This window comes from Chitinimonas sp. BJB300 (genome assembly GCF_002735695.1).
In the GTDB taxonomy this organism is placed as follows: Bacteria; Pseudomonadota; Gammaproteobacteria; order Burkholderiales; family Chitinimonadaceae; genus Chitinimonas.
The window spans coordinates 1-49,998 of record NZ_PDZH01000015.1; the positions used below are offsets into that span (position 1 = coordinate 1).

50 protein-coding genes and 1 tRNA gene are annotated in these 49,998 nt (G+C 54.3%); 26 read left to right on the plus strand and 25 right to left on the minus strand.

Features of this window, described 5'->3' with window-relative positions; translation table 11 throughout:
- Positions 1–256: 256 nt before the first annotated feature.
- The 7 genes from argB to CSQ89_RS04090 all read left to right on the plus strand — a co-directional run bounded on the left by argB (position 257) and on the right by CSQ89_RS04090 (position 6,243).
- Positions 257–1,156, plus strand: a complete 900-nt coding sequence (gene argB, locus CSQ89_RS04060; protein WP_099404910.1) for an acetylglutamate kinase — start codon at positions 257–259, stop codon at positions 1,154–1,156.
- A 239-nt stretch (positions 1,157–1,395) separates the two neighbouring features.
- Positions 1,396–1,827 (plus strand): CBS domain-containing protein, encoded by a 432-nt coding sequence (locus CSQ89_RS04065; RefSeq protein WP_099404911.1) that lies wholly within the window; start codon positions 1,396–1,398, stop codon positions 1,825–1,827.
- Positions 1,828–2,097: 270 nt separating this feature from the next.
- Positions 2,098–2,742 (plus strand): pyrimidine 5'-nucleotidase, encoded by a 645-nt coding sequence (locus tag CSQ89_RS04070; protein ID WP_099404912.1) that lies wholly within the window; start codon positions 2,098–2,100, stop codon positions 2,740–2,742.
- 133 nt (positions 2,743–2,875) lie between these two features.
- On the plus strand, positions 2,876–3,883 hold the full coding sequence (locus tag CSQ89_RS04075; RefSeq protein WP_099404913.1) for a methionine ABC transporter ATP-binding protein: 1,008 nt from the start codon (positions 2,876–2,878) through the stop codon (positions 3,881–3,883).
- Entirely contained in the window at positions 3,880–4,554 is a 675-nt protein-coding gene (locus tag CSQ89_RS04080) for a methionine ABC transporter permease (RefSeq protein ID WP_099404914.1), read from the plus strand. The genes CSQ89_RS04075 and CSQ89_RS04080 overlap by 4 nt, the downstream gene beginning before the upstream one ends.
- Positions 4,555–4,629: 75 nt before the next feature.
- Positions 4,630–5,409, plus strand: coding sequence for a MetQ/NlpA family ABC transporter substrate-binding protein (locus tag CSQ89_RS04085; protein ID WP_099404915.1), 780 nt, complete (start codon positions 4,630–4,632; stop codon positions 5,407–5,409).
- 231 nt (positions 5,410–5,640) lie between these two features.
- Entirely contained in the window at positions 5,641–6,243 is a 603-nt protein-coding gene (locus CSQ89_RS04090) for a 6-pyruvoyl trahydropterin synthase family protein (protein WP_099404916.1), read from the plus strand.
- A gap of 3 nt (positions 6,244–6,246) precedes the next feature.
- Here CSQ89_RS04090 and CSQ89_RS04095 read toward each other — a convergent pair whose 3' ends face one another.
- The 4 genes from CSQ89_RS04095 to mutM all read right to left on the minus strand — a co-directional run bounded on the left by CSQ89_RS04095 (position 6,247) and on the right by mutM (position 10,909).
- Positions 6,247–7,275, minus strand: coding sequence for a VanZ family protein (locus CSQ89_RS04095; protein WP_158228894.1), 1,029 nt, complete (start codon positions 7,273–7,275; stop codon positions 6,247–6,249).
- A gap of 205 nt (positions 7,276–7,480) precedes the next feature.
- Positions 7,481–7,810, minus strand: coding sequence for an H-NS histone family protein (locus CSQ89_RS04100; protein WP_099404918.1), 330 nt, complete (start codon positions 7,808–7,810; stop codon positions 7,481–7,483).
- A 147-nt stretch (positions 7,811–7,957) separates the two neighbouring features.
- The gene (locus CSQ89_RS04105; RefSeq protein ID WP_099404919.1) at positions 7,958–9,916 is read right to left on the minus strand and encodes a dynamin family protein; all 1,959 of its coding nucleotides are present in this window, start codon (positions 9,914–9,916) and stop codon (positions 7,958–7,960) included.
- 165 nt (positions 9,917–10,081) lie between these two features.
- Complete coding sequence (gene mutM / locus CSQ89_RS04110) at positions 10,082–10,909, minus strand: bifunctional DNA-formamidopyrimidine glycosylase/DNA-(apurinic or apyrimidinic site) lyase (protein WP_099404920.1); 828 nt, start codon at positions 10,907–10,909, stop codon at positions 10,082–10,084.
- 79 nt (positions 10,910–10,988) lie between these two features.
- Here mutM and CSQ89_RS04115 point away from each other — a divergent pair, with 79 nt between their 5' ends.
- The 11 genes from CSQ89_RS04115 to CSQ89_RS04165 all read left to right on the plus strand — a co-directional run bounded on the left by CSQ89_RS04115 (position 10,989) and on the right by CSQ89_RS04165 (position 21,079).
- Positions 10,989–12,770, plus strand: a complete 1,782-nt coding sequence (locus CSQ89_RS04115) for a tetratricopeptide repeat protein (RefSeq protein ID WP_099404921.1) — start codon at positions 10,989–10,991, stop codon at positions 12,768–12,770.
- 16 nt (positions 12,771–12,786) lie between these two features.
- On the plus strand, positions 12,787–13,344 hold the full coding sequence (gene lolB, locus CSQ89_RS04120) for a lipoprotein insertase outer membrane protein LolB (RefSeq protein WP_158228895.1): 558 nt from the start codon (positions 12,787–12,789) through the stop codon (positions 13,342–13,344).
- Positions 13,323–14,180, plus strand: coding sequence for a 4-(cytidine 5'-diphospho)-2-C-methyl-D-erythritol kinase (gene ispE, locus CSQ89_RS04125; protein WP_233202958.1), 858 nt, complete (start codon positions 13,323–13,325; stop codon positions 14,178–14,180). Before lolB ends, ispE begins: the two co-directional genes overlap by 22 nt.
- A gap of 27 nt (positions 14,181–14,207) precedes the next feature.
- Positions 14,208–14,282: transfer RNA gene (locus tag CSQ89_RS04130), tRNA-Gln, on the plus strand.
- A gap of 114 nt (positions 14,283–14,396) precedes the next feature.
- Positions 14,397–15,347 carry a ribose-phosphate pyrophosphokinase gene (locus CSQ89_RS04135; RefSeq protein WP_099404924.1) on the plus strand — a complete coding sequence of 317 codons (951 nt, stop codon included), beginning with the start codon at positions 14,397–14,399 and terminating at the stop codon, positions 15,345–15,347.
- Between the two features lie 90 nt (positions 15,348–15,437).
- Entirely contained in the window at positions 15,438–16,037 is a 600-nt protein-coding gene (locus CSQ89_RS04140) for a 50S ribosomal protein L25/general stress protein Ctc (protein ID WP_099404925.1), read from the plus strand.
- 79 nt (positions 16,038–16,116) lie between these two features.
- Positions 16,117–16,728, plus strand: coding sequence for an aminoacyl-tRNA hydrolase (gene pth, locus CSQ89_RS04145; RefSeq protein WP_099404926.1), 612 nt, complete (start codon positions 16,117–16,119; stop codon positions 16,726–16,728).
- A 93-nt stretch (positions 16,729–16,821) separates the two neighbouring features.
- Positions 16,822–17,913, plus strand: coding sequence for a redox-regulated ATPase YchF (ychF, locus tag CSQ89_RS04150; RefSeq protein ID WP_099404927.1), 1,092 nt, complete (start codon positions 16,822–16,824; stop codon positions 17,911–17,913).
- A 206-nt stretch (positions 17,914–18,119) separates the two neighbouring features.
- Entirely contained in the window at positions 18,120–18,392 is a 273-nt protein-coding gene (locus CSQ89_RS04155; RefSeq protein WP_099404928.1) for an oxidative damage protection protein, read from the plus strand.
- 121 nt (positions 18,393–18,513) lie between these two features.
- A complete protein-coding gene (ppk1, locus tag CSQ89_RS04160) occupies positions 18,514–20,601 on the plus strand; it encodes a polyphosphate kinase 1 (protein WP_099404929.1) in 2,088 nt (695 codons plus the stop codon).
- Positions 20,602–20,626: 25 nt separating this feature from the next.
- Positions 20,627–21,079 carry a SixA phosphatase family protein gene (locus CSQ89_RS04165; RefSeq protein WP_099404930.1) on the plus strand — a complete coding sequence of 151 codons (453 nt, stop codon included), beginning with the start codon at positions 20,627–20,629 and terminating at the stop codon, positions 21,077–21,079.
- 73 nt (positions 21,080–21,152) lie between these two features.
- On the opposite strand, the gene CSQ89_RS04170 is transcribed toward CSQ89_RS04165, so the two are convergent.
- From CSQ89_RS04170 to CSQ89_RS04190, 5 genes are all read right to left on the minus strand, one after another.
- On the minus strand, positions 21,153–21,596 hold the full coding sequence (locus CSQ89_RS04170; protein WP_099404931.1) for a DUF2214 family protein: 444 nt from the start codon (positions 21,594–21,596) through the stop codon (positions 21,153–21,155).
- Positions 21,593–22,807 carry a heme biosynthesis HemY N-terminal domain-containing protein gene (locus tag CSQ89_RS04175; protein WP_099404932.1) on the minus strand — a complete coding sequence of 405 codons (1,215 nt, stop codon included), beginning with the start codon at positions 22,805–22,807 and terminating at the stop codon, positions 21,593–21,595. Before CSQ89_RS04175 ends, CSQ89_RS04170 begins: the two co-directional genes overlap by 4 nt.
- Positions 22,804–24,627 (minus strand): uroporphyrinogen-III C-methyltransferase, encoded by a 1,824-nt coding sequence (locus CSQ89_RS04180; protein ID WP_099404933.1) that lies wholly within the window; start codon positions 24,625–24,627, stop codon positions 22,804–22,806. Before CSQ89_RS04180 ends, CSQ89_RS04175 begins: the two co-directional genes overlap by 4 nt.
- Positions 24,628–24,646: 19 nt before the next feature.
- Complete coding sequence (hemC, locus tag CSQ89_RS04185) at positions 24,647–25,576, minus strand: hydroxymethylbilane synthase (protein ID WP_233202959.1); 930 nt, start codon at positions 25,574–25,576, stop codon at positions 24,647–24,649.
- 283 nt (positions 25,577–25,859) lie between these two features.
- Positions 25,860–27,194, minus strand: coding sequence for a deoxyguanosinetriphosphate triphosphohydrolase (locus tag CSQ89_RS04190; protein WP_099404935.1), 1,335 nt, complete (start codon positions 27,192–27,194; stop codon positions 25,860–25,862).
- 509 nt (positions 27,195–27,703) lie between these two features.
- On the opposite strand from CSQ89_RS04190, the gene CSQ89_RS04195 reads away from it, so the two are divergent.
- Positions 27,704–28,234, plus strand: a complete 531-nt coding sequence (locus CSQ89_RS04195; RefSeq protein WP_099404936.1) for a hypothetical protein — start codon at positions 27,704–27,706, stop codon at positions 28,232–28,234.
- Entirely contained in the window at positions 28,167–28,703 is a 537-nt protein-coding gene (locus CSQ89_RS04200; RefSeq protein ID WP_158228896.1) for an ABC transporter substrate-binding protein, read from the plus strand. Before CSQ89_RS04195 ends, CSQ89_RS04200 begins: the two co-directional genes overlap by 68 nt.
- 261 nt (positions 28,704–28,964) lie before the next feature.
- On the opposite strand, the gene CSQ89_RS23760 is transcribed toward CSQ89_RS04200, so the two are convergent.
- The gene (locus CSQ89_RS23760; RefSeq protein WP_158228897.1) at positions 28,965–29,099 is read right to left on the minus strand and encodes a transposase; all 135 of its coding nucleotides are present in this window, start codon (positions 29,097–29,099) and stop codon (positions 28,965–28,967) included.
- A gap of 261 nt (positions 29,100–29,360) precedes the next feature.
- Between CSQ89_RS23760 and CSQ89_RS04205 the strand changes: the two genes are divergently transcribed.
- A complete protein-coding gene (locus CSQ89_RS04205) occupies positions 29,361–30,551 on the plus strand; it encodes a lytic polysaccharide monooxygenase (protein WP_304441790.1) in 1,191 nt (396 codons plus the stop codon).
- A 170-nt stretch (positions 30,552–30,721) separates the two neighbouring features.
- Here CSQ89_RS04205 and mtgA read toward each other — a convergent pair whose 3' ends face one another.
- The 6 genes from mtgA to CSQ89_RS04235 all read right to left on the minus strand — a co-directional run bounded on the left by mtgA (position 30,722) and on the right by CSQ89_RS04235 (position 34,720).
- The gene (gene mtgA / locus CSQ89_RS04210; RefSeq protein WP_099404938.1) at positions 30,722–31,414 is read right to left on the minus strand and encodes a monofunctional biosynthetic peptidoglycan transglycosylase; all 693 of its coding nucleotides are present in this window, start codon (positions 31,412–31,414) and stop codon (positions 30,722–30,724) included.
- Between the two features lie 113 nt (positions 31,415–31,527).
- A complete protein-coding gene (locus tag CSQ89_RS04215; protein ID WP_099404939.1) occupies positions 31,528–31,710 on the minus strand; it encodes a zf-HC2 domain-containing protein in 183 nt (60 codons plus the stop codon).
- The gene (locus tag CSQ89_RS04220; protein WP_099404940.1) at positions 31,707–32,279 is read right to left on the minus strand and encodes a sigma-70 family RNA polymerase sigma factor; all 573 of its coding nucleotides are present in this window, start codon (positions 32,277–32,279) and stop codon (positions 31,707–31,709) included. Before CSQ89_RS04220 ends, CSQ89_RS04215 begins: the two co-directional genes overlap by 4 nt.
- A gap of 84 nt (positions 32,280–32,363) precedes the next feature.
- The gene (locus CSQ89_RS04225) at positions 32,364–33,308 is read right to left on the minus strand and encodes a homoserine kinase (protein WP_099404941.1); all 945 of its coding nucleotides are present in this window, start codon (positions 33,306–33,308) and stop codon (positions 32,364–32,366) included.
- A gap of 317 nt (positions 33,309–33,625) precedes the next feature.
- Positions 33,626–33,946 (minus strand): DUF2782 domain-containing protein, encoded by a 321-nt coding sequence (locus CSQ89_RS04230; RefSeq protein ID WP_099404942.1) that lies wholly within the window; start codon positions 33,944–33,946, stop codon positions 33,626–33,628.
- 39 nt (positions 33,947–33,985) lie between these two features.
- The gene (locus CSQ89_RS04235) at positions 33,986–34,720 is read right to left on the minus strand and encodes a TIGR00730 family Rossman fold protein (protein ID WP_099404943.1); all 735 of its coding nucleotides are present in this window, start codon (positions 34,718–34,720) and stop codon (positions 33,986–33,988) included.
- Positions 34,721–34,799: 79 nt separating this feature from the next.
- Here CSQ89_RS04235 and polA point away from each other — a divergent pair, with 79 nt between their 5' ends.
- The gene (polA, locus tag CSQ89_RS04240) at positions 34,800–37,571 is read left to right on the plus strand and encodes a DNA polymerase I (RefSeq protein ID WP_099404944.1); all 2,772 of its coding nucleotides are present in this window, start codon (positions 34,800–34,802) and stop codon (positions 37,569–37,571) included.
- A 44-nt stretch (positions 37,572–37,615) separates the two neighbouring features.
- Here the strand turns inward: polA and CSQ89_RS04245 are convergent, their stop codons facing one another.
- From CSQ89_RS04245 to CSQ89_RS04250, 3 genes are all read right to left on the minus strand, one after another.
- On the minus strand, positions 37,616–38,374 hold the full coding sequence (locus tag CSQ89_RS04245) for an alpha/beta fold hydrolase (protein WP_099404956.1): 759 nt from the start codon (positions 38,372–38,374) through the stop codon (positions 37,616–37,618).
- Positions 38,364–38,627, minus strand: a complete 264-nt coding sequence (locus tag CSQ89_RS21970; RefSeq protein WP_158228898.1) for a hypothetical protein — start codon at positions 38,625–38,627, stop codon at positions 38,364–38,366. The genes CSQ89_RS04245 and CSQ89_RS21970 overlap by 11 nt, the downstream gene beginning before the upstream one ends.
- A gap of 116 nt (positions 38,628–38,743) precedes the next feature.
- Complete coding sequence (locus CSQ89_RS04250) at positions 38,744–39,568, minus strand: undecaprenyl-diphosphate phosphatase (RefSeq protein ID WP_099404945.1); 825 nt, start codon at positions 39,566–39,568, stop codon at positions 38,744–38,746.
- A 131-nt stretch (positions 39,569–39,699) separates the two neighbouring features.
- On the opposite strand from CSQ89_RS04250, the gene CSQ89_RS04255 reads away from it, so the two are divergent.
- From CSQ89_RS04255 to CSQ89_RS04265, 3 genes are all read left to right on the plus strand, one after another.
- The gene (locus tag CSQ89_RS04255; RefSeq protein ID WP_099404946.1) at positions 39,700–40,776 is read left to right on the plus strand and encodes a YjgN family protein; all 1,077 of its coding nucleotides are present in this window, start codon (positions 39,700–39,702) and stop codon (positions 40,774–40,776) included.
- Positions 40,773–41,789 carry a M48 family metallopeptidase gene (locus tag CSQ89_RS04260; RefSeq protein WP_099404947.1) on the plus strand — a complete coding sequence of 339 codons (1,017 nt, stop codon included), beginning with the start codon at positions 40,773–40,775 and terminating at the stop codon, positions 41,787–41,789. Before CSQ89_RS04255 ends, CSQ89_RS04260 begins: the two co-directional genes overlap by 4 nt.
- 173 nt (positions 41,790–41,962) lie before the next feature.
- Positions 41,963–43,174 carry an HD-GYP domain-containing protein gene (locus CSQ89_RS04265; RefSeq protein WP_099404948.1) on the plus strand — a complete coding sequence of 404 codons (1,212 nt, stop codon included), beginning with the start codon at positions 41,963–41,965 and terminating at the stop codon, positions 43,172–43,174.
- A gap of 99 nt (positions 43,175–43,273) precedes the next feature.
- Here the strand turns inward: CSQ89_RS04265 and CSQ89_RS04270 are convergent, their stop codons facing one another.
- From CSQ89_RS04270 to argH, 6 genes are all read right to left on the minus strand, one after another.
- On the minus strand, positions 43,274–43,537 hold the full coding sequence (locus CSQ89_RS04270; RefSeq protein ID WP_199065208.1) for a YkgJ family cysteine cluster protein: 264 nt from the start codon (positions 43,535–43,537) through the stop codon (positions 43,274–43,276).
- Positions 43,534–43,995 (minus strand): DMT family transporter, encoded by a 462-nt coding sequence (locus CSQ89_RS04275; RefSeq protein WP_099404949.1) that lies wholly within the window; start codon positions 43,993–43,995, stop codon positions 43,534–43,536. Before CSQ89_RS04275 ends, CSQ89_RS04270 begins: the two co-directional genes overlap by 4 nt.
- Before the next feature lie 87 nt (positions 43,996–44,082).
- Positions 44,083–45,996, minus strand: a complete 1,914-nt coding sequence (locus tag CSQ89_RS04280) for a sensor domain-containing diguanylate cyclase (protein WP_099404950.1) — start codon at positions 45,994–45,996, stop codon at positions 44,083–44,085.
- A gap of 117 nt (positions 45,997–46,113) precedes the next feature.
- Positions 46,114–47,118, minus strand: a complete 1,005-nt coding sequence (gene hemB / locus CSQ89_RS04285) for a porphobilinogen synthase (protein WP_099404951.1) — start codon at positions 47,116–47,118, stop codon at positions 46,114–46,116.
- Between the two features lie 8 nt (positions 47,119–47,126).
- Complete coding sequence (locus tag CSQ89_RS04290) at positions 47,127–47,591, minus strand: GNAT family N-acetyltransferase (RefSeq protein ID WP_099404952.1); 465 nt, start codon at positions 47,589–47,591, stop codon at positions 47,127–47,129.
- Positions 47,592–47,593: 2 nt separating this feature from the next.
- Positions 47,594–48,982, minus strand: a complete 1,389-nt coding sequence (argH, locus tag CSQ89_RS04295) for an argininosuccinate lyase (RefSeq protein WP_099404953.1) — start codon at positions 48,980–48,982, stop codon at positions 47,594–47,596.
- Between the two features lie 145 nt (positions 48,983–49,127).
- On the opposite strand from argH, the gene CSQ89_RS04300 reads away from it, so the two are divergent.
- Positions 49,128–49,769 carry an SPOR domain-containing protein gene (locus tag CSQ89_RS04300; RefSeq protein WP_099404954.1) on the plus strand — a complete coding sequence of 214 codons (642 nt, stop codon included), beginning with the start codon at positions 49,128–49,130 and terminating at the stop codon, positions 49,767–49,769.
- The last annotated feature ends 229 nt before the right edge of the window (positions 49,770–49,998 follow it).

The window sequence follows — 49,998 nt, forward strand, 5'->3', positions numbered from 1 at the left end:
CCACCTACCATCGCCGACAAGCCCGTTGCTGTCGCCGCGCCAAACGTGCTCAGCAAATAGTCGGTGTACAAATCGAGTTCTTTGTTCTTCATGGCGACAGGTTATCGTATGCACTGCGTAACATCAGCTAATTAGATGGGTATTTATTTATTTTCGGAATCTACGCGCTCAGTTTACCTGCGGACAAGCCTGGCGTACGCCGCAGCTAAGGGATAGGCGTTAAAATCGCTCCCATTCATCCTATCAAGGAAGCGCCATGCCCGTGATCGAACCGATCTCGCCTCAGACTGCCGCAGCCAAAGCCGCAGTGCTTGCCGAAGCCATGCCCTACATCCGTCGTTTTAATGAAAAGACGATTGTGATCAAGTACGGTGGCAATGCCATGACCGACCCCGATCTGAAGGAAGGTTTCGCACGCGATGTCGTACTGCTCAAACTGGTTGGACTGAACCCTGTCGTCGTGCACGGTGGTGGCCCGCAGATCAATGCCATGCTTGATCGTGTCGGTAAGCAAGGCCAGTTTATCCAGGGAATGCGGGTTACCGACAGCGAAACGATGGACATCGTCGAGATGGTACTGGGCGGCCTGGTGAATAAGGAGATCGTCAGCCTGATCAACCAACATGGCGGCCGGGCAGTCGGACTGACAGGTAAGGATGGTCACTTTATCCGCGCCAGGAAGATGTACCTAAAAGGTGATAAAGACGGCGAACAGATAGATGTCGGCCAAGTTGGGGAAGTGGAATCAATCGCGCCCGAACTGGTTGCCCTGCTCGACACACGCGATTTCATTCCGGTTATTGCGCCGATTGGTGTTGGCAGTGCTGGCGAAGCTTTCAATATCAACGCCGACTTGGTGGCCGGTAAACTGGCTGAAGTGCTGGACGCTGAAAAATTGATCCTGATGACCAACACACCAGGGGTGCTGGACCAGAAGGGCCAGCTACTCACGCGGCTGACGCCAAAAATTGTCGATGGACTGGTCGCCGATGGCACGATCTCCGGCGGCATGATTCCCAAAATCGCTTCCGCTTTGGAAGCCGCCGTGAATGGCGTCAACGCTGTGCACATTATCGATGGACGGGTAAAGCATGCGCTTCTCTTGGAAGTACTGACCGACCACGGGGTCGGCACCATGATCAAACGTGACGAGTAAGCCTCCGCGCCGAGAGGGCAATTTATCCGGCATACCAAACAAAAAAATCATGCCGAGCCCTCCATTTCATCCAAGTACCAGGGCTAATCTGCAACATAAGCCTTATGAGCCGGTCCAAAAACCCAAGCCGAGCTATTGCGCTGCAGCATGCCTGCTGGTTGGGTCTGGCTCCAGCGCTGCTATAGTGGCTTCATGTCTCAGTTCAAAGCAGTCCTGACTACGAATGGAGAAAGTGCAGCATGAAAACCGCCCAGCAACTTATGCAGGAAAAGGCTCGCCCCGGTATCTTTACGGTGCCGCCTGACGCCACGGTCTACCAAGCACTGCAACTCATGGCCGAAAAAGACATCGGTGCCGTGCTTGTGATGGAAGGGGAGCGTCTGCTCGGGATTTTTTCGGAACGTGACTATGCCCGCAAAGTGGTTCTGCAGGGCAAGACATCAGCAGGCACACCGATTGTCGACATCATGACCAAGCGGGTCATCGTAGCGAGACCAAACCAGACAGTGGATCAGTGCATGGCCATCATGTCGGAAAAACGCTTCCGCCATCTACCCGTATGTGAAGGCGACCACGTACTCGGGGTGCTGTCCATTACAGACCTTGTCCGCGAGCAGATCGCTGAACAAAAATTTCTGATTGAACAATTGGAACATTACATCCACGGCTAGACTCGCCAACCTTCTATCTTGTAAGCCGGCCTATGTGCTGGCTTTTTCTTTTCCCAAGAACCTGCTTTCGATCTATCGCGAGCAGTCGTCAGCAGGGTGAAGCACAGCGCAAAAACCGAAATGTACATAGGTACATGAGGATTTTGAGCTGCGCATGAGCCCTGATCTCGGCTGCGCAGTAAGCGCCGTAGACAGGTTCCAAGTAGTCTGAATCAGGATGTCATAAAGCCCTATCCAGACCTCATCGACAATTACCCACTACCCCATCCTATGCCCACCGTGTGGATTTTCGACCTGGATAATACCTTGCATGATGCCGAGCCCTATATCTTTCCAGAGATGAACAGGCTGATGAGCAACTATATGGTGCAACACACCGGGTTAAGCCAGGCCGAGGCCGATGTACTGCGTATACTTTATTGGCAACGCTACGGTACTACGTTGTCCGGTTTGTTACGACATCACAGCGTGAAGGCCGAACACTTCCTGTACCACACGCACCAGTTTCCCAACCTGCAACAACAGCTACGACCCATGCGTGCCCTGCACGCCGTATTACGCCAACTGGCAGGCCGTAAGATTCTGTTCACCAATGCACCGGAAGCCTATGCACGCGCTGTCCTGCATGGCTTACGCATCACTCACTACTTCGATGGACTGATTGCAATCCAGCACACGGACTTTCGCCCCAAGCCCCATTTCGCTGGCTACCGCCACCTGTTGCAACGCTACAAGATAGATCCACGCGATTGCGTCATGGTAGAAGACACCCGCAATAACCTATATACAGCCAAGCGACTTGGCATGCGCACGGTATGGCTAAATCCAAAGCCACGGCAAAGCGCCATCGTTGATTTGGCCTTACATCAGTTAAGTGAACTGCCCAATGCGGCAAAACAGCGAGGCTGGCTTTAATTTAATAACCAAAATCAAAAAATTACAGGAAAACACCCACTTCGCAGGAATAAAAGCCTTCGATAGAGTACAGTCACCGCCCTTGCCTAGAACGTAAGGGTGTTTTTTTACAGAATTGGAAAGTGGATATCCCGTGATCGCCCTTCATCATCTCAATAAGACCTATGAAGGCGATGGACGCCAAGTCATTGCACTGCGCGATATCAATCTTCAGATTGAGACAGGTGAAGTCTTTGGCATCATCGGCCGCTCCGGTGCGGGTAAAAGCACCCTGCTGCGCACGCTGAACCTGCTGGAGCGCCCCGACCAGGGGCAGGTACTGATTGATGGCCAGGATGCCACCTGTCTCGATACTGCGGGCTTACGTGTCTTGCGCCGTCAGGTCGGCATGGTGTTCCAGCACTTCAACTTGCTCAACCACCGCAGCGTAGCCAACAACATTCGTTTCCCATTGGAGCTAGCCGGGGCACTTTCCAAAACCGCGATCAATACACGGGTGGATGAGTTGCTTGAGTTGGTTGGCCTGCATGCCCAGCGCGAGCAATATCCATCCCAGCTTTCAGGCGGACAAAAGCAGCGCGTAGGCATTGCGCGAGCCCTCGCAAATCACCCCAAGCTGCTGTTATGCGATGAAGCAACCAGCGCGCTGGACCCGCAGACTACTCAATCCATCCTGCAGCTCCTGCTCGACATCAATCGTCGCCTTGGTTTGACCATTGTTTTGATCACCCACGAAATGGCTGTTGTACGAGCAATATGTGACCGGGTAGCTGTCATCGAAGGGGGCCAGATAGTTGAACGCGGCCCTGTGGCCGACGTATTCCTGCATCCACAACATGAAGCCACACGCAATATGGTGGCGGAAGACGGTCACGCGGCAACGCTCGACTTGGCTGGCAAGCTTGGGAATGTATCTGGGACGCTTCTACGCCTTACCTTCGTCGATGCAACAACCTACGAACCGGTCATCGCCCAGATTGGCCAAGCGCTTGCTGCGCCAATGAGCATCTTGCAAGGCAGTGTGGGACGAATCAAAGACCGGCCTTATGGCCAATTGATTGTGGGCTTCAACGGCGATGCCGAATTGGCAAAACGTGCATTTGAAGAACGCGGCGTACGCTGCGATGTGGTGACGGTATGAATGAGATTGGTTTTGACTGGAGTGTAATCGACTGGGCTGATATCTGGCTGGCAACCCAGGACACACTCACAATGCTGGGCGTATCCCTCGGCTTCACCATTATCTTGGGCTTACCGCTCGGTGTATTGCTATACCTGCTGAGCCCTCGGCAGCTGATGGCCAACAAGCCTGCCTACAGTTTGCTGTCATTTGTGGTGAATGCGTTGCGTTCCCTGCCCTTTGTTATTTTGCTCATCATCCTGATACCCGTCACCGTCAAGCTGGTTGGCACCTCCATCGGCGTGGCAGGCGCGATTCCTCCACTCGTCGTTGGCGCGGCTCCCTTCTTTGCCCGCTTGGTGGAAGCCACCTTGCGCGAAGTCGATCGTGGCATTGTCGAAGCCAGCCAAGCCATGGGTGCCACGCTATGGCAAATCGTGACACGCGCCCTATTACCCGAAGCGTTGCCGGGCCTATTGGCGGCAACTACCGTCACAGCCGTCACACTGGTGTCCTACACCGCTATGTCGGGTGTAATCGGCGGTGGCGGCCTGGGGGACTTGGCAATTCGCTTTGGTTACCAGCGTTTCCAAACCGAAGTGATGGTGGTAACCGTGCTGGCGCTATTGGCATTGGTTCAACTGCTGCAAATGACGGGTGACTGGTTGGTAAAGCGTGCAACGCGTAAATGAATTTAAACCGGTGCGTAGGCTATGTGCGCCACCGGGCTCCCCAACGCATCCATAAATACAAACAAGGCTTGAATCATGCAACGTTTCAAATCACTCTTAATCGCAGCCGCTGGGTTTGCCGCTCTGTCTGCCCAGGCTGAAAAACTAACCGTGGCAGCCACCGCCGTTCCCCACGCCGAGATACTCGCGTTTATCAAACCCACTCTGGCCAAACAAGGGGTGGAATTGGATGTGAAGGTCTTTACCGACTATGTTCAGCCCAATGTGCAACTGGCTGAAAAACGCGTCGATGCCAATTACTTTCAGACCAAGCCCTATCTGAGTGAATTCAACAAAAATCGCGGCACCAGCCTGTTACCTGGATTGGCAGTCCATCTGGAACCATTCGGGGCTTATTCGAAGAAGGTGAAGTCGATTACTGAGCTACAGGAAGGCGCAACAATCGCCATCCCGAATGACCCTTCCAATGCCGGCCGGGCCTTTATTTTGCTAGCTAAACATAAGGTCATTACGCTGAAAAACCCCACCAACATTCTTTCAACAGCGAAAGACGTGATTGGCAATCCGAAGAAATTAAAATTCAAGGAATTGGAAGCGGCGACGCTACCACGCGTGCTAGATCAGGTCGATATCGCCATGATTAATGCAAACTACGCACTGGAAGCCAAGCTCGTCCCCGCCAAAGATGCGTTGGTGATTGAGGATGCCAATTCGCCCTATGCGAACTATGTGGTAACCCGTGCCGACAATGCGAACACACCGGTCATCAAGAAGCTGACCGCCGCACTCAGCTCGCCTGAGGTTAAAAAATTCATTACAGACAAATACAAAGGCGCAGTGGTCGCGGCCTTCTAACAATCTGTTCAATGTCTGTGACTATCATGCTTTAGTACTTGTTTACGATCTTATTACGCAACTCAGGGTGCAGGTGCTACTCGATAGCCCCTGCAAAGGGGGCGAAATGCTAAGGTGCTTTGCACCAAGAAGTTCGCAGCCTCATGTACTACTTAGTCCCACCACGCCTTTGCGTGGCTTTTTTTTGTATGGATGGCACAATTGGGGCCATTACTACGTAGACCATCGCTAATGCTAATCCGCAAGCTATTCAAGTTCGAGAATGCGCACATCGTGCGCAATTGCAGCAGTGACCGCTGCCGCTATTCCATCCACGGCCACAGCTACAAGGTGGAAGTACTGCTGGAAGCCGATGCGCTCGATCACGGCCAGATGGTGTACGACTTCGGTCTGATGAAAGGCACCATCCGCGACATAATTGATGCCTTCGATCACGCTATCTGCTTTTGGGATAAAGACGAATCTGATTATATCGCCTGGGCAAAACGCTATTCAGCTCGTTGGATTTCGATGCCGGTGTCCCCCTCCGCCGAGCAATTCTCGCGCATGTTTTTTGTCATCATTGATGCCATCCTGCAAAACACCCGCATGGCCAATGGAGAACAAGGCGTGACCCTACATTCCGTCATCGCGCACGAAACCGAAACCGGCTATGCACAATGCTTTCGGGCCGATGCGTATAACCCGCGCATGGGTACCATACAGCTAACGGATGTGATGTTCTCCGATCAATGTCGAGCCGAATGGAAAGACCCCAGCATGTATCAGAAGCTGCTTCGGAATGAGCCTTTCGTGAACAGTGCGCTACCGCTGCAAGTAACGCCGACTCCATGACTGCTAGCTGCTAACAACCGTGGGCTGCGCAGAGCGACGCCAGTCATGTGCAATCCGCCAGATAAGGTAAACCGTAGCCAGCCAGGGCCAGACTTCCGACAACGTCTGGGTCAGGCCATTGAAATCCCGCAAGTGGCCATAGCTCCATTTGAATAGGCTAGCCATGCTGTGGCTGGAAGCAGTCAACGGCCAGAAGGCTTCAACCAATTGTGCCAGCCCCAATGACACCAAGGCAGCCATCATCTGCCAGCGCCTTTTCAGCTTCAATAACACGGCCAGTAACGCCCATGCAACCAATGCCCCAATCAAGACATTCAGATTGAACCATGCCAAAAATTCCGTGGGCTTCAGCAACATACCTGCAAAGAGCACTTTGATCAGCAGAGACAACACTACCAAAGCTGCAATCGCCCTCACCGCATAGCGCCGCTGAGCAAGCGTACCCACCAAGATCAGGGTCACCGCCAATAAACTCAGCATCACCCCCAGAATCTCCAGACCACGCAAAAATAGCAATGCATCTGCAATCGGAGAAACCCACGGCTGGGGAATACCTTCCGGCTTTACCACTACGCCAAATAAAGGTACCGCTGGATTTAATTGGGTCAACAACCACAGTACTAACACCGTCAAACCAAAGTCAGTCAATGCACCCTCAGCAAACCAGCGCTGCCTGAGCACATACCACGCACGGACAATCAACAGCTTGGTCGTTATCCCAGCTAATAAAGCGCCACAAAGCGCACCTACTGAGTTGTAAAGAATATCGAGATTAGACGCGACACGGTCTGGTAGGAATTGTTGCGTAAACTCAATGCCAGTAGATAATGCCGCCCCAAACAAGAGCGCTAATAAGGGTGCATACCAACGACAGCGAAAAGTTATCGCCCAAGCATACCCCAGAGGGAGATAAGCCAGCCAATTCAGACTGTTATCGGCAATAGTATGGTAATAAGGCAGCGGATAAATCAGGAAAGCCAGAATTGGCTCACCCATATAACGCCAACCGGTAAACGGGTAAAGGCTTGTCACCAGTATGACTGCGTGCCAAGCCAGCAGAAAGTGTCTACCTAACCACGAAGGTACGCTTGCACGCGCAAGATAGGAGATTGGCAATTGGCCACGCATGGCGCCAAGCTTATCACGAGCAACCTTAACGCTCATCACCAACAAGTAAGCTGCACCAAAGCTAAAAAGGAAGCACTAGGCTTCCTTTTTAGCTTTGGTGCGCTGCGAATTAAACGCGCAGGGCGTCAATACTTCCGCCGCTAGCCAAATGATCGGCTACCCACTGTGGCTTACGGCCACGGCCAGTCCAAGTCTGCTCTGGATTAGCGGGATTCTTGAATTGGGCGGCGACTGGGCCACGCTTAACAGAAACGCGCTTATTGGCCGAACCTTCAGCACCCAACAGCTCAGAGAGGCTAAAGCCACGATCAGCAGCAAGCTTTTGCAAATCAGCAATTGCCTTTTGCTTATCTTCAACCTTGCGGCGAGCAATCTCACGGCCAAGGTTCTTTTCCAATTCATACAGTTGCGGCAGGTTTAAACCAGACAGATCTACCATTTTTCGATTCTCCAGAAGCGGGATTTGGAATTATATGTTTTGAAACACGTTGCACTAATTATGCAACGTAGTGTTACTTCAAATCAACCCGCTTACCAATAAAAAATACGGCAATCAAGTTAATTATGACAAGGTAATTTGATTTTTTCATGCTGCCTGCCTAATTACAGGCTCCATCTGTGCATTAAGCGCCTCATACGAGCCTTTGAGTCGCGCCTCAAGCTCAGTTAATTGCTGTCGAATACCCGTATCAATTTCATTTAGCTCTTCGATCCGGTCTTCCAGCGTGTCAGTCGCTTTATGAATACGTTTTACACTCTCCAAACGCCTACGCAGTTGCATTTGATGCTCTCTTACCTGCGTTTCCATTGGCGCCATTACTGCTTTCAGCCAGTTCTCTACATCACGATTAGCTACTTCATAGACATAAACGACACGACTGGCGATCGTTTCAAAGAATTTCTTGGTTAAAGTACTTTGTGTCGTCGTTAGAATTGCGCCAAAAGTATTGAAATGCTCATGGAAACTCTTTTCTAACCGAGCAATTTCTTTGTGGTATTTCAAAGTAGAAAAGGGAGGTGGACTTACCGCACCCAAGCCATGTTCTTCGCTGAATTTCTTATACATGCCCGCCATCATGGCCTGAATTTCAGCCACTTGTTCAGCCGACTTACTGATATTACCGTTAACATCCTTGAAGAATTTCTGCATGGCACTGGTAAGCCCGGAAGAGAAACTCGACGCCTCCATTTCTGTGCGCGCGCGCGTAATACGGTTCTTTAAGCCATCCATTCCTAGATAACCAAATAACACATTCGTTTGCTGAGAAAACACGCTACGCAAAGCCTGGAAACGCTGCATACCGCGCTCGAAATGCACCTTCTCTTCGCCGATCTTGTCCAGCATATGCTCGATCACATCGCGATTCTTGCCGCGCAGGGCCGTCAACTCATCAAGCTGTTCTTTCACACCTTCTCGACGGGTACTCAAGATACCCCTAGTCGCAAGAACGAGGTCTTCGACCTCTGTGTGCGTGTTATCGCGCACAATTTCCTGCTTGAAGGGAATCAAGTCTTCCGATAGGGCCCGCTCCAGATCAGCTAAGCGGGCGCGGGCAAGCAGCGGCTGATCATCACCAATTTTGGCGACCAAACCCTTTTGTGCAGATACTGGAAATACCTGGCTACGGCGAATTCCCAATAAATCGGCGCTGGTCTGTGCCTGCTTTTCTATTTCCGCATCAATCTGCGCAGTGGTCTTGAGGGTATCCCATAAACCATCAATTTTATTCAGCACAACCAATCGACCACGCTGACCACTTTGCGCACGGCCAATGTGATTACGCCAGACATCGATATCCGTTTTGGTTACACCTGTATCCGCCGCCAAAATGAACAATATTGCGTGGGCATTCGGCAAGAGATTAAGTGTCAGCTCTGGTTCGGTACCAATCGCATTTAGGCCAGGAGTATCAAGAATGACCAAGCCTTGCTTCAATAAAGGGTGCGGGAAATTAATTATCGCATGACGCCAGCACGGAATATCTATCTCGCCGTTTTGGACGGAGATTTGATGATCCGCATCCTCCGGATCAAACAGACCCAATCTCGTGGCCTCGGCAACCGTTACTCGCTTTTGCATACCAACCTGTTGGAATGCATCCAGCATGGCATCACCCGACTCCACGTCGAGCGCCACCGTAGTCCACTCTTCCGGATAGCGCTTGTATTCGGACGTTGTTGTATCGCTCGCTCGCGTTTCAATCGGCAACAGCTGGATGCAATTAGGTCGACCAGCATCGTATTGCAATTCCGTCGGGCACATTGTGGTACGCCCGGCGGAAGAAGGAAGTAGTCTTTGCTTATATTCAGCAAAGAATATGGCATTGATCAGTTCGGATTTACCACGGGAGAATTCCGCCACAAATGCAATATTGAGCTTGTCATCACGCAGCTTGTCGAGCAGATGCTGGATTCGCATATTAGTTTGCGCATCGTTCAGATCTTGCTCCGACAACCAGCGTTGTAAATCACCAATACGCTGAATGAGGTTGCCACGCCATTCGCTGTAAGCTTCGAAATTGGCAACCAGATTGTCTTGTGGCATTTGTAAACCCCCTCTTGGCGGCGACCAACTTAATGGTTTTGTGCACGCTCTACGATTAAAACCCGTTGTCATTAAATAACGCCATGCCCGGTGATGCAAGCACGGCTATCCGCTGCAGATTACCGCCCTTCAGGTCTAAAGCGATATTGCGGATAAAGGCATCGATTAACCGGGCTGACAGCGAGCACACCACCAAGTGGAACGCTGACCCAACCGGGTTTGACGAATTTCCGTACCACAACGCAAACAAGGCTGCCCAGCACGGCCATAAACAAAATAACTCTGCTGAAAATATCCCGGCTTGCCATCACTATCGACAAAATCCTGCAACGTGCTACCACCTGCTGCAATTGCCTCTAGTAAAGTCGTCCGAATCACCCCCGCCAAACGCTCACATTCCAACAACGTCAATTCACCCGCTGGTCGGTTCGGCGCAATCCCGCTTCGAAACAATGCTTCATTAGCATAGATATTCCCTACGCCGACTACAATTTGACTATCCATCAGTGTTAATTTAATCGCTGAACGTTTACCCCGTAATGCGGTAAAAAGATAAATCGCAGTAAATTCCGAGCCAAGGGGTTCAGGCCCCAGTCGATGGAGTAATGGGTGAGAAAACAGTTCCCCCGGCTGCCAAAGCACAGCGCCAAAACGACGCGGGTCGCGATATCGCAATGCGCGACGTTCCGAATGATTGGAAAATACCAAATCCAAATGGTCATGTTTTTCCGCTGGTAAGTCCGCCGAAACAACGCGCAGACTACCCGACATACCAAGGTGTAAAATCAAGTGTCCATGTTCAATATCAAATAAAAGATATTTTGCCCTGCGTAGAACCTGAACAACTCGACGACCGGCCACAATGTCAGAGAGATCAGGTGGAACCGGCCATCGTAAAGATGAATTACGTACAAGCGCTTTCTGCAGGGTGTGCCCCACAATGGCTGCTTCTATGCCACGTCGGGTTGTTTCGACTTCCGGCAGCTCGGGCATGGTTTATGACTTGAGGAATGAAGGCGACCGACTATACCATGGCCGAAAATGCCGCTTCGGCGGCCAAGGATAACTTGCTATGCCTCACTATTCCGCCAAGACCTCCAGCCTGCTCCTAACAGCAGCCTTGCTTACCGGCTGCGCCAGTACAACGGGTATAGGGCCCGCCAAAGACCAAGCGTCATCCGCAAACCCAACCAGCAGCAAAACCGATATCGAATCGGACCCTAGTGAGGCGAATTCAACCGAGGATGAGGCCAACTACCCCAAGCAAGTCCTTAGCAAAGAGCTGTTGTTCGGCTTTCTATTGGCTGACGTTGCCGCCCAACGGGGCGACAAACCACTGGCCGCCAATACATGGCTGGAACTGGCGCGCCTCACCAAAGACCCTCGCGCAGCGCGCAGAGCGCTGGAGCTAGCCTACTCTGCCGGCAAATTGGATAATGCGCTGGTTGCCGCCCAGCTATGGCGCCAGTTGGAGCCGCAAAAGCTCCCACCCCGGCAAATGTTGCTCAATCTGCAGGCGCGCAGCGGTCGCCTACAAGATGCAGAAGCCGAGCTTAGCCAATGGCTGATCGACCGCCCGATGGATGCCCCGGGTATTTTCCTTCAGACACATACACTTTGGCCTGCGCAAGCCGACAAGCAAGCCGTTTTGCAACTCACGCAACGACTGACCAAACCTTATCCGCAATTGCCAGAAGCAGCGATGGCAAATGCCCTCGCCGCCAACAATGCCGGCGAAATAGAGATGGCACTTGCAGCAGCGGATCAAGCGGTACAACTGCGGCCAGATTGGGAAACAGCCATCCTGTACCGCGCAGCGGTTACTGAGACCAAGTCACCTGAAGACGCCATCACCTATTTACGGGCCGCCAGCCTAAGACTGCCAAAATCGCGCGACATAAAATCCGGCTTAGCCAGGGAACTCGCCGAAGGCAAGCATTACGATAAAGCCCGCCAAGCCTACGCAGAATTGAGTACCGCCTATCCAAATGAAGTTGAATTCCCCATCGGCGAAGCATTGGCCGCCATCCAGATGCGCAACTATGCCTCGGCAGAAGCCGCCCTCAACCGTGCCTTAAAACTAGGTGTTCGCAAACCCGACGCTTTGCGCTATTACCTCGGCATTGTGGCGGAAGAGCAATTCAAACTAACAACCGCGCGTGACCACTATGCCCTGGTGGGCGATGGCGAACTCGGCATACAGGCCGCTACGCGACTGGCCCGTATCGAGGCAAAACTTGGCAACAAGGCCGGTGCTTTGGCTGCATTACATCGCTTACCCAATGACAGTGAAGACGACCAGATCGCACGCTTGCAGCTTGAAGGCCAGCTGTGGCGGGAATTAAAGGACCTTACTCAGGCACGCACCACGCTGGATAAGGGGCTTCAGACTTTCCCAGATAACACCGACTTTTTGTATGACCGCTCTCTTATACTTGAGCAGCTCGGTGAATTAGACGCAGCAGAGCGCGACCTACGCCGATATCTCAGCCTGAAACCAGATAACCCGCTTGGTCTCAATGCATTGGGTTATACACTGGCCAATCGCACTCAGCGTTTCGACGAAGCAGAGTCGTTACTCCGCCAAGCACTGGCCAAAGAACCCGACAACCCTGTCATCCTGGACAGTATGGGCTGGCTGGAACTGCGGCGCGGCAATATAGAACAAGCTGTTGGATGGTTAAAACAAGCCTATCAAGGCCTGCCAGACCCAGAGATAGCAGCACATTATGGCGAAGCGTTATGGCGCCATGGGCAACATGGTGAAGCGCGCAAAATCTGGGCTGAAGGCAGCAAACTAGACCCTTCACACGAGGTGCTATTGGAAACCATACAGCGGCTTAATGCCAAATAAGCCCGGGTATCTCCGCATGTTTTTCCAACGCACTATAGCTGCCATCGCGGCGCTGTTTCTTATGTCGGCCTGCGCCAGTTACAAACCTGCGCCCGCTGCACCATCCTCACTACCCAGCCAATACAGCGTGAGCGGCAGGGTTGCTGTCAATGCAGCTGGCAAAGGCTATAACGCGCGCTTCAATTGGGCGCACCAAGATCAGCAAGACCGGGTTGATATCAGCAACCCCTTGGGCCAAGTAGTTGCCAGATTGGAAATGGCTCCCGAAGGTGCGCGCTTCTTCGATACGGATGGCCAGCTCCATGTAGCCGACGATATCGAGTCCTTAAGCGAGCGCGAACTAGGCTGGCGATTACCGGCAGCAGGCCTTCGCTACTGGTTACTAGGGTTGGCAGACCCTACTCATGCTGCCAGTTGGCAAGAAGAAGGAGGGGCTCGCATCCTGTTACAGGATGGCTGGCGAATTCAATACCCTGTGGTCACCAATGCCGGCGCACCCGACAAGCTATCCCTTAAACGTAATGACCTCGAAGTACGTATAGCACTCTACGATTGGCAACTCGCACCCCAATGACGGTTTTTCATTCCTTTCCAGCACCTGCCAAACTCAATCTTTTTCTGCATGTGACCGGCCGTCGACCTGATGGCTACCACTTGCTACAAACCGTCTTTCGCTTAATCGACTTTGGCGACACAATAGAAATCGCGGATGATGATAACGGCAAGATCACACACGAAAACCCATTACCGGGCGTGCCGGCAGAAACTGATCTGATGGTGCGCGCTGCTCGCCTATTGCAGGAACATACCGGCAGTACCCGCGGCTGCCGCCTCCGTATCACGAAACGCCTCCCCATGGGAGGGGGGCTTGGCGGCGGCAGTTCCGATGCCGCTACCGTCCTCATGGCGCTTAACCATCGTTGGCGACTAGGTTTAAATCGCGCAGCACTACAAGCATTGGGGCTTCGCTTGGGGGCAGACGTCCCTCTTTTCATCTTTGGGCGTGATGCCTTTGCCGAGGGCATTGGCGAGGCACTAAAAGAGATTTCCCTTCCACAACAATGGTATGTCGTGCTGACCCCGCCGGTATCCATACCTACCATCGAAATATTTTCAGACCCGTGCTTGACACGCAACACCCCGCCCATAATAATGGCGGCCTTTCCGAACAACAGGGTCAGAAACGACCTCGAAGCAGTTGTGAGGAAACGGTATCCGATAGTTGAAAAATACTTGAATTGGTTAAGCCAGTTTGGTAACTCAGCGATGACAGGATCCGGCGCTTGTGTGTTTTCTGCTTTTGATACACATGATGAAGCAATGCGTGTTTTGTCTCTCTTGCCACCCACGATGCAAGGGTTTAGCGCGCAAAGCATTAAGCAGCATCCTTTGTTTAATTTGGCGGATTGATTTTTTGGATCAGTTCGGCGGATTCGTAGGGGAGTCGCCAAGTGGTAAGGCATCGGATTTTGATTCCGACATTCGTAGGTTCGATCCCTACCTCCCCTGCCAGTCATTATGTAGTAAACGTAATCGGCCCATGCTGATATACGCAGCTAACACAAAAAAGAAACCAGAAAGCGTGTAATAACGATTACACGCTTTCTCTTTTTCAGGGATCAGGACATGGCCTACGAAAGTTTGATGGTCTTTACCGGCAATGCCAACCCACAGTTGGCCGATGCTGTCGCTAAGCACCTCGATATCACCGTAGGCCGTGCCACGGTCGGCCGTTTCAGCGATGGCGAAGCGACTGTGGAGCTGCTGGAAAATGTACGCGGTCGCGATGTTTTCGTGTTGCAATCCACTTGCGCGCCCACAAATGACAATTTGATGGAAGTGCTGCTGATGGTTGACGCGCTAAAGCGTGCCTCTGCCGGCCGCATTACTGCTGCGATGCCCTATTTCGGCTATGCACGCCAAGATCGCCGCCCGCGCTCCGCGCGCGTCCCCATCTCAGCCAAGGTGGTGGCCAATATGTTGCAAGCTGCCGGGGTTGATCGTTTATTGACGGTCGATCTACATGCAGATCAGATTCAGGGCTTTTTCGATATTCCGGTGGATAACATCTATGCCACCCCGGTTTTACTCGATGATGTTCGCACCAAAAATTACGAAGACCTGATGGTAGTCTCGCCTGACGTTGGCGGCGTATTACGGGCGCGCGCCATGGCTAAACAACTGAATACCGAGTTGGCCATTATCGATAAGCGTCGTCCAAAAGCCAATGTGTCTGAAGTAATGCATATTATCGGCGACGTTGAAGGCCGTACCTGTCTGATCATGGACGATATGGTCGATACCGCAAATACGCTGTGTAAAGCGGCGGAAGCACTAAAGCAGCATGGGGCCAAGCGTGTATTGGCTTACTCTACCCACCCGGTACTGTCTGGCCTGGCGGTAGAACGTATTGCGCAATCAGAACTTGATGAATTGGTAATTACCGATACCGTCCCGCTAAGTGACGCTGCAAAGAAATCCGACCGCATCCGTGTAGTCAGTTTAGCGCCCCTGCTGGCGGAAACACTAAGGCGGATCAATAACGAAGAGTCTGTTTCGACACTATTCGTTGACTAGAATTTCGACGGCCAACCCTAGGGTTGGCCGTTTATCCAAGCATCGCCTGGTCGCGGGTGGTGTTTTTTCTTGTAGTTCAGGAGTTATGTTATGACTATCGAAGTTATCGCCACAGGCCGTACGCAACAGGGCACCGGAGCGAGCCGCCGCCTGCGTAACGCTGGCAAGGTTCCAGGCATTGTTTACGGTGCAGATCAAACACCGGTCGCCATTGAGCTGGATCACAACAATCTGTATTACGCTATGCAAAATGAAGTGTTCCATGCTTCGGTGCTGAGCTTGGTTATCGACGGCAAAGCCGAACCAGTGCTGATTCGTGATGCCCAGTACCACCCATGGAAGCAAATCATCATGCACGTAGACTTCCAACGTGTCGATGCCAACAAGACTATCCACACCAAGGTCCCATTCCACTTCATCAATGCCGAAAATGCACCTGGCGTGAAAGCTAGCGGCGGCATCGTGTCTCACGTGTTGAACGAAGTTGAAGTTTCCTGCTTGCCAAGCAAGCTGCCTGAGTTCATCGAAGTAGACCTGATCGATTTGCAAGCCGGTCACTCGATTCACTTGGCCGATATCAAACTGCCGGAAGGTGTTGAGTTGGTTGCTCTGAAGCATGGCGACAACGGTACCGTGGCTACCATCCTGGCTATTCGCGGTGGCGCTACCGAAGAAACTCCTGCTGCTTAATCAAATTAGCGCGCTTCGGCAAAACGGCTCGTCGCCTTTGGGTTGGCGGGCCGTTTTTCTATCTGTTTTGGACTGATTGATGAGTACAACCACACAGCCTATAAGACTGATCGTCGGCTTAGGTAATCCTGGGGCTGAATATGCCGCTACCCGGCACAATGCTGGTTTTTGGTGGGTAGAAGCCTTGGCGCGCGAGTTAGGGGTGTCACTACGCCTGGAAAGCAAGTTCCTGGGATTGGCGGGTCGCAGCCGCGACGACATCTGGCTTTTGGAACCGACTACCTATATGAATCGCTCTGGTCAATCTGTGGCAGCGCTGGCCCGCTTCTATAAGATTCAGCCCGAATCCGTCCTGGTTGTACATGACGAATTAGACCTGCTGCCCGGCGAAGCCAAGCTCAAGCAAGGTGGCAGCCATGCCGGCCACAATGGTCTGAAGGATATACAGGCGCTACTCGGCACCCCTAATTTTTGGCGCTTGAGGCTCGGCATCGGCCATCCGCGTACGCTGAACCTAAACCAGTCAGTGGTGGATTTCGTACTGCAAAAACCCCGTCAAAACGAACAACCCGATATCGATGCCGCTATCGAACGTAGCCTGAAAGCTTGGCCCCTGCTGGCAGCCGGTGAGTTTCCCCGCGCCACAATGGTAGTCAATACCAAGCCCAAGGCTGCAAAGCCCGCGGAATAGCAGCGATTTCACCAATGCTACGCCTCACCCTTGATAACTGACGCCTAACCGCGCCCCGATTTAGAATTACGCTTTCTCTGATAGGAATCCTCCATGAGCCTCCAATGCGGCATCGTCGGACTACCCAATGTAGGTAAATCGACCCTTTTCAATGCGTTAACCAAGGCTGGCATCGCGGCGGAAAACTATCCTTTCTGTACTATCGAGCCCAATGTCGGCATTGTAGAAGTACCCGACACGCGCTTGAAAGCACTGTCCAGCATCGTCAATCCCCAGAAGATCCAGCCTGCCATTGTTGAATTTGTTGATATTGCGGGGCTGGTCGCCGGCGCCAGCAAGGGCGAGGGGCTTGGTAATCAGTTCTTGGCGAATATCCGTGAAACCGACGCTATCGTAAACGTCGTACGTTGCTTTGATGACCCGAATGTCGTTCACGTCGCGGGCCGTATCGATCCGCTGGCGGATATCGAAGTCATCGTCACAGAGCTCGCACTGGCCGACCTCGCCGGCGTCGAAAAAGCCATGCAACGCGAGGGGAAAAAAGCCAAGTCTGGCGATAAGGAAGCCCAAAAGCTGATTGCTGTATGCGAAAAATTGTTGCCGCACCTGAATTCCGGCCAGCCAGCCCGCACCCTGAAACTGGCGGACGAGGATAAGGCTTTACTCAAGCCTTTGTGCCTCCTCACCATCAAGCCCGCCATGTATGTGGGCAATGTGCTTGAAGATGGCTTTAAGAACAACCCTCACCTTGACCGCCTACGTGAACATGCCGCCAAAGAAGGCGCGCCCGTTGTTGCATTGTGCGCAAAGATCGAAGCAGAACTTGCCGACCTTGACGATGAAGACAAGGCCGCCTTCATGGCTGACCTGGGGTTTGAAGAACCGGGACTCGATCAACTCATCCGTGCCGGCTACAAGCTACTGGGCTTGCAGACCTACTTTACCGCCGGGGTGAAGGAAGTACGCGCCTGGACAATCCATACGGGGGATACCGCCCCGCAGGCTGCCGGCGTCATCCATACCGATTTCGAACGCGGCTTCATTCGCGCCCAGACCATTTCCTACGATGACTTCATCACCTACAAGGGTGAACAGGGGGCCAAGGAAGCCGGAAAGATGCGTGCGGAAGGGAAGGAGTATGTTGTCAAAGATGGCGATGTGCTCAACTTCCTGTTTAACGTTTAAGAACCTGTTTACGATCTGTCTCGAGCAGTCGTCAGCAGGGTGAAGCGCAGCGCAGAAACCGGAATGTACTTTTGTACATGAGGATTTTGAGCAGCACATGAGCCCTGATCATGACTGCACAGTAAGATCGTAGACAGTTTCTAATGCAGTGGCAGCCTGTGTGGGCCGTCATGCAGTTTTGCTAAAGTCTGAAAGGAATACCCGCCATGGCCAGAATGGTTAACTGCATCAAACTCGGCCGAGAAGCCGAAGGACTGGATTTCCCTCCCATACCCGGGGAATTGGGCAAGAAGCTGTTCGAAAGCGTGTCCAAAGAAGCCTGGGCCGCCTGGGTAAAACACCAGACCATGCTGATCAACGAAAACCGGCTTAACCTTGCCGACGCACGCGCGCGTCAGTACTTGACCCAGCAACTGCAAAATTACTTTTTCGGCTCGGGTGCCGACATGCCGCAAGGCTATGTTCCCCCTCAGCAGTAACTTTGCTGAAAGCTTGGATGGCCGCCATTGTGCGGCCATTTTATTTTGTCGTGCTCAATGCGGCCAAGTACCCCGGCGCTTCGCTATACTCAGCACCTGAACCCGCATTGCGATTTGCTCCATGAACCTTGCCCACAAGCACGAAGCCACTACCGAACTCTTCCTGAACCGCGAGCTTGGGCTGCTTGAATTCAACCGCCGGGTACTGGCACTAGCGGAAGACATCAATAATCCACTGCTGGAACGGCTTAAATTCCTCTGTATCGTGTCTTCCAACCTCGATGAGTTTTTCGAGGTGCGGGTAGCCTGGGTAAAAGAAAATATCCGCATGCATTCCACCCGGCCAGCACCGGATGGCTTGTCGCCCGAAGCCGCATTTCATTGCATATCTACCGAGGCTCACGCCCTGGTGGAACGGCAGTACTCGATACTGCGCGAGAGCATCCTGCCCGCGCTGGCGGAGGAAGGCATCGCCTTTCTACGCCGTATCCGGTGGAACGACATACAACGTACCTGGGTGCATGACTACTTCAAGCGCGAGTTGGCGCCCGTACTCACACCGATTGGGCTAGACCCTGCACACCCCTTTCCACGCCTTTTGAACAAAAGCCTTAATTTCGCGGTAGAGCTTGATGGTCGCGATGCATTTGGACGTTCTTCCGGCATTGCCATTGTGCAGGCACCGCGCATATTTCCACGCTTTATCAAACTGCCGCCCGAGGTTTCGGGGGTTGAGCACGGTTTTGTTTTCCTATCCTCAATATTGCATGCCCATGTCGATGAGCTGTTCCCCGGCATGGACATAAAAGGCTGCTACCAATTCCGTGTCACGCGTGATTCGGACCTGAACGTGGACGAAGAAGACGTGAAGGATTTGCGGGCAGCGCTGCAAGGCGAACTGACACAGCGCCAATATGGTGACGGTGTGCGCTTGGAAGTCGCCGACAATTGCCCACACCATATATCGGACTATCTCAGCGAGCAGTTTGGCCTTCTGCGTGAGGATGTCTACAGGGTGGATGGGCCGGTAAACCTCGTGCGCTTGATGCAGGTGCCGGACCAAGTAGACCGGCCTGACCTCAAATTCCAACCCTTCATGCCCGGCGTACCCAAAGAACTACGCAAGCAGCCTGATATATTTGCCGCGATACGCCATGGCGACATTCTGCTGCACCACCCTTTCCAAAGCTTTACCCCCGTTATCGACCTCCTACAACAGGCCGCGCGCGACCCTGCTGTCGTCGCAATCAAGATGACGGTGTACCGGACTTCCAAGGACTCGGCGTTGATGGAAGCGCTGATTGAAGCGGCAGAGGCCGGCAAGGAAGTCACCGCCGTGGTTGAATTGATGGCGCGGTTTGATGAAGAGGCCAATATCAACTGGGCAGCCAAGCTCGAACGCGTCGGCGCGCATGTCGTGTACGGCGTCTACGGCTACAAGACCCACGCCAAGATGCTGTTGATTGTCCGCCGCGAAGAAGGCCGCTTACGCCGCTACGCCCACCTGGGCACCGGCAATTACCACCAGCGCACCGCCAAAATGTATACCGACTTCGGCTTGATGACCAGCAACGAGGACAAATGTGCCGACGTCAACGATGTGTTCATCCAGCTTACCGGCATGGGCAACCCAGGCAAGTTGAAAGCGCTTTGGCAATCACCGTTCACCATGCATTCTTCGATGGTGGCAGCAATCGACCGTGAAGCAAACATCGCCAGGGCCGGCCGGCGCGCCATTATCATCGCCAAAATGAATTCGCTGCTGGAACCGGCTCTGATCGAAGCCCTATATGCCGCAAGCCAGGCAGGGGTAACCATCCACCTCATCGTCCGCGGCGTATGTACCTTGCGCCCAGGTGTAAAGGGGCTGAGCGAAAACATCAAGGTACGCTCCATCGTCGGGCGCTTGTTGGAACACACACGGGTGTTCTACTTCTTCAACGACAGTGCCGAAGATGTTTATCTAGGCTCGGCCGACTGGATGGGCCGCAACTTCTTTCGGCGCGTCGAAGTGGCTTTTCCCATCTATGACAGCAAGAGCAAACGGCGGGTGATCCGTGAAGGACTTCGTCCCTATTTGGTCGACAACGCACAAGCCTGGGAAATGCAGCCAGATGGGCGGTACCGCAAAAAAACTACCCGTGGGGGAAAAGTACGTAGCGCCCAGGGCATGCTGTTGAGCGAACTCGCTGCCAAAGCCAGAGACTGATAATTTTCGGCGAGGAGAACCAACGATGAATCTGATTTTGTGGCGACACGCCGAAGCAGAAGACGGCAATGACGATATTGCGCGCAGGCTCACCAGCCGGGGGCATAAACAGGCTGCAAAAATAGCGGCTTGGCTGCAAACACGGTTGCCTGCCGACACCTATATCATCGCCAGCGAAGCCGTGCGCGCCCGCCAAACTGCAGCGGCCTTATATCCGAACCATGCCGTGGATGCGCGGCTCAACCCAGGTACATCGGTAGCCGATCATCTGGCCGTGGCGGGTTGGCCAAGTTGCCGGGGCAATGTGGTCATTGTTGGCCATCAACCACATCTGGGGCGATTGGCAGCCAGCCTACTGGCCGGTTTCGAAGCCGATTGGAGCGTCAAGAAAGGGGGCATCTGGTGGTTACAATGCCGGATACGCGACGAAGCCAAACAAACCATCCTTAAAACCATTATGACGCCAGATCAGCTTTGAATTACTTGCGATCAAACCATTTCAAAAAACAAAAGCCAGTCCAAAGACTGGATTTTGTTTTTTGACCACACATTCACCCAGCACCTACACCGCGCGCCATAAAGCTGGCCAATATAGGAATCAACAAGAGCAGAAGCAATTCCAGGCGTACCAGCATTACAACGCGCTTGATTTCCGATGGCGACACTCCACTGCTGCCCGCTACAACTCGCCGCCAAGCAATAAAACGAAAAGTGGGGTAGATGGAGAGGAGACCCAGCACAACATAGACCGTCATCTTGGCGTGGAAAAGTGGATTCTGCAGATAGAAATCCACACCCTTCTCACTAAACAAACGGGCAATACCGCTGCCAATCTGCGCCAACGCGGCCACACCATAAACCATATCCAAACGCGCCAAACTACGTATACACGGCTCGTCCATTTCAGGCTTGAGCAGGAGATGTTCGCCCATCAGGCACGCCATCAAAACCATGGCACCCAGATAGTGCACAGCTGCTAGCAGCGCTGCGCTCATCCCCGTCTCTCCAATAAGTCCAGCGCCAGCCCAAGACTAGCGCGGTATTGCTCGTTGGCTTCTTCACGTTCGTCCAATTGCTCCAATAATTGGCCAAGCTCGGCATGAGCCACCGGCGTCGCCGTCACGGCCACGCTGGCTTCCAAATAAGTACGCGCCTTACCCCAAAGGGCTGCATCGCGGCACAAACGCCCCAAGGCCAACAAAAGCGAATGGTCATTGGGGTGATGCCGCAGCCACTCCTCAGCCCTGGCAAGGCGCTTGACTGCATCTCCCTTGCCATCCATGCGGCCCAACTCACCGTAAACCTCCAGGAGGGAGACATCCCAATTGCTTTCCAACGCCTCCACGACGATGGTCTCTGCCCGCTCAATCAACGCCAGCCGACCAAACTCACGTGCGGCAGCAGCCGCCAAGCGAGGTTGATGACGTTCATCCTTACCCAGGCTTGCCCACCAGCGCTCCAACTCCCGGCTATCCATCGGTACCAGTTTAAGCTGTGCCAACCGCGCCTGAGCTCGGACGCGGAACGCTTGCCCCGCATCGATTGCCTCGCTTCTTTCCAGCATATCCGCCAACTCAATCACCCTTGCCGGATGATTCTCCTGCTGACGTAACTTCAACTCAAGTTTCAGTGCAGACGTCAGTTTGGGGGAAATCGCATACACCTGATGCAACAGATCAAGCGCTTCGCGAGTGCGGTACTGTTCGCCGAGCAGTTCAGCCTCCAACATCAGCCGCGCCAAAGACCGCGGACCGCCAATTTCACGCGCCTGCGCCAAGTAGGCATCCCGGCGTTCGAAATCACGGCAACTATGGCTCGCACGAACAGCAATCAGGGTATCGGCAAGACGCAGTTCCGGATTGTCCTGCGACGCCAACGCTACCCGAAGATTGCGCTCGGCACGTAAATGTCGTCCCTCAAACATTGCCAATAGCGCCTCGCGGTGATATTTGCCGGCATTGCTGGCACGCCGCGCCGCCTGATACTGACGTACATTGCCGGGCATACTGACAAGCCAATCAAGCAGCTTCAGCAAGCCATAGCCACCGCCCAGCAAAAATACAAACAACAGGACAAAGGCATTTAGCGACAACTCCATCCGCCACTGATTGAAAAACAGCAGCGCATAGCCGTTGTTTTCGCGGGCAAACAACGCCAACAGCACCGCGAGGGTAAACAGCAGCAGCAGCCAGATCACCGACTTCATTTGCTGTCCTCCCTAGCCGCCGTCGTACGACGTGCGTCCCGGGCGGCGTTCAAGCTGTCAGCCAATGTTGGCAAGACCTGCGCGGGCCGGATCATCTGTATTTCGGCCAGGGCTGCCAGTACGGCTTTGACGGGCTTGCTGCGTGTATCGAACTGCTCGCGCAAGGAGAGCTGGGTTGCCGAAAGATCAAGCCTGAAGGTTGTCTCATCACGCTGTAGTAAGGCCAAGCGTGCATTCAATAAGCGCAGCTTGAGGTGCTCGCGTAGGTAGAAAGCCTGCTCTGGCGCCAACAAAACCGGATTGGGCCGATCGACACGGCGAATCTCCACCAAGGCGCCGAGTGCGCGACCCAACTCGCCCAGCAAGCTGCCGGCTGGCTCGTGGGATTTAATAGCATCCTCTGCGGCTTTCGCATCGACCAACAACGGCAGCTTGTCGACCTGTGTCACCAAGCTATCCAGACGCGCCGACAGTCCAACGTAATCGACCCAGGGTATGCTCTTGAGGTGATCGATATCCCTCACCACCGTACGTCGCAAATTCTGCAGCCGCGGCTTGTCATTACCGACCAAGCGTTCTTCCAATCGGTACAAGGCAGCCAAGGCAGCACCAACATTGCCGGTAAGTTGCAATTGCTGGCTGGCCAGCGACAAGGTCAACTCAGCATCCGCCAGTACCGCTTCCTCATGATCGCCAGCGACCGAACCATAAAGCGCTTGTAAATCAGTCTGCTGAGCGCGTATTTCATCCTGCTGGGCTTGCGTCGCCAGTTGGAGTGCATCCAACTGGCGTAGCTGGGCGCTGTCGCGTTGCGTATCGACACTCAGGCTGCGCTGCTGCGCTTCCAAATTGTTCAAACGTGCACTCAACTCACGGTGCGGGGCTTGTGCTTGAAACTGGTACATCAACACCGAGATGCCCACCATAAGCAGTGCCCATTTAATCGTACCGCCCAACCTCTCCCCCCACGTCCGTGCCGGCTTATCAATAGCAGGACTGACAGACAATGGGGCAGCCGGTTCGCGGGGCGGCGTGGCAGCCGGCGGCGCTTGCACAGACACCGGCTTTGGCGCAAAGCGAATCTGCAGATCGGCCACCATGGCGGCATCACCGGTTGCCAGCAAAGACAACTCATTCACGCCATGACGGCGTACGGTTTCGGCAATCGCAGGATGGCTGGCAAAAAAGGGAAGATGTCGCAAGCGATCGGCCAATACGCTATCGGCCAACGTAAACAGATTGTTCACGGCTTCCGAGCTGGTCACGATAACGCCGTCACACCCGTCGGCCAACAAGGCGAGTACATCCTCATGCGTCAAGCTTGGCATCTGCCGGCGATAGGCTTCGACGATCTCGACCTGGGCACCCCTTGCACGCAAAGTATCAGCCAGCAATTCACGGCCGCCGTTACCGCGGAACAGCACTACCCGCCGGCCAGCCATTTGCTGCAATACCGGGTTAGCCAACAGGCCTTCGCTATCAAATTGGCTGTCGGGGCTGATGACATCATGCATGCCCAGTTCCTGCGCCCGCTCCTTTGATGCCTGCCCTATCACCGCAACGGGCAATGCATCGGGCCAGGGGGCTTTATGTTCAGCGATCACATCCAAGGCGGTAGGGCTGACAAAGACAGCCAAGTCAAACTCGTCCAAACGCTGCAATACCGCCGCCAAGGCTGCAGGGTCGCTGCTCGCACCGATAGCGATCATCGGCGCGAGTAACGGAATAGCACCGGCTTCACGTAAGAGACCGGCGAGGGTGGCGGATTGGTTTTCTGGCCGGGTAATCAAGAAGCGACGTTGGTCAAGCGGACGACTCATAGGAGATGATCTCAGCGGTTTACTCGGCAGGCTTAAGGAGAGCCCGGGCACCTTCGGTCAACATCAAGTCAGCGACTTGGCGACCCAGCCCTACAGCCGCAGCACGGCTGCCGTTTGATTCGGCACGCAGCATCTGTTTGCCATCGGGGCTGGCGACAAAGCCACGCATGCGCAGGAAATGTTTATCGACAATCTCGGCATACCCCCCCAGCGGGGTTTCACAAGAACCATCCAGGCGTAAGCTCATGGCACGTTCAGCCATCACACAGTCTGCGGTTTCGGCATGGTTAAGCGGGGCCAACAGCTCAGCCAAGTCCACCCGATCTGCGCAAATCTCTATGCCCAAAGCCCCTTGCCCTGGCGCAGGCAGACTCTCTTCCGGCGTAAGGCAGGCACGGATACGATAGGTTAGGTCCAAGCGCCTCAACCCTGCCGCCGCGAGAATGATGGCGTTGTATTCCCCCGCATCCAACTTGTTCAAGCGGGTCTGCACATTCCCCCGCAGGGGCTTCACCACCAAGTGTGGAAACACGGCGCGAATCTGCGCTTCCCGGCGCAGGCTGGATGTGCCCACCACCGCGCCTTTGGGTAGCGTACCAAGGCTGGCGTATTGGCTACAGACAAACGCATCGCGCGGGTCTTCACGCTCGGTAATCGCCGCGATGGCAAAACCCTCAGGCATGCGCATCGGCATATCCTTCATCGAGTGCACTGCCAGATCAGCCCTGCCCTCAAGCAAAGCGGTTTCCAGCTCTTTAACGAACAAACCCTTGCCGCCAATTTTGTTCAGCGTCACATCAAGAATACGGTCACCCTGGGTAGTCATACCCAGTAGTTCAACCTTGAGGTCCGAATAAAGCGATTCCAGCCGGGCGGCGATGTGGCGGGCTTGCCACAGGGCCAGCGCAGATTCACGGGTGGCAATGACGAGGCGTTCGGGGATAGGCACAGCGGAGAGTCTCGTGAAGAATAATCGTTTGCGGGGGATTCTAGCACGCTCGTAAGTCATGTCCCGATGCGCGGACATTGTGGTTTTTCTGCATTCACCCAGGCGCTTTTAGAACCTGTCTAAAGTCTCGCGAGCTAGGGCAAGACAAGGCGAAAACAGCCGAGGAAGCGGAGTTTACGCGTGGTAAATGAGCATTCCGAGGGTGTTTTCAACGCCGTATTGCCGACGCACAGCAGACTTTAGACAGATTCTTACTGCCTCTATCCAGAAATTTATGCTGTTACTAGCGCCCCATCCCCCCCACCTGTTGCGCCAGATAGGTAGCATAGTTGTCGGTCATCCCACCAATAAAGTCGAGCACCCGCATATAGCTCTCATACAATGGCCATTCCTTATTGGGGGCGTTGTATTCCATCAGGTCGAGAATACGTTTATTGCGAAAGCTGAGTCGATCGGGCTCGGTACGCAGTTGGTATGCCGCACCACAAAAAGATTCCAACAAGATATCGAGGCAGGTAAAGCTACCAACCTCGATTTCGACCTTACGCCGGTTGTTGAAGATACGGTCCTGCGCCAACTGCTTTGCATCATGGATGCCATGGCGGACAAAATCCGGGCAGGCGGCAATCAGGTCACCTTCATACTCACCCGCCAGCAGCTCGTCATGCTTGCGCAAGAAAGCTGCCGTGACTTCCCGGGTACAACGGTCAATCGCCTTGGAGCGCAAAAGCGACATCCTGCGCCTTACGCTGGGTGCGCCAGCGACTTCCAGCCGCAGCAGGTCATCATCGATTCCAGCCAGTTTAATCAGCATCGGCGCAATGGTTTCAAACGGCAACATGCCGATTTCAACGCCATCCTCCAAGTCCAGAATCGCGTAGCAGATATCATCTGCTGCTTCCATCAGATAGCTCAACGGATGGCGGCACCACGTTCCATTCTGCTTGGCAATCAGCCCCAACTCATGCGCCACTTCGTCGAGCAGTTTCTTTTCAGCTTGGTAACAACTGAACTTTTCCTTGTGACCGGCATGCTCGCTGGTCCACGGGTATTTGAGCGTCGCACCCAGCGTGGCGTAGGTCAGCCGCATGCCGCCATCAAAGCGATGGTTTTCCAATTGGGTCACAACCCTAAAACCCTGCGCATTGCCTTCAAAGGTCTGGACATCGCGCCGCTCCTGCGGGCTGAGATTTTGCAACATGTACGCATTGGACGACTGCCGGAACCAATCGCGAATCGCATACTCGCCCGCATGGCCAAACGGCGGGTTGCCAATATCGTGCGCCAGGCAAGCCGCCTGGACGATAGCGCCAATATCGTATGGAATAATGTGCGTTGGTAATTTGGCGCCCAATGCCTGACCCACCATGATGCCGAGCGAGCGCCCCACGCAGCCGACTTCGATCGAATGCGTCAGCCGGGTATGCACATGATCATTCTCGGTCATGGGGTGTACCTGCGTCTTGCGACCCAGGCGGCGGAATGGGGAAGAAAATGCGATCCGGTCGTGATCTTTGTGAAAGTCCGAGCGACCAATGGCAGGGCCGGTTTCAGGCTGGCGGCGAGGTGCGCCAAGGCGGTCGGCGGAAAGCAATTGTAACCAGTTCATTTGCGACATGTGACGTTCTCTTGCTGACAGCTTAGAACCTATTCCACTTCAGCGTCGACCAACCCTTGCTGGCGTAAACATCCCACAGAAATTCGAATTGGTTCTTTGGTGCCAGTCCTAAAGGCAAAGAACGCCATTGTAGATTGAAGCTAGGTCATGCAGCAGTATGCATTAACCCATTAACAAACTAGCCCGCTTCTGTTGTTAGCAATGGTTTCATCTTCACCCACCGTAACTAGCACCAAACCCACAATGGCGTCGATGCGATCCCAAAAAAAACGCCTCAGCATGGCATAGTCAAAAGATTACAACCTACGGCGCAACGCGCCTTGCATGAAAAGCAGTGGGCAGTAAGTCCGTGTTCTGCGGAACGCAATATCGGGCAAGAATGCTTTTTACTTTAAACATGACTACGCTGAACAAGGACAACCAGTGAGTTGGCGCTTGGAAGGGCCACGCACTTATTAAAAGCAGAGTTAATTCACAGATAAGCGACGCGCTAGCCATAAGGAGATGTCATGAACGTGCATACGGTAGGAACCACCCTCCTCATTGGATTGGCTGTACTAACCAGCCCACTTACGCGCGCGGCGGATAAACTTATATTCATTCTAGAAAGTTACCATACTGATTTTGTATGGGATATGAATTACAGAGAGGCATTACAGACTTCGCTTGGGCCAGGCTATCGCTATGAAATCTTTGGCATGGACACCAAAAGGTTACCAAAAGAAAAGCATGCCGAAATGGCAGAGCAAGGCTGGAAGAAGATTCAGGAAGTCAAACCAGATCTCGTGGTAATGGGTGATGATATTGCGCTTTCTTCGACAGGGCCAAAATTGGACGCCACTAACACTCCCGGGGTTTATCTGGGCATTAACAATAATCCACGCAATTATGGCAATTTCAAAAACATTACTGGCGTAATAGAACGCCCATTCGTCAAACGTAATGTGCCTCTTATTCTTAGCTTGGTGCCTGGTGCCTGGTGCCAAAAAATTATTGCTGTTGTTCGATCACTCAAAAACCTCAGAGGTCATTTTAAGTGAAATTTTGGGTGGTGAAGCCTCACAAAACATCATGGAGGTGACCTTAGAAATGCGATTAGTATCGAACTACGCCGACTGGCAAAACATCGTAAAAAATGCACGCACCGCCGGCTATAATGCAATCATAACGGGCCTGTACCATGCCCTAAAAGATACTGATGGCAGTACAGTAAATGACAACGTAGCAATTAGCTGGACATCGACCAACACACCTATTCCCGTGTTTGGTTTATGGGATTTTTCGGTTGGTTCAGATAAAGCCATTGGCGGCCTGGTAATATCCCCAACCGCACAAGGAAAAGCAGCTGGCGAAATTGTAAAGAAAATACTGAAAGACAAGATCGCCCCGAGCGAGATAATTCCAGTCACGCCAACCTCCGGCGAATATCTATTCAGCAAAGCACAATTGAAGCGCTTCAACCTTTCATTACCTGCAGATATTGCCAAGCAAGCGAAATACACCGACTAAGAACCAGATTTAAGGGTTCGCCATATCGACGTAATGAAATCTTTAACGTCAATGTATTAAGGCGACAATTAAATAGTGCATATGAACAAAGACAAAAGATCTTTTAAAACAATGCATTAGGAATTTTGTACTGTAAGCCTATATGCGCTTTCACATTGCCGGATTAATAGCTTGGCATCAGCTGATGGTGCTGTAACACGGCATTGCCCAATCCAACTTCATCATGCGCACCAGGCTGTTCGTAAGACCGCACACCTGGTGCTAGCACTGCTGTTGCGGTGCCTTCAACGTCAGCATGATTCGAATGACCTGATCGCTGTAAAGCGTCGGCGCGCCTGCCTTGCCTTCCCGCTCATTGTGATACCAAGTGACTTCTGGTGAGTACCAGAAGGTCACCTCGCACCTGCTGATTGCGATTGTATTCAGGCCCGTTCGACGTGCAGTAGTGGGGTTTGGGAGGTTTCACCGAATCGGCCTACAACCCGCGTCAAGCTTGGTGCGATGAGGTTATGCAACAAAGCCCCGCTCAACTACAAATAGTCTTAATGGCTTGGCGATCCTGATTGTTGGCGCAGGCGCTCACCTTGTCATTATCAACACTGCTAGGTGTTGCTTATTGCAGTGCGCTATCTCATCCAAATTCAATCAGGAGACAACATGCACCTTCAATACTCGGCATATCCGCATAAGCTAAGCATAACGCCAGCCGCATTGGCGGTACCGCTGTTGGCAATGCTGTCCAGCATGCCAACACAGGCACATGGTGCGATGGCCATACCGGTAGACCGGGTGTACAACTGTTTCCAGGAAGGGCCGGAGAACCCTAAATCAGCTGCATGTAAAGCGGCCCTGACAGCAGGGGGTAGCCAAGCTTTCTATGACTGGAATGGTGTTAATCAGGGCAATGCCAATGACCAGCACCAAGCCGTGGTACCCGACGGGAAACTGTGTGCAGCGGGCAAAGACACCTTCAAGGGCTTTAATCTGGCGCGCGATGATTGGCCCGCTACCAATATCGCACCCGACACCAACGGCCAGTTCGACTTCCTTTATCGGGCCACCGCACCGCATTCAACTCGGTATTTCAAGTTCTACGTGACCAAGAATGGCTACAACCCCAGCCAGCCGCTGAAATGGGCCGACCTGGAAAGCCAGCCCTTCTGTACCATCACCAATAATGTCCTGACGAATGGGCACTACAAGATGAGCTGCCCATTGCCACAGGGTAAATCCGGCCGGCACGTCATTTACAGCATCTGGCAACGTAACGACAGCCCTGAAGCATTCTACTCCTGTATGGACGTAAGCTTCAGCGGCGTTACCACCCCGACCACCTGGAAAGAAATCGGCCCTGTCCGTGCGCAGCAGGATTTACCGATCAACAGCAAAGTCACATTCCGCTTGTTCGACTCCGCTTTCAAAGACCTCGAAACCCATATCCTCACACTGGCAAGCGGAATGACAGGCGCCAGCCAATGGCCTTTCTATCTGGCGCAGAAGGTGAATGCCGCTTCGCAGTATGTAAAGGTGGGGGTGCTCGACAATAGCGGCAGCATTGCGCCGGTACAGAGCAATATGGATAACCGGGTGTACGAGCGCAGCAATGTGACCGCCGATTACAGCTTTGCCATCGATATCAACAGCGATACCGATGGCGGCAGTCAGGTTGACTATATCTATCCCGCCAATATCGCCAGCTATAAGGCGGGCACCATCGTGCGGGGCAGCGACGGCAAGCGCTACCAATGCAAGCCCTACCCTTATGCCGGTTGGTGCAGCCAATCACCGGCTTACTATGCACCCGCGACTGGATCGAACTGGCGAGATGCCTGGGTGCTCTTTAGCTAAGAACGCAGTCAGGCGGGGCTTACACCTCAGCCGAGGGGTAGAGCAGGCCCTGCCTACTTAACCCAGTAGCTTGCGCTCGGCTTGTAGCCGTTCAAGCGGGGCGTCATCGAATGACGAACCTTGGGGTTACCAAACTGAAGCCACCGCCTCCGTTCTTGGCAATGACCTGATCAAGGTATATCGGCATAGCGCATACGCCGTTCGATAATCGCGGCTTTACGGACCAAGCCTCGCGCATTGCGGTTTTTATCGTAGTAGCGCGGATTTGGCACCATCGCCGCCAACTTGGCAGACTGGGCGGCGCCAAGCTTTGCCGCGCTGGTGTTGAAGTAATGACGCGCCGCGGCTTCCGCCCCAAAAACACCGTTTCCCCACTCAATCACATTCAGATAAATCTCGAAGATACGCCGCTTGTCCATGACGGCCTCCAACATCAAGGTAATCGCGGCCTCCTCCAGCTTGCGCAGGTAACTACGCTGGCCGGACAAGAACAGGTTCTTTGCCAATTGCTGGCTGATGGTGGAACCCCCAGCAGCAATCCGCCCTTTCTTCATGTTCTTTTCCCAGGCCGTTTGCATGCCTTCCCAATCAAACCCCTCATGCGCCAGGAACTTGGCGTCTTCACTCGCGACCAAGGCGCGTTTCAGGCTGGGAGAGATTTGGTCATAGGGCACCCACTGATGCTGCAGATCTGCCTCGGCGTCTTTCTGTTGCAGCACATCACGCTGCTGCGTCATAAAAGCAGTACCAGAGGGGTTGTAGTACTTCCACCAGACCACATGCGCAAACAACCACAACTGGTAGAGCACAAATACGGTGAAAAGCACCAGCAAGATGCGGCCGATTAAACGAGAGAAGGTCATGGCGCGCGATTATAGTCGTGTAGCACCCCATGCAAGCGCATCAAAAGCGCCGGGCGAAGCTATCCGAGGGTTGAATGCAGTGGCCAACCTCAGTAAGAGCCAGCGCATGCCGCCTAGTCAGACTTCCGCTTGTTTGCAGATTGGGCGGCACGGCGCAGAAAGTTGCCCTGCTTGGAAAAGTTGCGACAGTAGTCACAGATAAACAAGTGCAATTGCAGGCGTAGCTTTTCACCCAGGGCGAGATCGCGGTCCAGGCCCTCTGACACCATACGGGTGGCTTCTTTGCAATTCATCATGAACGCTCACCAAACCAGTTTTTTTCCAGGCACAGCCGCAGACTCATACGGGCGCGATACAACAGCACTGAACAATTGGTCGCGGTAATTTCCAGATTCTGACAAATTTCTTCAATTTCATACCCCAGCGATTCTCGCATCGCAAACACCAGCGCCGTACGCTTGGTTAAACGCTCGTTGCATTTCTCATACATACGCCAGAAATCCTGCTGCTCCAACGAAGCATCGGGGTTGGCCCAGGTACGCGGGCCATCACTGCCCCAGTGGCCGGTTTTATCGAACAAGCCGTCGAAGTCACTCACGTCCCCGTCGCTGTCAACACGCTCATCAATCTGTAAGGGTTCGCGGCACAGCTTGCGTTGGGCGTCGATGATCTTGTGTTTGAGTATCCCCGTCAGCCATGTCTTGACGCTGGACTGCGCCCCAAAGCCGCTCTTGGCTTGCAAGGCTGCCAACAACGTATCCTGTACAGCCTCTTCAGCCGCTGCTTCGTCACGCAGGCGGTAAAGCGCATAGCGCAGTAGGTAATCACGAAATTCAGCAAGCTGCTGGTCGTCAGGCAGAGTCAATATGAGGTCACTTTATGTAGACGAAAGTACTGGAACACGGTGCCAACCGGCAGGTACACATGGCACCGCTTGGCATGCTCGCCATTAAAGCCAGTGCGCAGCCTCTCCACGCCGCTGGTGTGTATTCAGGATGTGCTGGAAGGTCATCGGGTCCCGTCTATAGGTTAGTTCGCCCACTGGCGGTTTGTGCCAGTCCCACAGGCGCGAAACCCAGAAACGCAGCGCTGCAGCACGCAACATCAACGGCCAGGCTTCCCGTTCGGCTTCACTTAGCGGCCTCGCCGACTGGTAACCGGCACACAAGGCCTGGGCGAGTTCCGGTTCGATCTCACCATCTGGCTGGGCACACCAGTCGTTGACGGTAATGGCCAGGTCGTAGATCAGGATGTCATTACAGGCATAGTAGAAATCAATAAACCCGCCAATTCGGTCGCCATGCATCAACACATTGTCGCGAAACAAATCGGCGTGGATCACGCCGCTGGGAAGGTGCGTGAAGCGCGCACGGCTTTGCTGACCAACCTCCGCCTTCAGCATCGCCGCATCGTCATCGCTCAAATAAGGATAAAGAGCGGGCGCAACCACATTCCACCATGCTGGCCCACGAGGATTTGCCATATGCCCAGGATACGTTTCACCCGCACGGTGCATTTGCGCCAGCATCGCGCCTAAGGCAAAGCACTGCGCAGCATTGGCCTGCTCCACCGGCTCGCCCGGCAACCAACCCACCAATACGGTAGGGCGACCACAGATCGTGTCGATCATCTCGTCGCGCTGGTTGGCGATAGGTGCAGCACAAGCTACACCGTGGTGCGCCAGGTGCGCCATCAGGTTCACGTAAAACGGCAATTCATGGGTTTGCAGGGCTTCAAACAGCGTGAGCACATACTGGCCCTGCGTGGTTGTGACTGCGTAATTGGTATTGGTCGTGCCGGCGGCGATGCCCTTGAGCTCAACCAGCTCGCCCAATGCATAACGCTTGAGCCAGCTGGCGAGTTCGGGGGTTGAAACGGTAGTGAAGACAGACATGGGAAGATCACTTAAAACTTCGGGTTTGGACGCCATCAGGCCGCGAGTACTCTCTATATTGTCTCACTCACATCCCTTCTCAAGGATTAGGTGTTACTCGGAAGTCCTTTGTCAGGCAGTAAGGGCACTTGCATAAAAACCCTTACCCCACAAATACACGCCTCGAACAACCCCTAGAACCTGTTTACGATCTGTCGCAAGCAATCGTCAGCAGGATGAAGCGCAGCGCAGAAACCGAAATGTACTTTTGTACATGAGGGTTTCAAGGAGCACATGAGCCCTGATCACGGCTGCGCGGTAAAATCGCAGACAGGTTCTTAGAACCGTTTGATAATCCATTTGGGCGGCCGCACCGTCGGCTGCCCGTCGCGTCGCACCATCCGGCCCGTGCCATCCTCATCGCTGAGGTAATACTCCGGCCCCACCTGTGGCTTGACCTTGATCATGTACAAACGACCCGCAAGCCGGTATTCCGACACCGTCGCATCACCCTTTTGGATAATCGTGACCTCCGGCTCGATAGAAGCTTCATCAACCACCCCTGCTGGTACGGGCGGAGGTGGCGGCACTTGCAACGGCTTGTCGGCGGCCTGCAAACCACTACTCAGCAGGGCCAGGGTAATCAAACAATAACGCATGGTGTTACTCCTTCGGCGTGTCCGCAAACGGAACAACGCCTATAAACTCAATTGCATTTCCCGCTCGGCAGGGCTCAGCCCAAAACCGCGGGTCTCGTAGAATTTGAAGATCGCATCGACCACCTTATGCGGCTCGTCGATCACCTGCATCAAATCCAAATCAGCTGGGTTGATCATGCCCTCAGCCAACAGCGTGTTGCGAATCCAGTCAAGCAAGCCACTCCAGAAAGCGCTGCCTACCAAGATGATGGGCATCCTGCGGCTTTTGCCAGTCTGGATCAACGTCAACGCCTCGCTCAGTTCGTCTATCGTGCCAAAACCACCCGGCATGACCACGTAGGCGGTGGCGTTTTTCACAAACATGACTTTACGAGCAAAAAAATGGCGGAAAGTTTGGCTGACATCCTGATAAGGGTTGCCATGTTGCTCATGAGGCAGCTGGATGTTGAGCCCCACGGAAGGCGACTTACCGTGAAAAGCGCCTTTATTAGCTGCCTCCATAATGCCCGGTCCACCACCGGAAATCACGCTGAAACCGGCATCAGACAACAAACGGGCGATCTCTTCGGTAAGCTTGTAATAAGGGTGGTCACGCGGGGTGCGCGCCGAACCAAACAACGAAACTGCAGGCTGAATCGCTTGCAGGCGTTCGGTGGCTTCGACGAATTCGGACATAATCTCGAAAACACGCCAGGCTTCGCGCGAGCGATAAGCTAGGGTTGCCGCCATGGCAGCCGGGTCCGTATCGCTAGGTAATTTGCTGTGGGCACTCATTTTTTCTTCTCTTTCTTAGTATTTGGTAAGCGCAGGCGAATCAGCCAAGCGCCTACTTCATCTTGCTGGAGTACTACGCATGTCTACCAAGACGCTCTTACTGATCGACGGCTCTTCATACCTATATAGAGCGTTTCACGCCTTGCCGGATTTGCGCAGTCCCAGCGGCGCGCCGACCGGAGCCCTACGTGGCATTCTCGCCATGCTGAAGAAGCTGGTGAAAGAAGTACCTGCCGATTATATCGGCTGTGTCTTCGACGCCAAGGGCAAGACCTTCCGCGATGCACTGTACCCTGAATACAAGGCACAACGCCCCTCCATGCCGGACGATCTGCGCGCACAGATCGAACCCATCCATGCTGCCATCGCCGCCATGGGACTACCTATTTTGATGGTAGACGGCGTTGAGGCGGATGACGTGATTGGCACACTGGCATGCCAAGCGAACGCCTTGGGTATGGCAGTGGTGGTGTCGACGGGTGACAAGGATATGGCACAGCTGGTGACATCCAATGTACGGCTGGTCAATACCATGAGTGAAGAAACCCTCGATGAAGCCGGTGTATTGGCCAAATTCGGTGTGTCGCCAAATCGCATCGTCGATTACCTCGCCCTGATCGGCGATACGGTAGACAACGTGCCCGGCGTACCCAAATGCGGCCCCAAGACCGCGGTAAAGTGGCTTAGCGAACATGGCAGCCTCGACGGCGTCATGGCCAATGCGCACCAGATTGGCGGCGTGGTGGGCCAAAACCTGCGTGACACGCTGACGTGGCTGCCAATGGGTCGTACCCTGGTCACCATCAAATGCGATGTCGACCTCAGTGCCGAAATGCCCCAAGGCTTTGATAACCTGGCCCCGCGCGATGCCAACAAGGCAATGCTGACCAACCTGTTTGAAACCTATGGCTTTAAGAGCTGGTTGGCTGAATTGAAGGGTGATGCCGCTATTGGCGACAAAATCGCGGCTGAAGGCAATGCCTCGGCCTTTCGCAGTTTTGCACCGGATGAAATGGGCGAATTGTCCGAACTCCCACGAAACTACGAAGCCATCCAGACCGAAGCGCAGCTCGACGCCTGGATTGCACGGCTTGACGCTGCCGACCTTGTCGCAGTCGATACCGAAACCGATAGCCTGGAGCCGCTCGTGGCGAATATCGTCGGCATCAGTGTTGCATTGGCTGAAGGCGATGCAGGTATTCGCGCTGCCTACCTACCTCTCGGCCACCGCTATGCCGATGCACCAGTACAACTGGCATTCGATGCCACGCTGGCCAAGCTCAAGCCCTGGTTAGAAAACCCAAGCAAGAAAAAGCTCGGCCAGAACCTGAAGTATGACCAGCACGTGTTCGCCAATCACGGCATTGCATTGGCAGGCGTTTCTGAGGACACGCTGTTGCAAAGCTATGTGCTGGACAGCACCGAGCGGCATGGCATGGACGAACTGGCCGCAAAGCATCTGGGGTTAAAAGCCATCAGCTACGAGGAAGTCGCCGGCAAAGGCGCCAAACAGATCGGGTTTGCCGAAGTCGCTATCGATGTCGCCACCCGCTATTCCGCCGAGGATGCCGATATCACGCTGCGCCTGCATCAATTGTTTGCACCGCGCCTGGCTGCCGACGCCAAGCTCGACTATGTCTACCGCCAAATCGAACTCCCCAGCCGGGAAGTGTTATTCAAGATGGAACGGCAGGGTGTGTTGCTGGACAGCAGCCTGCTGCAAAAACAAAGCCATGAGTTGGGGCAGTCCATGCTCAGGTTGGAGCAGGAAGCTTATGAACTGGCCGGGCAGCCATTCAATCTCGGCTCACCCAAGCAGATTGGCGAAATATTGTTCGACAAGCTCAAGCTGCCCGTCATCAAGAAGACCCCCAAAGGCGCACCGAGCACCGATGAAGACGTGCTGAGCGAACTGGCGCGCGACTTCCCATTGCCTGCCAAGCTGCTGCAACACCGTAGCCTCGCCAAGCTCAAATCCACTTATACCGACAAACTGCCGCTGATGGTCAACACCAAGACAGGTCGGGTGCATACCAATTACGGCCAAGCCACGGCGGTAACCGGGCGGTTGGCCAGCAACGACCCCAACTTGCAGAATATCCCGGTGCGCACCACCGAAGGCCGGCGCATTCGCGAAGCCTTTATCGCGCCGCCGGGCCACCAGATCGTCAGCGCCGACTATTCACAAATCGAGCTGCGCATCATGGCGCACCTGAGCAGCGATGAGGGCATGCTGAAAGCTTTCGAAGCCGGTATCGACATCCACCGCGCCACCGCCGCCGAGGTATTTGGCGCGACGCCGGAAACCGTCACCGCCGACCAGCGCCGTTACGCCAAGGCCATCAATTTCGGCCTGATCTACGGTATGAGCGCGTTTGGGCTCGCTGCCCAGCTCGACATTGAACGCAGTGCAGCGCAGAACTACATCGACCGCTACTTCGCCCGCTACCCTGGCGTAGCTGCCTATATGCAAACCACGCGCGAAACTGCGCGCGAGCAGGGCTATGTGGAAACCTGGTTTGGCCGCCGCCTGTGGTTGCCGGAAATTCGCGCTTCCAACCAAGGCCGTCGCCAGGGCGCAGAACGCGCCGCCATCAATGCCCCTATGCAAGGTACGGCTGCCGACCTGATCAAACTGGCTATGATTGCCGTGCAGGACTGGGTGGAGCGCGACAATCTCAAGACCCGGCTGATCATGCAGGTGCATGATGAACTCGTACTGGAAGTACCAGACGAGGAGCTGGCGCTGGTCAAAGTAAAGTTACCAGCGCTGATGTCTGGGGTGGCCGACCTGAAAGTACCCTTGTTGGCCGAGGTGGGCATAGGTTTGAATTGGGAAGCTGCCCATTAACTACGAGACACGGGCTTCGTCCGATCGTGAAACCGGCGAGCCCGCTATTTTCGCGCCCATTGCGCCACACTTTTTGCCAGCCAAACCGCATCATCAAGCGGTAGGTCATGTCCCGCACTGGGGTGCAAATGCAAGGGCCAATCGGTGGCAGCCGCCAACGCATGCGAGCAATAGGGGTCAACCAGCCTATCCCGCTCGCTCGCCAACAATAGGCAAGGCATCGGCGGCCAGTTTGCGGGTGGACGATAGCGGGCGGCGGCGGCAAGCTGACGTAGGAGGTTCCGCTTGCTCACCGGGGCTTCAGCCTGCCAGCGCTGCCATGAATCCAGCGCCATTGCCCGCGCTTGGCCCGAATTACTGAGAAGATTCAATATGGCGGCTTCTCGGCGATCCCGCCCCCGGCCCAACAGGCTGAGCAAGGCTGGGTAACGCTGCCAGCGCACCCTGCGCCAGAAGGGCGCCAACCCCGCCAGGCTCGTGTTGACCAGCACCAGCCGTTTTATCTCTTCGGGGTAATGCCCAGCCCACTCCAGTGCCACCATGCCCCCCAGCGAAATAGCCAATACATTGACCGGCCCCTGCGCCAATACGCCTTCAAACTCGGCACGTACGACTGCGCATTGGTCAGCAACGCTGAGCGCACTACGTTCCTTCCAACGACGGCCATTACCGGGAAGATCAGGCGTCAACACCGCAATACCGCCCAACTCATCCGATAGGCGCAGCGGAAACTCCCCCCAGTGCCGACCTTCGCGTCCCAATCCACGCAGCAAGACCCAAGGGCGTTTGGGTTTAATCGCCATGACGTCGCCCCAAATGCCGGGCATGGCGATACGAACCCGCCAACCGATAGGATTCACGGGGAGTCTGATAATCAAAGGGATTCATAAAGGCTAGTTGAGTAGGCAACGCCCGCTGCCAGAAATGGCTAGCGATAACCAGATGTTGCCCGGCAGCCGAATGAGCCAAGCAATCCAGCAACAGGCGTTTAAAAAGTAATGGGTGAATCCGGTACATGGCGGTAGCAGTAGCGAAATGCTTCAGCATAGTCAGCACGCAAGCTGCATACATCACGATTTTGTGACAATCCGGCGCAAGCTATGGCTACTGCCTAGCCTTCAAGCTAAACAGGTCCGGCCAAGAGCCTGTTTAGCAACGCACCATCTACCGAATCAGTCCACCCAGTTCACAAGGCCGGAGTAGGCAGTCACCAACACCACCACACCAAAAGCGATGCGATACCAAGCAAAGCCGATAAAGGTATGGCTGGCCAAAAAGCGCAGCAAGGCACGCACAGCAATCAACGCAAAGATGAAGCTCGCAATAAAACCGACGGCAAACAGCGCAAGGTCATCTGAACTGAGCAAATGCCAGTGTTTGTAGATGCTGTAGAGCGAAGCGGCACCCAGTACCGGAATACCCAGCAGAAAGCTGAACTCGGTAGCGACCGTGCGCGATATGCCAAATAGCATGCCACCGATGATGGTTGAACCTGAACGCGAGGTACCCGGAATCAATGCGAAGCACTGCGCCAAACCCACCTTGAGTGCATCTTTCCAGCGCATGTCATCGATAGAGTGGATTTTCACCGCTTGCGGACGTTTCTCAGCCCACAGAATGATGATGCCGCCAACAATAAACGCAATCGCCACGGTAAGCGGGTTAAACAATGCAGCCTTGATCTCGGTACCGAACAGCTTTGCGAGCCCCATAGCAGGTACGGCAGCCACGGCGATATTAATCAGTAACTGGCGCCCTGGGCCCGGTTCACGAGCATGGGTTATGGCATGGACAAGCCGCTGGCGGTATTCCCACATCACGGCCAGCATCGCACCTAGTTGGATGAAGATTTCAAAAACCTCACGTTTGTCCGTATCCAAAAATCCAAGCAAATGTCCCGTTAGAATCAGGTGCCCTGTACTGGATATGGGCAGGAATTCGGTAATACCTTCAACCACACCCATGATGAACGCTTCAAACAACAGTATTAAATCCATGCCACCAGCCTTTGCGTAAAAAGGCGTTGATTATAAGCCGCTTGCCAACCGCAACGTCCTGTCATTAGGGTGCCGCCCAGCCGAGCAAACCTACCGCTTGCGCCATATTTGATCGTTTATTAGGGAAAACCATGTCTGATGAGTCACCGCCAAATCCAATATCTGCCGCACCTATAGCACAGCAACTCCCCCTGCGCTTTCACGGCCAGACCAATGAATATTTTCATATCTGGATCATCAACCTGCTCTTGTCCATCGTCACCTTGGGCATCTATTCAGCCTGGGCCAAGGTACGTAGTACACGCTACTTTTACGGTGCGACCGAGCTTGGCGGCAGCCGCTTCGATTATCACGGCAAGCCCGTCGCCATCTTGATTGGTCGGTTGATCGCCTTAGTCCTCTTTATCCCCTACATCCTGCTCGGCAAAACACATTCGCTCGTGGCTGGCTGCTTTCTCTTGCTGCTGTTTGTGGCTTCGCCTTTTCTCATCACCCGCGCGCTGCGTTTTCGCCTTGGGATGACCAGCTATCGCAACCTACGCTTCGGATTCACCGGTTCAATTGGCGACGCAGCAGTGAATTACCTATTGCTGCCCATGCTGTTGCTGCCCACTTTGATGCTTGCTTTGCCTTCGGTAACCCACCAACAACGCAAATGGGTGCTTGACCATGCCCGTTACGGCCAACAACAGTTCGACCTGAAACCTGCGGTAGGAGGTTGGTATAGGGCGTATTTCTGTGCACTCGGCAGTTTCATCATCTTTACCATCTGCATGTTCATCCTTATCGGCGTAGGAATAGTGAGTATTGGTATGTCGGCCAAGACGGGGGCCAATCCCCTTCTTTCGTTTGTCCCTCTCGCCAGTTATATCGTGATGCTTGCCGCCTATACCACCATCTTGCGAACACTGGGGGGCTGGCTTCACAAACTGGTATTCGAGCGACTCACCCTGGGAGAGCTGCACTTCAGCCCCAATTACCGGGTCACTGAATTGTTTTCACTGCATCTGATCAACAGCTTGGCGCTGTTCTTCAGCCTCGGCTTAGCCTATCCATGGATACGTATACGCACCACCCGTTACATGGTCGAACGGCTCAGCCTGTATGCGCCTGCGGGTCTTAATGCGTTCATCGCCACCACCCAAGGCAAGACCAGCGCTGCAGGTGAAGAAATAGCCGATATGTTCGATGTGGATATCGGTCTATGAGTGTCTGGCGCGCCAGCTATTTCAATGGACAACAGTCCACAGCGCACGATATTGAAATTGCGCTTACCCCAACCGGACTCTGGCTAGGACTACCCGAAGGTGAGCAGATTGTTCCATTGGACCAACTCCGCCTGGTCGAACCCATAGGCAGCAGCCAACTATGGCGCATTGAACTCGCCAGCGGCGGCATGCTGGACGTAACCGATGGCGCAAGCCTTGCGCGCACGGTTGGCCAACAGCAGCCTTGGTTGGGGCGTTGGGAATCATCCTTGAAGCTGGCGTTGCTGGTCATTCCGTTATTGGCGGTGTTTCTATTTGCCGCCTATCGTTGGGGCCTGCCGGCTGCAGCCGACCTTGCCGCATACGCGGTGCCGGCAAGCAGTGAACGTTGGCTGGGAGAGAAGACGTTACAGCTACTGGATAAGCAAGGTGTGCTGGCGACCAGCCGTTGGCCGAGCGAACGGCTGGCCCTCATCCGCCAGCAACTCGCCCAGCTAGGAGGGCAGGCAGCGCCCTACCAGCTCGAATTCCGCCGTAGCGACAGCATTGGCGCCAATGCCTTTGCCCTGCCGGGCAACGTGATGGTGGTAACCGATGACCTGCTGGCTATCTTGACGCCAGATGAACTGATGGCCGTGCTGGCACATGAGGCGGGCCATATCGAAAAACGGCATGTGATACGCGGCATGCTCCGCGCCAGTGGCTTGGCTTTGAGTGTCTCCATCCTGGTGGGCGATGCCAACTCCATTATCGACGCGCTGATCAGCCTTCCCATCGCCTTGGCAGACCTTCGCTATAGCCGGGAATTCGAATTGGAGGCTGATGCTCATGCTTATGCTTGGCTACAGATGCCCGGACGTACACCTTGCAACTTTGTCAGCGCACTAAAGCGTATCGAGAAAGCCCAGCACAACCGGAACAAAGACCTGCCTGAAGTCCCCAGCTGGCTCTCGTCCCACCCCGACACACGTGACCGTATGGCGCAATTTCAAAGCCATTGCCCGGCCGGCTGATGCACTTATCAGCTCGATTTGGCTTCGCTGCCAACTGGGCTAGACTATCTACTATCGATTCGAATCCTTCCTGAAACCTGTTCACTGCCCACTGACTTGGCTGTACACCATAGCGGCAGTGGCACAGAACCGTATCAATAGCCTTGAATAGTGCACAGTGAAAGCCCACCTTCATGATCAAGCGTATTTCTTCAAGCGAGCTAAAAGTCGGTATGTATATCCACGATCTTGCCGCCGACTGGTCAGTCCATCCGTTTATGCGCTCAGCCTTTCCCATCAAGACAGACAAAGAGATCGAGACCATTCTAGAGTGTGGCATCCACGAGGTTTACATCGATAGCGATCTGGGGATGGATGTGCCCGATGCCCCCACCAAGGAAGAGGTACAGAACGCGTTACAGGCGGAAATGATCGCCATCGCCACCAGTGCGCCACCGCCAAAGATTCGCATCACTACCGCGGAGGAAATGGGCAAGGCCAAGGGCATCAAGAACCAAGCTGCTGATTTGGTACGCACAGTTATGCAGGATGTACGCCTAGGAAAGGCGGTCTCGTTAGATTCCGTCGAACCTGTAGTGGCGAATATTACCGAGTCTATCCTACGCAACCCTGGTGCGTTGATTGGACTCATGCATATCAAGAACAAGGACGACTACACCTTTTTGCACTCAGTGAGTGTTTGTACCTTCATGGTGGCCTTTTGCCGCTCGGCCGGGATGGATGCCGAAACAACACGCCTGGCCGGATTGGGAGGGCTTTTGCACGATACGGGCAAGGCTTTGGTACCCGACGAAGTATTGAACAAACCCGGCAGACTCACTGATGAAGAATTTGCCTTGATCCGCCGGCACCCGCGGGACGGCTACGAAATCCTGCTCAAAACACCCAGCATTGGCGATATCCCCCTGGAAATCACACTCCATCACCATGAGCGTGTCGATGGATCCGGCTACCCCGACAAACTGCCGGGTGACCAGATTGGCACACTGGTGAAAATGGCCTCCATTGTCGATGTCTACGACGCCATCACCGCCGACCGTTGTTATCACAAGGGCATGCCACCCACCGATGCACTACGTAAGCTGTTCGAATGGAGTACCCATCACTTCGACCCGACCTTGGTAAAGGCCTTCATGCGTTGCGTGGGCATCTACCCGGTCGGAACACTGGTATTACTGGAAAGCGGGCGGATGGGGCTGGTAACCGAACATAACGAAGACAGCCTGCTGCAACCCAAGGTAAAGGTGATCTTTGACATCAAGAAGGGCTATCAGTCACCGGTGGAAATCGATCTTTCCAAACCCATGGGAAAAGGCGGGGCCGACAAAATCGTCAGCCATGAAAGCCCCAGCAAATGGAAAATCGACGTCCAGCGCTTTATGTAGGGTGAATGCAGCTGAAGTAAGTTGATGAAGGGTGCGCCCCCCCCAACCGCCAGCCCCTGCAAGCAAAGGTTCCCGCCAAACAAACCCGGACATCCCCAGTCAACAGGGTTCGGTCTGCAATTCCAACCAGTGCAAATAGTGCAGTGCCTGTTCGCGATTCTCGCCACACATGTCGATGACGGGCGGCAGGCTGCTGCAAACGTCGGGACGTTCCCGCTGGCCAAATATACGGCAGCCATTTTGCTCATCAAGCTGCACACAACGCACCCCTGCCGGCTTACCTTGCGGCATACCAGGGATAGGCGAAGAAATAGAAGGCGCTATGCAACAGGCGGCGCAACCCAGGCGGCATTGCATGCTCATTTACCCAGCTTGTCGCCAAAGTTGACCAACAGCACGCCGACCACCACCAATAACGCACCCAAAAGGCGTGGTGTTGATAACGCCCGCGTCGCCAAGCCCAGCCAGCCGAATTGGTCAAACAGAAGTGAGATCAGAATCTGGCCGCTGATAATCAACGACACCATGGCAGCGACACCAATACGCGGGGCCAGCAAGGTGGTGCCAAATACAAAGGCCGCCCCCATCACCCCGCCTGTAAAGTGCCACCATGAGGCTTGGCTTAACCCTGCCAAACCTTGCCAGCGTTGGCCCGTAATCAGGGCAAGGATACCCAGCGTAGCGGTACCCACAGCAAAGGAAATAAATGCCGCCAGCACGGTGCTGCCGCCGATCAAGCCTTTGAGCTGATTATTAATAGCCGCCTGTAATGGCACCACACAGCCGATGGTGAAAGCAAAAAGAAAGTAAAAAGCCGACATCTTGTTCCCATTCGGGTTGGGGGGACTTTCAAGCGACACTGCCTGATTAACCTATTTGACAGCGAAACAGCGCTTGCAAACCCAGATCTATCCTAACGATGGGTCGTAAAGCACGACACGGTTACGGCCTGCTCGCTTGGCAGCATACAAGGCCTGATCTGCTTGTTTGATCAACAACGTCAAATCCGTCGTTTCCACCTGTAAACAAGCGCACCCTATACTCATGGTGACTATCAATTCGCAACCGCTCTTCAGGCGGATAGGCGTCTCTGCAACCCGCTGGCGTAGGCGCTCTGCGTTATAAACGATGCCGCTATCCGGCTCCTCTGGCAGCAACACGCAAAACTCTTCGCCCCCCATACGACCGAACAAATCCGTTTCACGTAGCTGCCGCTGTATCCGCTGGCATAACACCTGCAATACCTCGTCGCCAACGTCATGACCGTACGTGTCGTTTACATGCTTGAAGTGATCGATGTCAAGCATCAATACCCCTAATGGACGCTGATAGCGGGCCGCCCGCTGCCATTCCACCATGGCGCGCTCCATGAAGTAACCTCGGTTCGCAATACCGGTAAGTGGATCCATCGTGGCCTTGAGCCAAAGCGATTCTTGTTCGGACTTTCGCGCTGAAATATCGCCAAGCGTCAGGAAATAGACCGACTCATCCGTATAGACAATCAACGAACCCGACACCGCCGCCCAGAAGGGCTCCTGATTGGGACGCAAAAGCTTGATTTCGTAATCGGTCAGCGACTGTTTTTCAATGAGTTGCTGGATGACTTCCGCATGCTGTTCCGCCTGCACACAAAGCGAAGAGAGTAGCTGCCCTGCCAACACGTCGCTTGGCTGGCCACATAACTGCGCCGCAGCCTCGTTGGCGACCAAAATCATGTTGTCGCGCGCACGTACCAATAGAATCGGGCGCGACAATGTCTCCAATGCGCGCAGGATATGCTCATCATGGGCTTGCAACCTTTGCTGGCTTGCCAATACCGCCAAAGCCAACTGGGATTCACGCCAGCCGCGCCATAACATCACGACAGAAAACAGTGCCAATAAGAGAAAAATAGCGACATACGCTGCCGCCTTCATGCGCCAGTCACTAAAGCGCTGTTTTTCCGACAGCCCCACCATGACGACAAAAGGAAAATTATCGAGCCGATAGAAGCTATAGCCACGCTCCACGCCATCCAATTGCAGTGCCTTTACACCGTAATCGCTGCTTTGCCCGGCCATCCATGCCTTCAGCATCTCCGCATCTGCCGTCAGTTTCCCTTCTACGCCAGCTGCCGTAGGAAAAAGGCCGACAATCTGCATATTGCTGTCGTAGAGAATAAAGTTGCTATTGCTTTGGGGGTTCAGCCGTCGCACCAGCTGCTCGAAAAGCTCTAACTTGACCAGCCCTGTCACCAACCCTGCCGGACGCGGACCGGGACCGGGCACCCTCCTGACCATAAGAAATGCCTGCGCCTTTTCCTGATACATCGCAAAAGGCGCGGAAAAAGCCGCCTTATCGCTATGGGCTGTAAGCAACTGCCGGAAGAATTGCTGCAACTTGTCATCTACCGTCAACAGCTCTTTACGCGTCAGCGCACGGCCACCATCCGGTTGAATAAAAGCAAGGCTGGCCACCTGGGGCAGCGTTGTCAGCTTCTCTCTCAATACCTGACTGAGCTCGGCTGTCTGCGCGCTTGATAGGGATTCCAACCGAGCCAGCACCGCGGGGTCGGCTTTACCTGCCAAGTCGCGTAAGACGAGGTCCGTGGCCCTGAATGCACCTTCCAGTTGTTCCTTGAGTAATTGCGCAATGCTCTGCGAGGCGACCCGGGCGTTCTGCCGGGTTTCCATAAAGGAGCTGCGCAGCTCCCAGACGATGAGCACCGCGAGTACGCTCAGCACACCAGCCAGCCACACCAGCAGTATGCGACGAGCGCACAGGAAATCCTGCCAACCCGGGTTTTCGGTATGGACAGGCGTTTCGGAAGGCGGCTGAAGCATTGCACGGTCCCTGCAATTCAAGGTTTGCGCTGCCGATTATAGGTTTTGACAAGAAGCTTGGCTGGGCAAAGAAAAGGGCCAGTAGACTGGCCCATAACACTAGGACTAGCTGTTTACCTAGCGCATTTTCAACCAGTGGGCGGCTTGTGGCGCAAAGTACGTCAGTATCCCATCGGCGCCTGCCCGCTTCATCGCCACCAGTGCCTCCATGGCGACAGCTTGCTCATCCAGCCAACCGTTTTGGGCGGCGGCCTTGATCATCGCGTATTCGCCGGACACCTGGTAAATATAAGTTGGGGCGCAGAATGCATCTTTTACCCGTCGCACAATATCCAGATAAGGCAGCCCAGGCTTCACCATCACCATATCGGCGCCCTCAGCCAAATCAAGCGCCACCTCGTGCAAGGCCTCATCTGAATTCGCGGGGTCCATCTGGTAGTTATATTTATTGCTTTTACCCAGGTTGCCGGCCGAGCCGACAGCATCACGGAAAGGGCCGTAGTAACTGGAGGCGTATTTGGCCGAGTAAGCCATGATGCGCGTATGAATATAGCCCGCGGCGTCAAACGCCTGCCGAATCGCACCGATGCGGCCATCCATCATATCGCTGGGCGCAACAATATCGACTCCGGCTTCGGCATGGCAAAGCGCCTGCTTGACCAGCACTTCGGTCGTCTCATCATTCATCACATAACCACTGGCATCGATGAGGCCATCCTGACCATGGCTGGTGTAAGGGTCCAACGCGCCATCGGTGATCACCCCAAGCTCAGGGAAGTGCGACTTGAGCGCACGCACTACCGTGGGTACCAAGCCTGCCGGATCGTATGCCGCCTCGCCGTTGGGCGTCTTGGCACCGCTAATCACAGGAAAGAGCGCGATGGCAGGAATGCCCAGTGCCAGGGCTTCTTCAACCTGCGGTAACAGCGCTTCCAGACTCATGCGCTTAACACCGGGCATCGAAGCTATCGATTCTTCCCGCTTTCCTACGCCCTCGAGTACGAATACCGGCCAGATGAGGTCATTCGGCGTCAATACGTTTTCACGCATCAACCGGCGGGAAAACTCATCGTGACGCATACGGCGGGGGCGATAGAGCGGAAAGTGACGATTGCTGTGCATAACTGAACTCATAGCGTGCCGGCAGGCTGCCAGCGCATATCAATATGGGAAATGTCGTCTTCCAGATAGGTATCGCTGCACGGCTCAAAACCAAGTGAACGATAGAAATCGAGCAAGTAGGCCTGAGCACCAATCCGGTTCGCCCCACCTGGATAACGGCTTACATGCCCGGCCAACCCTTCGCGGACCAACTGCCGGCCAGTACCATTACCCCGTGCCATCGCGGCAGTCAGAATGCGCCCCAGCGATGCTTCACGGAACTTCAACCCAGGCGGTACCAAACGCAGATACGCTTGCAACGTACCATCCGCATCCCTGCCCAGCAGATGTTCGCTGACCGGATCAAGCGCATCAAGATCGGGATAGGGGCAGGACTGCTCAACCACGAAAACAGCTTGGCGCAGCGTGCTCACTTCATGCCATTGGAGCGCGCTGAACTCAGGTAGCGTGTACCACTTCCAATTCAACTGCATAGTCAACCTTCCAGCCGGGCACGGGCACGGATAATCGCCATCTTTACCTGCCGGGGCGCAGTACCGCCAATATGATCACGGCTGGCCAACGCCCCCTCTGGCGTCAGTACAGTGAACACGTCCATACCAATCAAGGGCGAGAAGGTGCCAAGCTCAACCATGCTCAGCTCTTCGAGGTCCTTGCGCTGCTCGCTGGCGTAACGCACCGCCAGTGCTACAGCCTCATGTGCATCGCGGAAGGGCAAACCTTTCTTGACCAGGTAGTCCGCAAGGTCTGTTGCCGTGGCGTAGCCTTGTTTGACCGCGCGACGCATTGCCTCAGGCTTCACCACGACACCTCGCATCATGTCAGCAACGATGCGCAGAGTGGCTGTCAGTGTATCCACCGTGTCGAACAAGGGTTCCTTGTCTTCCTGATTATCCTTGTTGTAAGCCAGCGGCTGGCCTTTCATCAGGGTCAGGAGGGCAACTAGATGGCCATTGACGCGTCCGGTCTTCCCACGCACCAGCTCCGGCACATCTGGGTTCTTCTTCTGCGGCATGATGGAAGAACCCGTGCAGTAACCATCGCTCATGTCGATAAAACCAAAGCGGGGGTTCATCCATAACACCAGCTCTTCCGACAGCCGCGACAGATGCGTCATGATCAATGCAGCGGCGGCGGTGAACTCAATAGCGAAGTCGCGGTCGGAAACGGCGTCGAGTGAATTGAAGCAAACTTCGTCAAAACTAAGCTGGCGCGCCACGTATTCACGGTCTATAGGGTAGCTGGTACCCGCCAAGGCAGCGGCGCCCAGTGGCAATCGGTTGACGCGCTTGCGCGTATCAACCAGCCGCTCGACGTCACGCGACAACATTTCCACATAAGCCAAGATGTGATGACCAAACGTAATGGGCTGTGCCACTTGCAGATGCGTAAAACCCGGCATCACGGTGTCGACATTGGCTTCCGCCAGGTCAAGCAACGCCTCTTGCAGGTCACGCGCCAGTTCAATCAGGATATCGATCTCGTGACGCAGCCAAAGGCGGATATCCGTCGCCACCTGGTCATTCCGGCTACGGCCGGTATGCAAGCGTTTACCCGCATCGCCAATCAGGTCAGTGAGGCGCTTCTCGATATTCATATGAACATCTTCAAGATCAACCGACCATACGAAGTTTTCCGAACGAATATCTGCGAGTATCTTACCCATGCCATCGGTAATGGCGGCCAGGTCGGCATCGCTGAGCACACCGACCTTGTTGAGCATCTGAGCATGCGCTAGCGAACCTTGGATATCGAATTCAGCCAGGCGCTTATCAAAAAAAACGGAGGCGGTATAGCGCTTGACCAATTCAGCAACCGGCTCGGAAAAGCGGCCAGACCAAGCTTTGGGGGAGGCGTCTTGCATGAACGCAGATTCCAATATGGGATGATGGCGCGATTATAAGGGATCGGTACTTTTGTCGCAGCGCGACAAGTAAGCGACGGTTCAGCATGCGCCGCTATAATGCGTCGATTCGCGCGGCACCAGCCACGCAGCAACAGGGCAAAACATGAGCAAGGACTACAAACAGAGCAGTCGTAAAAGCAGCAGCACTCGCCGTAGCAGTGGGGGAAGCAGTTCGGTATTCGCCGGCCTCCTGATCGGCTTGTGCCTCGGTATCGCAATTGCGGTAGCTGCCGCGCTCTACCTGAACAAAACACCCAATCCATTTGCCAGCCCGGCGTCAAAGAACACACCCCCAAAGGTAGAAGCACAGCCACCCGAGCCGGAAATTATGCAACCGCCAGGGCAAGCCAAGTCAACCACGACAACGCCGGCCGTACCACCTACGCCAGCCAAATCCCAGGGCGACCGCTTTGACTTCTACACCATGTTGCCTGAGCTTGGCGGCGACCCCAAGCCCAAACCACCTGTTGCCAAAGCACCTGATGCTACTCCTCCGGCAACGGTTGCGCCGCCAAAGGGCACTTATTTGCAGGCGGGGGCATTTCAAAATGAAACAGATGCCGATAATCTGAAGGCCAAACTGGCCCTGGTTGGTGTTGAAGCCAACATCCAAACAGCTGACATAACCGGCAAAGGGGTGATTCACCGGGTACGCATCGGCCCTCTGACCAGTCCTGAAGACATTGACCGCATACACGCGCAACTCAAGGTCAACGGCATCGATTCCAGTCTGGTTAAGCAGTAAACACCTGGCGCACAATCCAAGCAATAAACCGCTGCGGGGTCCGTGCCCCGCCGGAAAAGCGCATGGGCTATAGATTGTGGGCAGGTTCGCAACGGTTTTAAGAACTGATGTTACGCAGTAGCTGCGAGAAGCAGCTGTAACTGATCATAAGCCGCGCGGGAGGCGTTGATCAGTAACTTGCGGCAAAGTGCGAATGGGTTCTTCTGCGTCTTGATGCTCAGGCATTCAA

Bases quoted from the DNA above. Each gene is read 5' to 3' on its own strand.
- CSQ89_RS04155 (WP_099404928.1), top strand. From the start codon at position 18,120: ATGGCCAGAATGGTTAACTGCATCAAACTCGGCCGAGAAGCCGAAGGA.
- CSQ89_RS04245 (WP_099404956.1), bottom strand. From the start codon at position 38,374: ATGGCGATTAAACCCAAACGCCCTTGGGTCTTGCTGCGTGGATTGGGA.
- CSQ89_RS04230 (WP_099404942.1), bottom strand. From the start codon at position 33,946: ATGCGTTATTGTTTGATTACCCTGGCCCTGCTGAGTAGTGGTTTGCAG.
- CSQ89_RS04250 (WP_099404945.1), bottom strand. From the start codon at position 39,568: ATGGATTTAATACTGTTGTTTGAAGCGTTCATCATGGGTGTGGTTGAA.
- CSQ89_RS04260 (WP_099404947.1), top strand. From the start codon at position 40,773: ATGAGTGTCTGGCGCGCCAGCTATTTCAATGGACAACAGTCCACAGCG.
- CSQ89_RS04265 (WP_099404948.1), top strand. From the start codon at position 41,963: ATGATCAAGCGTATTTCTTCAAGCGAGCTAAAAGTCGGTATGTATATC.
- argB (WP_099404910.1), top strand. From the start codon at position 257: ATGCCCGTGATCGAACCGATCTCGCCTCAGACTGCCGCAGCCAAAGCC.
- CSQ89_RS04140 (WP_099404925.1), top strand. From the start codon at position 15,438: ATGACTATCGAAGTTATCGCCACAGGCCGTACGCAACAGGGCACCGGA.
- CSQ89_RS04100 (WP_099404918.1), bottom strand. From the start codon at position 7,810: ATGGTAGATCTGTCTGGTTTAAACCTGCCGCAACTGTATGAATTGGAA.
- polA (WP_099404944.1), top strand. From the start codon at position 34,800: ATGTCTACCAAGACGCTCTTACTGATCGACGGCTCTTCATACCTATAT.
- CSQ89_RS04270 (WP_199065208.1), bottom strand. From the start codon at position 43,537: ATGAGCATGCAATGCCGCCTGGGTTGCGCCGCCTGTTGCATAGCGCCT.
- hemB (WP_099404951.1), bottom strand. From the start codon at position 47,118: ATGCACAGCAATCGTCACTTTCCGCTCTATCGCCCCCGCCGTATGCGT.
- CSQ89_RS04215 (WP_099404939.1), bottom strand. From the start codon at position 31,710: ATGATGAATTGCAAAGAAGCCACCCGTATGGTGTCAGAGGGCCTGGAC.
- CSQ89_RS04280 (WP_099404950.1), bottom strand. From the start codon at position 45,996: ATGCTTCAGCCGCCTTCCGAAACGCCTGTCCATACCGAAAACCCGGGT.
- CSQ89_RS04080 (WP_099404914.1), top strand. From the start codon at position 3,880: ATGAATGAGATTGGTTTTGACTGGAGTGTAATCGACTGGGCTGATATC.
- CSQ89_RS04105 (WP_099404919.1), bottom strand. From the start codon at position 9,916: ATGCCACAAGACAATCTGGTTGCCAATTTCGAAGCTTACAGCGAATGG.
- pth (WP_099404926.1), top strand. From the start codon at position 16,117: ATGAGTACAACCACACAGCCTATAAGACTGATCGTCGGCTTAGGTAAT.
- ppk1 (WP_099404929.1), top strand. From the start codon at position 18,514: ATGAACCTTGCCCACAAGCACGAAGCCACTACCGAACTCTTCCTGAAC.
- ychF (WP_099404927.1), top strand. From the start codon at position 16,822: ATGAGCCTCCAATGCGGCATCGTCGGACTACCCAATGTAGGTAAATCG.
- CSQ89_RS04090 (WP_099404916.1), top strand. From the start codon at position 5,641: ATGCTAATCCGCAAGCTATTCAAGTTCGAGAATGCGCACATCGTGCGC.
- CSQ89_RS04235 (WP_099404943.1), bottom strand. From the start codon at position 34,720: ATGAGTGCCCACAGCAAATTACCTAGCGATACGGACCCGGCTGCCATG.
- CSQ89_RS04135 (WP_099404924.1), top strand. From the start codon at position 14,397: ATGGCCTACGAAAGTTTGATGGTCTTTACCGGCAATGCCAACCCACAG.
- CSQ89_RS04275 (WP_099404949.1), bottom strand. From the start codon at position 43,995: ATGTCGGCTTTTTACTTTCTTTTTGCTTTCACCATCGGCTGTGTGGTG.
- CSQ89_RS04225 (WP_099404941.1), bottom strand. From the start codon at position 33,308: ATGTCTGTCTTCACTACCGTTTCAACCCCCGAACTCGCCAGCTGGCTC.
- CSQ89_RS04065 (WP_099404911.1), top strand. From the start codon at position 1,396: ATGAAAACCGCCCAGCAACTTATGCAGGAAAAGGCTCGCCCCGGTATC.
- CSQ89_RS04165 (WP_099404930.1), top strand. From the start codon at position 20,627: ATGAATCTGATTTTGTGGCGACACGCCGAAGCAGAAGACGGCAATGAC.
- CSQ89_RS04300 (WP_099404954.1), top strand. From the start codon at position 49,128: ATGAGCAAGGACTACAAACAGAGCAGTCGTAAAAGCAGCAGCACTCGC.
- lolB (WP_158228895.1), top strand. From the start codon at position 12,787: ATGTTTTTCCAACGCACTATAGCTGCCATCGCGGCGCTGTTTCTTATG.
- mtgA (WP_099404938.1), bottom strand. From the start codon at position 31,414: ATGACCTTCTCTCGTTTAATCGGCCGCATCTTGCTGGTGCTTTTCACC.
- CSQ89_RS04190 (WP_099404935.1), bottom strand. From the start codon at position 27,194: ATGTCGCAAATGAACTGGTTACAATTGCTTTCCGCCGACCGCCTTGGC.
- mutM (WP_099404920.1), bottom strand. From the start codon at position 10,909: ATGCCCGAGCTGCCGGAAGTCGAAACAACCCGACGTGGCATAGAAGCA.
- CSQ89_RS04180 (WP_099404933.1), bottom strand. From the start codon at position 24,627: ATGAGTCGTCCGCTTGACCAACGTCGCTTCTTGATTACCCGGCCAGAA.
- CSQ89_RS04290 (WP_099404952.1), bottom strand. From the start codon at position 47,591: ATGCAGTTGAATTGGAAGTGGTACACGCTACCTGAGTTCAGCGCGCTC.
- CSQ89_RS04115 (WP_099404921.1), top strand. From the start codon at position 10,989: ATGCCTCACTATTCCGCCAAGACCTCCAGCCTGCTCCTAACAGCAGCC.
- CSQ89_RS04205 (WP_304441790.1), top strand. From the start codon at position 29,361: ATGCACCTTCAATACTCGGCATATCCGCATAAGCTAAGCATAACGCCA.
- CSQ89_RS04195 (WP_099404936.1), top strand. From the start codon at position 27,704: ATGAACGTGCATACGGTAGGAACCACCCTCCTCATTGGATTGGCTGTA.
- argH (WP_099404953.1), bottom strand. From the start codon at position 48,982: ATGCAAGACGCCTCCCCCAAAGCTTGGTCTGGCCGCTTTTCCGAGCCG.
- CSQ89_RS04070 (WP_099404912.1), top strand. From the start codon at position 2,098: ATGCCCACCGTGTGGATTTTCGACCTGGATAATACCTTGCATGATGCC.
- CSQ89_RS04170 (WP_099404931.1), bottom strand. From the start codon at position 21,596: ATGAGCGCAGCGCTGCTAGCAGCTGTGCACTATCTGGGTGCCATGGTT.
- CSQ89_RS04175 (WP_099404932.1), bottom strand. From the start codon at position 22,807: ATGAAGTCGGTGATCTGGCTGCTGCTGCTGTTTACCCTCGCGGTGCTG.
- CSQ89_RS04085 (WP_099404915.1), top strand. From the start codon at position 4,630: ATGCAACGTTTCAAATCACTCTTAATCGCAGCCGCTGGGTTTGCCGCT.
- CSQ89_RS04255 (WP_099404946.1), top strand. From the start codon at position 39,700: ATGTCTGATGAGTCACCGCCAAATCCAATATCTGCCGCACCTATAGCA.